Origin of the sequence: Rhodococcus sp. NPDC058505 (genome assembly GCF_042720095.1) — a bacterium.
GTDB lineage: Bacteria > Actinomycetota > Actinomycetes > Mycobacteriales > Mycobacteriaceae > Rhodococcus_G.
Window position 1 is genome coordinate 130,875 of the sequence record NZ_JBHXNB010000004.1, and the last position, 56,724, is coordinate 187,598.

Here is a 56,724-nt window from a genome sequence, read left to right on the forward strand (position 1 = left end):
TCGGGTGCTGCGGGCACTGACCGACGTCGGGTACGAGTCGCCATCGCCGATCCAGGCAGCCACCATCCCGCCCCTGATGGCGGGCAACGACGTGGTGGGCCTCGCGCAGACCGGCACCGGCAAGACCGCCGCGTTCGCGGTGCCGATCCTGTCCCGCATCGACCCCGAGCAGAAGCGTCCGCAGGCGCTGGTGCTCGCGCCGACGCGGGAGCTGGCGTTGCAGGTCGCCGAGGCGTTCGGCAAATACTCCGCACACATCCCGGGGCTGCACGTGCTCCCGATCTACGGCGGCCAGTCCTACGGGGTGCAGCTGTCCGGGCTGCGGCGCGGCGCGCAGATCATCGTCGGCACCCCCGGCCGGGTCATCGACCACCTGGAGAAGGGCACCCTCGACCTCTCGCACCTGGACCACCTGGTGCTCGACGAGGCCGACGAGATGCTCAAGATGGGGTTCCAGGAGGACGTCGAGAAGATCCTCTCGGAGACCCCCGAGTACAAGCAGGTCGCGTTGTTCTCGGCGACGATGCCTGCCGCGATCCGCAAGATCTCCAAGCAGTACCTGCACGATCCGGTCGAGATCACCGTCAAGGGCAAGACCTCGACCGCAACGAACATCACCCAGCGCTGGGTGCAGGTCGCCCATCAGCGCAAGCTCGATGCGCTCACCCGGATCCTCGAGGTCGAGCCCTTCGAGGCGATGATCATGTTCGTCCGCACCAAGCAGGCCACCGAGGATCTCGCGGAACGCCTTCGCGCGCGGGGCTTCTCGGCGGCCGCGATCAACGGCGACATCGTGCAGGCCCAGCGCGAGCGGACCATCGGTCAGCTCAAGTCCGGCGCCCTCGACATTCTCGTCGCCACCGACGTCGCCGCCCGCGGGCTGGACGTCGAGCGCATCTCGCACGTCGTCAACTACGACATCCCGCACGACACCGAGTCGTACGTGCACCGGATCGGCCGTACCGGCCGCGCGGGCCGGTCGGGCGACGCGCTGCTGTTCGTTGCGCCGCGCGAGCGGCATCTGCTCAAGGCAATCGAGCGGGCCACCCGGCAGCCGCTGACCGAGATCCAGCTGCCGACCGTCGAGGACGTCAATGCGCAGCGGGTCGCGAAGTTCGGCGATTCGATCACCGAGTCGCTGAGTTCCGAGAACCTGGCGCTGTTCCGCCGACTGATCGAGGACTACGAACGCGAGCACGACGTGCCGCTCGCCGACATCGCGGCCGCGCTGGCCGTGCAGTCCCGGGACGGCGAGGCCTTCCTGATGGCCCCCGAGCCGCCCGCGCCGCCGCGCAAGGAGCGGGAGCCGCGGGAACGTCCGCCGCGCCGATTCGACGACGAGGGACCGAAGATCGGCCGCAACGGCCAGGAGATGGCCACCTACCGGATCGCGGTCGGCAAGCGGCACCGGGTGGTGCCGGGCGCCATCGTCGGTGCCATCGCCAACGAGGGTGGCCTGCGGCGCAGCGACTTCGGGCACATCAGCATCCGCCCCGACCACAGCCTCGTCGAGCTGCCTGCCGATCTGGCCGCCGAGACCCTCGAGGCGCTGCGCGCCACCCGGATCTCGGGCGTGCTGATCCAGCTCACCCCCGATCAGGGTCCGCCCGGGCAGCGCCCGCCGCGCGAGGGCAAGGGCCGCTTCGGCAAGGGCAAGTTCGACAAGAAGCCCAAGCGCGACCGGTACTGAACCGGGCGGCCCACCCGATCGGTCGGCGGCGGCTCAGCGCGCGCTGGGTCGCCGCTCGCCGTGCGCGTCCCGGACGGCAGCGACGAAGGTCGACTTGCGGGCGTTGTAGCTGGCGCGGAAGTCGTCACAGTCGTGGACGCCGTCCATCGTGGATTCGGTGAGGAACCGGAAGTGGTCGGTGGCGGCGTCGACGACGGCGGTGGGTGCGAGCAGGCGCAGCTCGTTGACCATGCCATCGAGGTCGACGATGGCCCTGGCGAGGGCGCGCAGCTTCGGGTCGCTGGACTCGAGGGCGCGCTCGAGGTCCGCCTCGGCGAGCGTGTCCCCGTCGATCTCGACGATGCTGTTGTGCGCGGTGTCGGTCGCGGCGAGGAACCGCACGTAGATCGCGCGAACCTGTGGGTCGTGCGGTGCGGTGCGCGCGGCCGGTGTCGGGGCGGGACGCCCCCGCCGAACCGCGAACACCCCGAGCAGCATGCCGATGATCATCGACACCGGAACCGCCCACCACGGGGCGGCCTGTGAGCTGAACGTGTCGATCACGGAATCCACTTGCCGACCCTAGCAATTCGCTGGCATCACAGCACGGAGCGGAGGTACTCCAGGTCGTCGGCGAGTCCGTCCGCGGGGGTCTCGAGGATCACCGGCGCCTGCGCGGTGCGCACCACCTCGGCGAGCACCTCGGCGTCGATGGTGCCCGAGGCGAGGTTGGCGTGCCGGTCCCGCGCCGAGTCGAACTCGTCGCGGGAGTTGTTCAGGTGCACCAGGTCGATCCGGCCGGTGATGGCCCTGACTCGCTCGACGACCCCGACGAGATCCTCGCCGCCCGCCCAGGCATGGCAGGTGTCGAGGCAGAACCCGGCGCCGAACTCGCCGACCGCGTCCCACAGCCGGGCGATGTCGTCGAAGCGCCGGGCCATCGCGGCGTCCCCGCCCGCGGTGTTCTCGATCAGGATCGGGACCGCGAAGCCGCCCGCGTCCGCCTCGCGTTCGAATAGCTTGCGCCAGTTGGCGAATCCCGCGGCGGGATCCTCACCGTCGCGGACATGACCGCCGTGCACGACGAGGCCGATCGCGCCGAGGTCGGCGGCGGCGGTGGCCTGCTCGGTCACCGACTTGCGGGACGGGATCCGGATCCGGTTGTTCAGCGATGCCACGTTGATGACGTACGACGAGTGCACGACGACGTCGATCGGGCTTTGCCGGATTTGTTCCGCCTTCGGGTGCGGGGTCAGCTTGTTCCACTTCTGCGGGTCGGTCAGGAACAGCTGGACGATCTCCGCGCCGAGGGCCTCGCCCGCCCCGATCGGGTCGTCGTCCTGGCGTACATGGGCTCCGATGCGCATGGGATCAGCGTAGGCGTTCAGGGGCCGACGATCCGGCGGACGACACCGAGCAGGTCCTCCATCTCCTGCGGTGACGCCGCGAACTCGGTGCCGGAGTGGGCGGCCCGGTAGTAGAGGCCGTCGCCGAGCAGCATCACCGCCCGCGCCGCCGACGGGTCGGAGATCTCGTCGGTGAGCGCGTCCATCCAGCCCTGCTGGATGCGCAGCAGGGCCTGCTGCGCCGCGGTGTTCTCGCCCTGACTGAGGCGGGTGGCGGCGATGATGGCCCGGTCCAGCCGGGAATTCTCGAAGTTGGAGGTCCGCACGTAGTAGGCGGCCGCGCCCTCCGGCGCGGCGCGCATCCGCTGCGCGTCCTCGGCGGCCAGTTCGGTGAGGTGGTCGAGCAGGCCGTCGATCAGGGCGTCCTTCGAGCCGAAGTGGTAGAGCAGTCCGCCCTTCGAGACCCCGGCCGCGGTCGCGACGGCCTCGATGGTCGCGGCGCGCTCGCCCTGCTCGATCAGGATCGTGACGAAGGCGTCGAGCAGCTTGGCTCGCGCGGCGGGTGGTCGGGACACGGACGTGATGCTACCCACGCCATTCCTGTACCGTCCAGCTGGTACAGTAATGGCGTTCGTTTCGATCATCCCGCACCAGAAATCCGGAGAGTCATGTCGACCCACGTCCTCGATCGCCACGAGGCCACCGCCGTCCCGACCGCAGGCAGGCGTGGCTGGATTGCCCTGGCGGTGCTGATGCTGCCGGTGCTGCTGGTGTCGGTGGACAACACCGTGCTCTCCTTCGCGCTGCCGTCGATCTCCACCTCGCTCGGACCCACCGGCGCCCAGCAGCTGTGGATCATCGACATCTACCCGATGGTGCTCGCGGGCCTGCTCGTCGCGATGGGCAGCATGGGCGACCGGTTCGGCCGCCGCAGGCTGCTGCTGATCGGCGCCACCGGATTCGCCGCGGTGTCCGTGTTCGCGGCCTACGCGCCGACCCCGGAGATGCTGATCGCGTCCCGGGCGATCCTCGGCTTCTTCGGTGCGATGCTGATGCCGTCGACGCTGTCGTTGATCCGCAACATCTTCCATGACCCCGCGCAGCGCCGACTCGCCATCGCGATCTGGGCGTCCTGCTTCGCGGCCGGTGCGGCGCTCGGCCCGATCGTCGGCGGCTTCCTGCTCGAACACTTCTGGTGGGGGTCGGTGTTCCTGCTCGCCGTGCCGGTGCTGATCCCGCTGCTCGTGCTCGCCCCGATCTTCGTCCCGGAGTCGAAGGACCCGAACCCCGGTCCCGTCGACCCGATCAGCATCGGGCTCTCGCTGCTCGCGCTCGCACCGATCGTGTACGCGATCAAGAACCTCGCGCACGGCGGCGACCTCACCGCGACCCTGGTGCCCGCGGCCGTCGGCCTGGTCGCGACCCTCGGATTCGTCCGCAGGCAGCTGCGGCGGGCCCAGCCGATGCTCGACATGCGGCTGTTCACCAGCGCCACGTTCTCCGGCGCCGTCGCCGTGAACCTGCTCAGCGTGTTCTCCCTGGTCGGGTTCATGTATTTCGTCTCGCAGCACCTGCAGCTGGTGCTCGGTCGCAGCCCGATGCAGGCCGGTGTTGCGCTGCTGCCGGGGCTCGCGGTGATGGTCGTTGCCGGTCTTGCCGTTGTCCCGCTGGTGCGCCGGGTCCGGCCGTGGCTGGTGGTGGTGGTTGCGCTGCTGTTCTCGTCGCTCGGCTACCTGACCGTGCTGCTGTTCGTCTCCCCGACCGCGGTCGCGCCGGTCCTGATCGCGTTCGCGCTGCTCGGTGCGGGCATCGGCGCCGCCGAGACCATCTCCAACGACCTGATCGTCGCTGGCGCGCCCGCGGAGAAGGCCGGTGCCGCGTCGGCGGTCTCGGAGACCGCGTACGAGATCGGCGCGGTGCTGGGCACCGCGGTGCTCGGCTCGATCCTGATGGCGTCGTATCGCTCGCACCTGACCCTGCCCGCTGGGCTCGACGAGCAGGCCGCGGCACGGGCCGCCGAGACGCTCGGCGGTGCGCACGGCGTCGCGGCGGACCTGCCAGCAGGCCAGGGCTCGGCGCTGCTCGAGTCCGCGCACGCCGCCTTCGACGCTGGCGTGGTTGTCACCTCGGCGATCGGTGTCGTGACGATGGTGGTGGCGGCGGGCCTGGCATATCTGACGCTGCGGCCGCGTCCCTGACCTGGCCGGCCACCGAAGATCAGGGTGGTCCCTGATGGCGCGGACGGCGGGCTGCCGGTAAGGATGGACGGGACGGGCCGTCCGGTCCGATCGCATCGGACCAGGAAAGGCCGTCATGAGCGCGCACGCCGCACCCGACCCGACACCCCCGATCGAGGCCGTCGCGGCCCGCGCGGTGAATCTGACCAAGACGTACGGTTCCGGGGAGACGGCGGTGACGGCGCTCGGCGGCGTCGACGTCGACTTCGGTCGCGGCGAGTTCACCGCGATCATGGGGCCGTCCGGGTCCGGCAAGTCCACGCTCATGCACTGCCTCGCCGGACTCGACTCGGCAACGTCGGGATCCGTCCTGATCGGGGACACCGACCTGACCGGGCTGTCCGACAAGGAGATGACGGCGCTGCGCCGCGACCGGATCGGGTTCGTCTTCCAGGCGTTCAACCTGGTACCGACGCTGACGGCGCTGGAGAACATCACCCTGCCGCTGGACATTGCCGGGCGCAAGGTCGACCAGCAGTGGCTGGACTCGGTGCTCACCCGGCTGGGGCTGACCGACCGGCTCGGCCACCGGCCCAGCGAACTGTCCGGCGGCCAGCAGCAGCGCGTCGCGTGCGCGCGGGCCCTCGCCGGGCAGCCGGAGATCATCTTCGGCGATGAGCCGACCGGCAACCTGGACTCGCATTCCTCGGGGGAGGTGCTGTCGATCCTGCGTGCCGCGGTCGACGAATTCGGGCAGACCGTCGTCATCGTCACCCACGACCCCCGGGCCGCCAGCCACGCGGACCGGGTGGTGTTCCTCGCCGACGGGCAGATCGTCGACGAACTGCGGGAGCCGACCGCGGACACCGTCCTCGACCGGATGAAGGGCCTCGACGCCCGCGTGAGCGTGCAGGGCTGACGATGGCACAGAACCCGATGCGCAGGGTGTCCCTGCGCAACCTCGCCGCGCACAAGGTGCGCCTGGTCCTCACGGTCCTCGCCGTGGTGCTCGGCACCGCATTCGTGACCGGATCGTTCGTGTTCACCGACACCCTGCAGCGCACCTTCAACGGGCTGTTCGAGGACGCCGCGAAGGGCGTCGACGTCCGGGTGTCGAGCCCCGAGCGCGGATCGAGCGGGGTCCCGCTCGAGGACATCGCCACGATCGAGTCGCTCCCCGGTGTGCGGACGGTCGTGCCCGCCGTCGAGGGGCAACTGGTGCTGCTCGGCGCCGACAAGACCCCGGTCCAGACCGGCGGTGCGCCCAGCATCGGCTCGACCTACGTTCCGCCCGAGCAGGCGCTCGGCGAACCGGAGACCTTCGTCGTCGGTGCCCCGCCGTCCGCGCCGGGCCAGATCGCGCTCAACGAGGGCGGTGCCGAGCGCGCCGGACTGTCGGTCGGCGACACCACCCAGGTGCTGGTCCCCGCGCACGGCGTCCTCGACGCGACCGTGACCGGCGTCTACGACGTGCCAACGGACACCGGCGGATTCGTCGGCGCCCTGTTCACCGCGGACCAGGCCACCGAGCTGTTCACCGACGGCGCGCACGTGAACTACATCGACGTGGCCGGGGACGGCAGTGCAGGCCCGGAGCAGTTGCGGGACGAGGTCGCGACCGCGCTGCCGGATGCGAAGGTGCAGACCGGCGACGAGGTGCGCGAGGACGTGAAGGCGGAGGTTACCTCCGCGCTCAAGTTCGTCAACTATTTCCTGCTCGCCTTCGGTGCGATCGCGTTGCTGGTCGGCACGTTCATCATCTACAACACGTTCTCGATGATCGTCGCGCAGCGGCTGAAGGAGCTGGCGCTGCTGCGGGCGATCGGTGCGAGCCGCGGCCAGGTCGGTCGGTCGGTGGTGACCGAGGCGCTGGTGGTCGGGGTGCTCGGCAGCGCGATCGGCATCGCCGCTGGCGTCGCCCTCGCGTACGGGCTGCGGTCCATGCTGAACGCCTTCGACGTCGGACTGCCGTCCGGCCCGCTGCAACTTGAGCCGCGGACCGTGGTCGTCGCGCTGGTGATCGGCGTCTTGGTGACCGTCGTCAGCGCCTACGCACCGGCCCGCCGTGCGGCGAACACGCCGCCGGTTGCCGCGATGCGGGAGGAGTTCGCCGCTGCCGGCGACACGCTGCGGGTCCGCACGCTGGTCGGGGCGATCATCGCGGTGATCGGCATCGCGTTGCTGGTGGCCGGGTCCCAGGGCACCGGCGGCGGGGCGGCCGCGACCGTCGGGTTGGGGGCCGCTGCCCTGATCCTCGCGGTGCTGCTCGCCGCGCCTGCGCTGTCCCGGCCGGTGGTCGGGGCGCTCGGTGCTGCGCTGGCACGTCCGTTCGGCGCGGTCGGCAGGCTGGCCCGCACCAACGCGGTCCGCAATCCGCGGCGCACCGCGGCGACCGCGTTCGCGTTGACCCTCGGGTTGATGTTGGTGACGGTGATCGGGGTGTTCGGCTCGTCCGCGAAGGCGAGCATCGATGAGCTTGTGGACTCCGGCATCACCGCCGACTACGTCCTCACCGGTCCGCAGCAGATCGGTGTTCCGGTCGGGGTTGCTCCTGCCGTCGCCAAGGTGCCCGGCGTCGAATCCGCCGTTGCGTTGCACCTGATGCCGGTGCAGATCGACGACGAGGACACGTTCGGTACCGGCATCGGGGGACAGCTCGACGGTGTCATCGACTACGAACTGCGTTCCGGCAGCGCCGATCTCGCTGGCGATACCGTCGTCGCCTCGGAGTCCTTTGCCGCGGAGAAGGGCTGGACCGTCGGATCCCCGGTCACGATGACCAACCGGGACGGCGTCGAGGTCACCGCGCCGGTCGGCGGCATTCTGGCCGACAACCAACTGCTCGGCGACTGGTTCACCTCCGAGTCGGTGTATCAGCAGCTGGTGCCCGCGTCGATGCGCGCCGATCTGGCGGTGCTCGTGCAGGCGGCGCCGGGCACCGACGTCGCCGCGTTGCGCGGCGACCTGGAGAAGGCCAGCGACCCGTTCCTGGTGGTGCAGGTCAAGGACCGTGACGAGTTCAAGGGCGAGCAGGCCAAACAGATCGACACCCTCCTCGCCGTCCTGTACGGGCTGCTCGCGCTGGCGGTGGTGATCGCGATCCTCGGCATCGTCAACACCCTCGCGCTGTCGGTGGTCGAGCGGCGCAGGGAGATCGGCATGCTGCGGGCGGTCGGCATGCAGCGTCCGCAGGTGCGTCGCACCATCTACATCGAGTCGGTGCTGATCGCGGTGTTCGGTGCCGCGGTGGGCGTGCTGCTCGGGCTCGCGTTCGGGTGGGGCTTCGTCCGCACCCTCGCCGACGAGGGGCTCGGCACCGTCGCGGTGCCGTGGGGTCAGGTGGTGGCGATGCTGCTCGGCTCCGGCGTCATCGGCGTCCTCGCCGCGCTGTGGCCCGCCAGCCGCGCCGCCCGGACGAAGCCGCTGGAGGCGATCGCGGGAGTCTGACCGCAACCGTGATACAGGCTGTGCCGGTGGGTGTATTGCCCACCGGCACAGCCGTTTCGGGGTGGGCCCGACTATCTTCGAACGAATGTGCGCATGGTGGCCCGATTGTCGGAGCGGGCCGGTAGGATCGAAACCATGTTCCCCTGAGCTGATCGATGTATGTCCTTGATGTAGTTCATGTAGACCGCTTCTCTGGCGCAGCTTTCGGGCGACACCGTCCTCTAGGGTGTCCACGATGAAGCGCCAGTCGGCTCTTCTTCTCGTTGTGAAGGTGAGGCAAACTCCGCGCCAATGCGGTGCTTCAAACGGCAATTTGCCTGCCAGCTCTCGCGCACGATGTATGCGCCGATGCCGCAGCCTAGAAGAGATCGTACTGACCGCCTGAAAACCGCGAAAAGCCGTGAACGGACAGGTGAGCCCGGAGGAGTTTCGCCCGGTTGCCTGCGACCCGGTCCGGCCCCCGGCGCCGCCCGCGCCCCCACCGAGCGTCGGCGCGATCGCGGACGCCATCTTCGCTGCCGTCCGGGTCGACCCGACCCTCGCGACCGGTAGGCGCGCCGACGGGCATGGTGGCCTGCTGCGTCCGCCGCCGGGCGCACTGACCTATCGGCCCGACGCCGCGACGGCCGCGCTCGTGCGGGCCAGGGACCGGCACTGCCGGTTCCCCGGCTGCGCGCGGCCCGCGGCGCAGTGCCAACTCGACCACATCACCGAGTACCGCACCCGCACCCCGCGCGCCGGCGGCTGGACCATCGTGTCGAACCTGCAGTGCCTCTGCGCCTTCCACCACCAACTCAAGACACTCGGGCTGTGGCGGGTCAGCGCGCTCGGCAGGCCGGGTATCGGAGGCAACGCCCTCCTGTGGCTCTCCGCCCTCGGCGCAACGGCCGTCACCCTCCCGGGCGGAGCGACTGGCACCTGGGACGACTCTGGCCTCCGGCCCCGCATCGCGGGATGCCGCGGCACACCCACGCGTGCACCATCGGAACCCGACCCGGATCCGGCGCCGTACTGACCGCGCCCGATCAGCGGGCGAAGTCGACGACCACCCGCTCCGGGTTGCTCAGCCGGGACACCGTCACCGGGAGCTGGTCGGTGTCGAGGCCGATGAACGTCTGTGTGACACCCTCGAATACCGTCGCGACCCGCACCTCGGACACCGCACCGGCGCCCGGCAGCGGGTTCGGCCCCGCGTACTCGTCGACGCCGGTGTCGAACGGGTAGCCGGTGCCGGTCAGTGACACCTCCAGGATTTGGCGGCCCGCCACGTCCACCTCCCGGCCGCTGCCGTCCTGGACCGCCGCGTCGACGTACCTGACGTTCCACCCGGGTTCGCCCTCGCCGTGCAGTTCGTAGACGACGCGGTCGTACCCGTCGTGCGACCCGACCCGCACATCGGTGACCGACAGGGACGCGTTCCCCGACGCCGCGGCCCGCGGCTCGGTAACTCCGCCCCGCGCCGGGGGATACTCCTGCACCGGGGTGCTCGGTGCCGCGGCGGATGTCGAGGTCACCGCCGATGCGGCGGTCGCGGCGGGTTCGGCGCTCGTGGCGCAGCTCGCGAGGGCCCCCGCGAGCGACACCATCGCCACGATCGAGGTGCCCGCGGTCGTCATGGTCCGGCTGCGTGAGAATCGATCGGTCATCGATTCAGGGTATCCCCCGTCCAGCCGGAGACCGCGTCCCCGACACGGGGGCGCGGTTCGCCGGGAGGGCCGGGTCGACCTCGCGGCCGTTGACGGTCACAACCGCCCAGCGCGCGCCGTCGTGCCGGAGAGCGGTGATGGCTGCGTTCGGGATTCGGGGCACCGGCCATCCGTGCAGCGCGCCGATGACCGAACGGATCAGGCCGCCGTGGCTGACCGCAACGATCGCCGAGCCCGGGTGGCGTTCCGCGAGGTCGTCGAGCGCGGCCAGTCCTCGGCGGGTCACGTCGGCGCGGGGTTCGATCCCCGGATAGTTCCCGTCCGGCCAGCGGTCCCATGCCTCGTAGTCGGTGATCCCCTCGGCCTCACCGAAGTGTCGCTCGGTCAGTCCGGGGTGGGTGCCCGACCGCGTGAGGTTCAGGTGGGTGCCGATGATGTCGGCCGTCTCCCCGGCCCGGGACAGCGGGGAACTGACCAGGACGTCCCACTGCCCTGCCGCCAGCAGGGAGCCTGCGCGGGCGGCCTGCGCGCGACCGGTGGCGTTGAGCGGGATGTCCGACGAGCCCTGCAGGCGCCGCAGCGCGTTCCAGTACGTCTCGCCGTGTCGGACCAGTGCCAGGTGAGTCATGGTCGCCGCAGGCTAGCACCGCTGGACAGCGGGTGCGGGCAGGCGCACACTGCACGCGGGCAGCGGAGGAGGTGGTGCGCGGTGCCCGAATCCGAGTCGACCGCGCCGTCGTCTGGCGGGCGTCCCCGGCGCAGCAACCGGGCGCGGGCGGGGCCGATCGCGGACGGATTCGTCGCGCGGCGGCTGCAGTTGGGGCTCACACAGTCCCGGCTCGCCGCGCTCGCCGGGGTGTCCCGCTCCAGCGTGCAGGCCATCGAATCGGGCCGCAGCACCGTGCAATTGGACATGCTGGAGGCCGTCGCCGACGTCCTCGGCTGCGACATGGTGCTGGCGCCGAGGGCCGGGCGCAGTCTGCCCTCCTGACGTGGGTGTCGAAATTCTGGAACAGTGGAGTCGGCGAGTATCGATACTGGGAGGCCCGATGGACGCGGCGTTGCGGCGGGAACGGATCACCGCGCAGGTCCGGCGGTGGTGCGAGGAGGCGCGGGTCGACGGCTTCCGTCGGGACCTGACCGCGGGCGCCGCGGTCCTGATCGCGGCGGGCCATCTCGACGACGGCACGCGCACGGTGCTCGCGAACCGGCGGCGGCTCGGGCGCACCCTGCCCGACCTCGGCGGCTTCGGTGCGCTGCGCATGCTCGCCGACGATTACGCCCGCCTCGACCGGAAGGCCAGGTCGATGCGCCCGGGCGTCATGCAGGTCCTCGCCGCGGCGCGGGCCAGCGAGGTCGAACGCCGCCTGCTGAGCGCCCGCGCGAAGTTCCTGCACGCGCCTGCGCATTACGCGAACGGGGTCCGAACCATCCGCCGCGACCGGCGGGACGGCGTGCACCTGGAACCGGTGCAGCGGGAGGCCCTGTTCGATGCGCTGGCCCGCACACCGGTCCCGATGCCCGAACACCGGATGGATCAGGCGACGGCCGCCGCGGTGACGGTGGCGGCGGAGCGGCTTGCCGGACTGGTCGAGCGGACGCCGTTGGCGGCGGCGGGACAGCGCGCGGCGGAGGCGCTCGGCGGGCGGGCCGGCCAGCCGGACCGGTTCGTCGACCGGTTCGATGCGCTGCTGTTCCTGGCCGGTGCGCTGTACGACCGGATCGACGGCTCCGAGGCGTGGCGGTCCGACTACTTTGCGGTGCAGCGGGCGCAGCTGGACCTCGCAGACGAGCTGACCCAGATCGCGGTCGACGCGGTCGCGTTGCGCGGCATCGGCGGGGAACTGGACGAGGCGCTGCGGCACGCGAACGGCGATGCCGCCCGCGACCAGATCAGGTCGCGGCAGCGGGCGCTCGACCAGGTGTGGGACCAGCTCGTTGAGCGGGTCGCCGCGTTGGCCCGGATCGGCGATCTGCTCGGTGAGGCGGAGGGGCAGCTGCGGTCGATGGCCGCGGTGCAGCGGACGATGAGCCTCGACACCCGGATCGACGAGCTGATCGCGCGGGCTGGCGACCGGGAGCTGTCCACCGAGAACACTCATCACGTCGGTGACCAGATCGGCGGCGTCGACGAGGTGATGGTCGGATATCAGGCACTGCTGCACGGCGACATCCTGGCGTTACAGACCCGGGCGCGCTGAGCGGTCGTGCTCAGTCGCGGGCGCCGACCAGCCGCAGTGCGAGCTCGGCGTACAGATCCGCGACCGCGTCCGGGTCGGTGAATCCGCCGCCGGGGAACCAGCGGCACACGTCAACGCAGAGCGAGTTGATCGCGAGGTTCACCCCAGCGGCGTCCGGGACCACGAACGAGCCGTCCTGCACTCCCGCACCGATGATCCGGTCGATGATGCCGCTGATGTCGCGGCGCAGTCCGAGGATCTCGCGGTAGTGCTCGGGTGAGAGCGCGGTCAATTCATACTGCACGACCATGCCCCGGGTGTGGTGGAGCGCCTGCCACCCGGCGAACCTGCGCACCACCGACGCCAGCCGGACCGTCGGTGTCGCGTCGGTCGGGTCGGCCTCGGTGAGCAGTTCCACACACTTGAGGTGGCCCTCGTAGCTGATCGCGAAGAGCAACTCCTCCTTCGACCGGTAGTGCGGGTACATCGCGGCGGGGGAGAGCCCGAGCCGGGCCGCGATGTCGCGGGTGGTGGTGCCGCCGTAGCCGTTCGCGGCGAACGCTTCGGCCGCGGCGGCGCGGATTCGGGCCGCCGCCTTCGACGTGCTCACCACGGTGTTGGGGGTCGTGAGGTTCATCGCGTTCGGGTCCCTCGCGTCGGTCTCGCTCACCGGCACCTCCGTTCCGCCTGTCGTCCTTGACAATGACCGGTCACGCGGTGAGTATAAGCATGCGCTTAGATAATGAGCGGCCGCTTAGATTTGCGGGGCGCTGTCCCTCGACCCGACACAGAAAGCACGCCATGAATCTGAAACTCACCGACGAGGAACTGACGTTCCGTGACGAGCTGCGCACCTTCTTCAGCACGCAGATCCCCGCCGAGATCCGTGAGCGCGCCGCCGCGGGCGGGGAGCTGACCCGCGAGGATTTCGTCACCACCCAAAAGATTCTCGACGCCAACGGTCTTGCCGTGCCGCACTGGCCCGCGGAATGGGGCGGCAAGAACTGGACCCCGGTGCAGCTGCACATCTACCGCGACGAGATGCAGCTCGCATCCGTGCCGGACCCGCTCGCGTTCAACGCCGACATGGTCGGCCCGGTCATCGCCGCGTTCGGCTCGCCGGAGCAGAAGGAGAAGTTCCTCCCCGGCACCGCGAATCTCGACATCTGGTGGTGTCAGGGCTTTTCCGAGCCCGAGTCGGGTTCCGACCTGGCCTCCCTGAAGACCCGCGCCGTCCGCGACGGCGACAGCTGGATCGTCAACGGGCAGAAGACCTGGACGACGCTCGGCCAGCACGCCGACTGGATCTTCTGCCTCGTGCGCACCAACCCGGACGCACCGAAGCGGCAGCAGGGCATCTCGTTCCTGCTCATCGACATGACGACGCCGGGCATCACGGTCCGGCCGATCAAGCTGATCGACGGCGGCTACGAGGTCAACGAGGTGTGGTTCGAGGACGTGCGCGTCCCCGCCGAGAACCTCGTCGGCGACGAGAACGCGGGCTGGTCCTACGCCAAGTTCCTGCTCGGCAACGAGCGCACCGGCGTCACCCGCACCGGTGCAACCAAGGCCAAGATCGCGAAGGCCAAGAAGTACGCCGCCGAGACCCGGGTCGGTGACGGCACGCTCCTCGAGGATCCGCTGTTCGCGGCCCGCATCGCCGAACTCGAGAACCAGCTCGTCGCGCTCGAACTGACCCAGCTGCGGGTCGTCGCGAGCTCGGCTGACGGCAAGCCGAACCCGGCGTCGTCGCTGCTGAAGCTGCGGGGCTCGGAGCTGCAGCAGGCCGCGACCGAGATCCTGATGGACGTCGCTGGACCCGACTCACTGGCGTTCGAGGCGGGCGACGACATCGCGTCCCCGGCATGGGCGCAGCGCAGCGCGCCGCTCTTCTTGAACTACCGCAAGGTCTCGATCTACAGCGGATCGAGTGAGGTTCAGCGCAACATCATCTCGTCCTCGATTCTCGGATTGTGAGTGGCAGCCATGGATTTCGAACTCAATGACGAACAGATCATGCTGCGGGACACCACCCGTGAGCTGCTGAGCCGCAGCTACGACGCCGAGAAGCGCAACGCCGTGACCGCCGACGGCAAGGGCTGGAGCGACGAGGTGTGGGGCAAGCTCGCCGAGATCGGCCTGCTCGGTCTGCCGTTCTCGGAGGAGGACGGCGGCATGGGCGCCGGACCGGTCGAGACGATGACCGTGATGAACGAGATCGGCAGGGCGCTCGCCCCGGAACCCTTCCTCGACGGCGTCCTCATCCCCGGCGGCCTGGTCGCCGAGGTCGGCACCGCCGCTCAGCGCGCGACGCTGCTTCCCGCGTTGGTCGAGGGCGCAACGCTGCTCGCGTTCGCGCACGACGAGCCGGGCAGCCGCTGGCCGACCCAGGTCGTTGCCACCGCCGCAACCGCGTCCGGTGAAGGATGGACCCTGACCGGCACGAAAAATCCTGTGCTGCACGGCGACTGCGCCGACACCCTCGTTGTGAGCGCCCTGCTGCCCGACGGCGGCACCGGACTGTTCCTCGTCGCCGCCGACGCGGCAGGCGTCACCCGGAAGCCCTACGCCACCCACGACGAGCTGCGGGCAGCGCAGATCGAACTCGCGGACGCCCCCGCGGAGCAGCTCGGTGAGGGTGGCGACGCGTCCGCCGCGATCATCGCCGCACAGGTCCGCGCGCAGGCCGCGCTGTGCGCCGAGGCGGTCGGCGCGATGGCGGAGACGCTGCGGCTGACCACCGACTACCTCAAGCAGCGCAAGCAGTTCGGTGTCACGCTGTCGAAGTTCCAGGCGCTGACCCAGCGGGCCGCCGACATGTACGTCGAGCTCGAACTCGCGTCCAGCATGAGCCTGTACGCGACGATGAACCTCGCCGACGGCATCGTCGATCCGATCGTCGCGTCCCGTGCCAAGCTGCAGATCGGCCGCGCCGCACGGCACATCGGCCTCGAGGCGATCCAGATGCACGGCGGCATCGGCATGACAGCCGAATACCCGGTCGGGCACTACGTGTCCCGGCTGACCGCGATCGGCCACACCCTCGGCAGTGCCGACGATCACCTCCGGGTGCTCGCCGGTGTCGTCGCAGACCACGAGATGGTCGAGATCACCAAGTAGAGCCACGCATTTCCCCCTCGCACCGCGGCCCCGCAGACCCCTCCGGTCGGCGGGGCCGCGGTGTGTTCCCGGGTGCGCCTGCGGGAGTCGGGTGATAATGGCGCGATGCGGTCGCGAACGAAGATCCTGGACGCCACGCTGACGCTGATCGGCAGTGACGGTTTTGGTGGCGTCTCCATCGCGTCCGTCGCGGCGGCCGCGGGGGTCACCCGGCAGACCGTCTACACCATCTTCGGCTCCCGCGAGAGCCTGGTGTCGCAGGCGATGGCGGGGCACCTGACCGAGGTGGCCCGGGGCATCCAGCGTGACCTGGCGTCGTCACGGACCCCGTGCGAGTACGTGGTCGGGTTGATCGTCGACAGCAGGCGCGCGGTCCGCGCCGACCCCGTTCTGATCACGCTGCTGCGGTCCGAGGCAGGCAACCCGCTGTTCGACACGGGCGCGATCAGCCGCGCGAGGGACGTTGCCCGCGGACTCCTTGAGCCGCTCGTCGACCTGTTCCCCGAGGTCTCGGCCCGCTTCGAGGACATCGTGGAGATCGCCGTCCACCTCGGCCTGACGTCGGTGTGCTTCGATGACGGGTCGCTGCGCACCGACGCCGAACTGCGGGCCTTCCTCACCCGATGGATCGAACCGGCGCTCACCTCCCCCAGCGCTTCTTGACACTTCAGCGGAGAACTGTCTAGTTTGAGCCGTCCCGGTGGGTGGCTGCGGAACGCGGACCGACGACATCGGGCGGTCACTCGTCGTTCGCAGCTGGGGGTAGCTCTGTGTCCGGGTTCACTCGTCGTTCCTTCCTTTCCGCAACGGCCGCAACGGGATTGGCGTTCGCAGCCGCAACGACAGCGCGCGCAGAGACCGGAATCGGTGCGCAGGTACGCCGGGTGCCGCTCGCCAAGGAGGAGCACCGGGTCGTGGTGATCGGCTCCGGATTCGGCGGCGGGGTTGCCGCGCTTCGCCTTGCCGAGGCCGGCGTGCCGGTGCTGGTGCTCGAGCGCGGAATCCGGTGGCCCACCGGCCCGAACGCCACGACGTTCCCGAATCCCACGGCCCCCGACAAGCGGGTGCTCTGGTACCGGTCGGCCCCGCAGCTGTTCGGCAGGCCCGCGGTCTTCGACCCCTACACCGGCCTCGTCGAGGCGGTCGCCGGGGCGAACATGACCGCGCTGTGCGCGGCAGGTGTCGGCGGCGGATCGCTGGTCTACCAGGGGATGTCGCTGCAGCCGTCCGAGGCCGTGTTCAACCGGTTCTTCCCGAACGAGCTCGACTGGCGGCTGATGAACCGGGTGCACTATCCGCGGGTTGCGGCGATGCTCCGCCTCGCGACCGCCCCCGACGAGCTCGTCGCCAGCGACGCCTACCTCGCACCCCGCGTGTTCGCCGAGCACGTCACCCGGGCCGGATTGCCGCTGTCGAAGATCCCGATGCCGATCGACTGGGGCTTCGCGCTCGCCGAGCTGCGCGGCGAGATGGCGCCCTCGTACACCGACGGGTCGGGGGCCCTCGGCGTCAACAACGGCGGCAAGAACTCCGTCGACGTCACCTACCTCGCCGCAGCGGAGGCGACCGGTCGTGTCGCCGTCGAGGTGCTCCACGAGGTCACCGCCATCGAGCGCGCCGGGGACGGTCGATGGCGGGTCCGCGTCAACCGGATCGATACCGCAGGAACGGTTCTCGAGAACAAGATCCTGACCGCCGACGCCGTGATCATGGCGGCGGGCAGCCTGAACACCACCAAGCTGCTGGTGCGGGCCGCGGCCACCGGAGGCATCCCCGACCTGCCGGACGACCTCGGAGCAGGCTGGGGCACCAACGCCGACCGGATCTACGTGTGGACCAACCCGGAACGGGAGTTCGGCACCGCGCAGGGCGGTCCGGTCGTCTACGGCAGCCTCAACTGGGGCGACCCCGCCCGCGCGCATACCGTCGTTCAGGCGTCGATCCCGTCGGTCGCGATGGACGTGCGCAGCACGATGATGGTCGGGTTCGGGGTCAGCGAGGGGCGCGGCCGGTTCACCTACGACTCGGTGCGGGACGAGGCGACGCTGCACTGGCCGAAGGAGGGCGACGCCGTCATCCAGAACGGCGCGATCGGCCCGACCGCGCACCGGATCGCCGGACCGGGCAGCCTGCTCACCGACACCAACGCGCTGTTCCCGTCCACCTGGCATCCGCTCGGCGGCGCGAACATGGGTCCGGTCTGCGACCTCGACGGCCGGGTCCACGGGCAGCGGGGCCTGTATGTACTCGACGGCGCCCTGATCCCCGGCACCGCAGGCGCGTGCAATCCGTCGATGACGATCGCGGCGGTCGCGGAACGGGCCATGGACAACCTGGTGGCCGCCGACGTCGGCGTGGTCATCTGACCGTTGCCCGCCGACACGCCGGGAATGAACGGGAAACGGCGCGCCTCCCGCGCCGGAGCCGTGACCGACGCTAACGTGATGGCGACCTTCGCGCGCGTGCGTGCGTCACATTCGGCTCGGGTAGGTGTTCTCGATGACGGCAGTCCCTCCGCCCACGAACAAGGTCCTGGCCAGAAAGATCGTCGGCACCTGCGTGTTTCTGGCCGGGCTGGTCGGCGCCGCCATCGGCATCTGGACCCTCGACGTCGTGGTCGCGGTGCTGTGGCTCGTTGTCGTCTCGCTGGCGGGGTTCTACCTGTTGAAACTGCGGGCCGAGGCGCGTGGTCGCCTCGACCGCACCTCGCCGTGAGGCCCACCCCACTTTGACCCGCTCCTGACCTGGGCGGTAAGGTCATCTGCTGGCGTACGGTACGACGCGCATACTCGGGACACTCCGGTGGTCGATGTGCGTTCGTAGCGCGGGTTCCTGGGTCTCCACTGGCCGCCGGGAACGAATCCGGACCGTGCCCGCTGGCCAGCAGTTATACGACATGACGAGGAAGTAGCTGTGTCTACCTACGCCCCGAAGGCGGGTGACGTGACCCGACAGTGGTACGTCATCGACGCCACCGACGTGGTGCTCGGCCGCCTTGCCGTCCAGGCAGCGACCCTGCTGCGCGGCAAGCACAAGCCCACCTTTGCCCCCAACGTTGACGGCGGCGATTTCGTCGTCATCATCAACGCCGACAAGGTCGCCATCTCCGGCAATAAGCGCACGGACAAGTTCCTGCACCACCACTCCGGCCACCCGGGTGGACTCAAGTCCCGCTCGGTCGGTGAGGTGCTTGAGAAGAACCCCGATCGTCTGGTGGAGAAGGCCATCGTCGGCATGATCCCGAAGAACAAGCTGGGCCGCGCCATCGCTGGCAAGCTGAAGGTCTACGCAGGCCCGAATCACCCCCACGCCGCGCAGCAGCCGGTTCCGTTCGAGATCAAGCAGGTGGCACAGTGACCGAGCAGAACGAGACCCCCGAGGTCGAGACCGCCGAGGTCGTCGTCGAGGAGTTCGCCGCCGAGCCCGAGGTCGTCGAGGAGTACGTGGTCGAGGAGTCCGTCGCCCCGGCGGCCCCGATCTACATCGACCGCCCGATCCAGACCGTCGGCCGCCGCAAGGAGGCCGTCGTCCGCGTCCGGCTGACCCCCGGCACCGGTGAGTTCAAGCTCAACGGCCGCACCATCGAGGACTACTTCCCGAACAAGGTGCACCAGCAGCTGATCAAGGCTCCGCTGGTCACCGTCGAGCGGACCGAGTCCTTCGACATCACCGCGCTGCTGCACGGTGGCGGCCCGTCCGGTCAGGCAGGCGCCCTGCGTCTCGCGATCGCCCGCGCCCTGATCGAGGTCACCCCCGAGGATCGCCCCGCGCTCAAGAGCGCAGGCTTCCTCACCCGTGACGCCCGCGCCGTCGAGCGCAAGAAGTACGGCCTGAAGAAGGCCCGCAAGGCTTCGCAGTACTCGAAGCGCTGATGCGGCACCGATGCCCGCTTCGCGGCGGGCATCGGGACCTGTTCACCCGAGAGCAGGCGTCCAGCACCACCGGACGCCTGCTCTTGGCGTAGAAGTGCACCAACCTGCGGGAATCCGCACGAACGGCAAGGGGTCTGAATTCATGGGTCGGATGTTCGGTACGGACGGGGTGCGGGGGCTGGCGAACGCAGACCTCGACGCGGAACTGGCGTTGCGGATCGCCGGGGCGGCGGCCTCGGTGCTGGCATTGTCCGAGCGGGGCGCCGCCCGGCCGACCGCGGTCGTCGGCCGCGACCCCCGCGCCAGCGGTGAGATGCTCGCCGCCGCCGTCACCGCAGGACTCTGCGCCGCCGGTGTTGACGTGATCGACGTCGGGGTGCTGCCCACCCCGGCCGTCGCCTACCTCACCGGTGTCCACGGCGCCGCGCTCGGGGTGATGATCTCCGCCTCGCACAACCCCATGCCCGACAACGGCATCAAGATCTTCGCGGCGGGCGGTCACAAGCTTGATGACGAGTCCGAGGACCGTATCGAGTCGGCGCTCACCGACCATGACCTGATCCCGCGGCCCACTGGCGCCGCGATCGGTCGGGTCGTCACCGCGGGCGACGCCGCGTCGCGGTACCTGGACCATCTCGCAGGGGCCGTCGGACACGCCCTCGACGGCCTCACCGTCGTCGTGGACTGCGCGAACGGCGCCGCATCCGCGGTCGGCCCGGCCGCGTACCGCGCCGCGGGCGCCACCGTCATCGAGATCCACAGCGCCCCAGACGGATACAACATCAACGACGGCTGCGGCTCGACCCACCTCGCCGACCTGCAGGCCGCCGTGCTCGAGCACGGCGCCGACCTCGGCCTCGCCCACGACGGCGACGCGGATCGTTGCCTCGCGGTCGACGCGACCGGCACCGTCATCGACGGCGACGTGATCATGTCGATTCTCGCCGTCGCGATGCGCGAGGCGGGGGAGCTCGTCGACAACACGCTCGTCGCGACCGTGATGAGCAACCTCGGACTGCACATCGCGATGCGGGAGGCGGGCATCGAGGTCCGCACCACCGCCGTCGGTGACCGCTACGTCCTCGAGGAGCTGCGGGCGGGCCGGTTCAGCCTCGGCGGCGAGCAGTCCGGGCACGTCGTGCTGCCCGGGTTCGGGACCACCGGTGACGGCGTCCTGACCGGTCTGCGGCTGATGAGCCGGATGGCGCAAACCCGGTCGTCGCTGGCCGACCTCGCGACCGTGATGCAGATCCTGCCGCAAGTCCTGGTCAACGTGAAGGTCACCGACAAGGCCGCCGTCGCGGTCGCGCCGACCGTGCTCGAGGCGGTCGCCGACGCCGAACGCCGACTCGGCGACACCGGCCGGGTGCTGCTGCGCCCGTCCGGCACCGAGCAGCTGGTTCGGGTGATGGTCGAGGCCACCGAGATCGAGGTGGCGCGTGCCCTCGCGGACGGTCTCGCGGACCGGGTCGCCGCCGTCTGAGCCCCGTCAATGGACTCGGGGAACCGGTTCCGGTTGCCGTGCGTCTGACACCGTGACGGTGTAGTCGGGCGCGCAGGCGCGCGGCCTCGATACGGCAGCGGGGTGGGGCAGGTGGACGGGGAGCTGACGCTCGACGAGGCAACGGTGCGCGCGGCGGCGGCCGTGTTCGCGGATTCGGCAGCGGAGCTCGCCCGGCTCGCCGAGCGGGTGGAGACCGCGCTGGCCTGCGGCGACGGTCGGCAGGCCAGCGTGACGCGGGCCTGGGCGCAACGGACCGCCGCCGCGGCGGCGCTGCTGACATCGACCGCCGACCGGTATGCCGCGCAGGAGGTGGCTGCCGCGGCCGCGTTCCGGCGGCTCGACTGGTGAACCCGCGATACCGGGACCTCGAACCGGATGCCCTGCACGCCGACGCGGAGATCCTCCGGTCCACCGCCGCGGTTCTGCGTGCGCATCTGCTCGCCCAGGAGCAGGCCGTCGCCAGGGTGACCGCCACCTGGACCGGGCCCGCCGCCGAGGCGGCGCTCACGGTCCTCCGGCGTCACCTCGACACGGCACGGGCGGACTGCGCGCGCATCGCGGCGGCAGCGGACACCCTCGACGCCGGTGCCGAGCTGATCCGGGAGGCGCACGCGGCACGGGCGGACCTCGCGCGACGGGCCGCCGACCTCGATCCGGAGGACGGAGCGCACCCCTGCGTGGCCATCGCCGCCCTGACCGAGCTGTTCACCGTCGTCGACCGCGTCGTCGAGGGGGTGCGCGAGATGGTGGAGCTGGCGCTCGCCAGCGTCGGTGCTGCCGAGTCCCCGCACGTCGCTGCGCCGCCGCCCGTTGCTCCGCCGCCCGTTGCTGCTCCGCCCGTTGCTGCGCCGCCGCCCGTTGCTCCGCCGGCCGCTGCCGCGCCGCCCGTTGCTCCGCCGGCCGCTGCCGCGCCGCCCGTTGCTCCGCCGGCCGCTGCCGCGCCGCAGCCGGTGCCGGTCGCGGCGGGTGACGTCGATGCGCTCGCGTTCGGGCCGCGGCGGGATCGGTCGGGTGCGGCGGCGCCGACCCACGCCGCGGTCGCGGCCGACCGCAGCGGGGCGGAACTGGCCGACGCGGGGCCGCTGTGAGCCTTGACGACCTGCGCGTGCTGCTGACCGCCGCGGTGGACCGGGCGGAACGCGCGCTCACCGACCGGGCGGACCGGGATCCGGCGCCGTCGCCACGGTCAGCGCCGGCGGATGAACCTCCAGATCAGCCGCGCAGCAGTTGGCTGGTGTGATCGGGTTCCTCCAGGTCGGGAACCAGGGTGGTGTGCGGAATCTCGACACCCGGCGTCGCGAACGGCGCGTAGTCGGTGTCGCCGGACAGGTGGTACAGCAGATAGCCGGTGAGCAGGGCCCGCGTGGTCCGCTGGGTGCCGCGCTGCGACCGGCCGAGACCGAGCGCGCCGAACAGCGCCCGACCCTCGGCGAGGCCACCACCGGACGCCTTGTCCACTCCCCGCAGGATCGCCTGCCCGCCCCAGGCCGCGGCGAGGGACCGGGCGTTGCAGTTCATCGAGTCGAGGTCCTCGGCCGCGGCGAGGACCAGCGCGGGCCCCGACTGCTCGGCCGCGAACGCCTCCGCCGCCGGTGCGGTCGGTGCGGGGAAGAGTGCCGCAACCGCGGGCGAGCCGTGCTCGGCTGCCGCGATCACCGCCGCGCCGGCACCCATCGCATGCCCGGCGAAGGCGACCCGGTCCGCGGCGACCGAGATCTTCCCTTGGCCGAGCCGGACGCCGGTGCAGATGTCGGCTGCGCCGCGCAGGTCCGCGGCCAGCGCGAGGTGGGAGGCCACCGGGGACCGCTGGGTGTCCGGGGCGGCGGCGACGATGCCCCACGACGCCAGGTGGGTGAGGGTCTCCCGATAGCGGTCCACCCCGGTCATCCATCCGTGGCCGAACACCACGGCAGGCAACGCGAAGCCCTCGGCCGGGGTGTACACCACGCCGGGCAGACCCGCCAATGCGAGGTCGCCGCGCAGCACCCGGTGCGGTCCGCGCTTAGATAGACGAGAGGCCAGGGTCTTCGGAGTCGGCGCCACGTGCACGACCGTATCCGATCGACGGGCGGTGGATGTTCGAAGGCCGCCCGGCGCCCCGGCCGGGCATGGCAGGACGGCGAGGGAGTTTTCACGGTGTTTGGCATTCCGGTTCCGGTACCGCGGGATCTGGCGCGGGCGGCGGCGAACGTCCGCGCCCGGATCGGATCCGGGGGCCTCGCGGATCTCCGACCGACCGACTCCGAGGTGGTGGACGAGAACGCGGACCGGACAATCCGGCGGTTCCGGTCCGCCGACGGCTCCGGGGTCGGTGCCCCGGTGCTGCTCGTCACACCGCTGGCGGCCACCTCGATCGCGTTCGATCTGCGGCGCGGCTGCAGTTTCGTCGAGTACCTCCGGGACACCGGAAGGGACGTGTACGTCGTCGACTACGGTCCGGTGAACTTCGCGGACCGCAGCCGCGGGTTCGAGCACTGGGTCGACGACGTCGTTCCCGACGCGGTCCGGGTGGTCAGCGCCGACGCGGGCGGGTCGGATGTCCACCTCGCGGGCTGGTCGCTCGGCGGGATCTTCGCCGTGTACGCCGCCGCAGCGCACCGGGAACTGCCGCTGCGGTCGCTGACCCCGATCGCCAGCCCGTTCGACCTGCGTCAGGTGCCGCTGTTCGCGACGCTGCGCCCGCTGGACCGGCTGTTCGGGCCGCTCACCGTCACCCCGTTCTACCGGCTCGTCGGCACGGTGCCCGCCCCGCTGACCAGTCTCGGGTTCAAGGTCGCCAGCGTGGACAAGTACCTGACCAGGCCGTGGACGGTGCTCACCAACCTCGACGATCGGGACCACCTCGAGCAGATCGAGGCCGTCGACCGGTTCATGAACAGCATGTACGCCTACCCAGGACGCACCTTCGGTCAGCTGTACCACGTCGTGATGCGGTCCAACGAGTTCGCGACCGGGCACATGCGGATCGGCGGCAGGCAGGTGGACCTGGACGCGATCGACGTCCCGGTGATGGTCGTCGCGGGCAGCGGCGACGGACTCGCCCCGAAACAGGCTGTTCGGCACCTGACCGACCTGCTCGGTGGTGCCCCGACCGTGCGGTACGGCGTGTACCCCGGCGGGCATCTCGGTGTGCTCACCGGACGCAGCGCCAGGGACACCATGTGGCCCGCGTTCGCCGCGTTCCTCGCGGACTGCGACGACGCCGGGTCGGATCCCACGGGTCCGCGCTGACCTGGGGGTGGCGCGCCCAGTAGGCTTGGGCACCATGTGCGGAATCGTGGGATACGTCGGCCACCGCCCTGCCCTTGGCGTCGTGGTGGAGGCGCTGCGCCGAATGGAATACCGCGGCTACGACTCCGCCGGGATCGCGGTCCTGGACGGAGCGGGTGGGCTTGCGGTCGAACGCAAGGCGGGCAAGCTTGCCAATCTGACGGCCGAGCTGGCGGAGGTCGGCGCCGACCGCTTCGCGGGCAGCACCGGAATCGGGCATACGCGGTGGGCAACGCACGGCCGCCCCACCGACCGCAACGCCCACCCGCACCGGGACGCGGACGGCAAGCTGGCCGTCGTGCACAACGGCATCATCGAGAACTTCACCCCGCTCCGTCAGGAGCTGGAGGCCGCCGGGATCGAGCTGCAGAGCGACACCGACTCCGAGGTGGCCGTGCACCTCGTCGCGCGGGCCTACGCCGAGGGCGAGACCGCAGGCGACTTCGTGGCAAGCGCACACCAGGTGCTGCGCAGGCTCGAGGGCGCGTTCACGCTGGTCTTCACGCACGCCGATCACGCCGACACCATCATCGCGGCCCGCCGGTCGACGCCGCTGGTCGTCGGTGTCGGTGACGGCGAAATGTTCGTCGGCTCCGACGTCGCCGCGTTCATCGAGCACACCCGCGACGCGATCGAACTCGGCCAGGACCAGGTCGTGGTGATCACCGCCGACGGCTACCGGATCACCGACTTCGCCGGCAACGAGGCCACCGGGCGTCCGTTCCGGATCGACTGGGACCTCGAGGCCGCCGAGAAGGGTGGCCACGACTACTTCATGCTCAAGGAGATCGCCGAGCAGCCCGCCGCCGTCGCGGACACGCTGCTCGGGCACTTCGAGGACGGCAAGATCGTCCTCGACGAGCAGCGGCTGTCCGATCAGGAACTGCGGGACGTGGACAAGGTCTTCGTCGTCGCCTGCGGCAGCGCCTACCACTCCGGCCTGCTCGCCAAGTACGCGATCGAGCACTGGACCCGGCTGCCCGTCGAGGTCGAGCTCGCCAGCGAGTTCCGGTACCGGGACCCGGTGCTGGACCGGTCGACGCTCGTCGTCGCGGTGTCGCAGTCGGGGGAGACCGCCGACACCCTCGAGGCCGTGAAGCACGCCAAGGATCAGAAGGCCCGGGTGCTGGCGATCTGCAACACCAACGGTGCCCAGATTCCCCGTGAGGCCGACGCCGTCCTCTACACCCGGGCCGGTCCGGAGATCGCCGTCGCGTCGACGAAGGCGTTCCTCGCCCAGGTGACGGCCAACTATCTGGTCGGTCTCGCGCTCGCGCAGGCGCGCGGCACCAAGTACCCGGATGAGGTGGCGCGCGAGTACGCCGAGCTCGAGTCGATGCCCGCGCTGGTGACGCGGGTGCTCGAGACGATCGAGCCGGTGCGCGCGCTGGCGAGGGAGCTTGCGGACGCATCGACGGTGCTGTTCCTCGGCAGACACGTGGGCTACCCGGTCGCGCTCGAGGGTGCACTCAAGCTCAAGGAGCTCGCATACATGCACGCCGAGGGCTTCGCCGCCGGTGAGCTCAAGCACGGTCCGATCGCGCTGATCGAGGAGGGCCTGCCGGTCATCGTGGTGATGCCGTCCCCGAAGGGACGTGCCGTGCTGCACTCGAAGCTGGTCTCCAACATTCAGGAGATCAAGGCCCGCGGTGCGCGCACGATCGTCATCGCCGAGGAGGGCGACGAGATGGTGCGGCCGCACGCCGATCACCTGATCGAGATTCCCGCCTCGCCGACCCTGCTGCAGCCGCTGCTGTCGACGATCCCGCTGCAGGTGTTCGCGGCGGAGGTCGCCCGCGCCCGCGGCTACGACGTCGACAAGCCCCGCAACCTCGCAAAGTCCGTCACCGTCGAGTAGGCGGCTCCGCCGCCTGTGAGTCTTTTTGGCCCCGACCGGGGCCAAAAAGACTCACAGGCACGGAGTGCCGGAGGGGGGTTCGGTGCGCGAATTTCACACCGCCGAGCAGGTCAGGGCCGCCGAGGCGCCGCTGCTGTCGGCGCTGCCCGAGGGCACGCTGATGCGCCGCGCCGCGCACGGGCTCGCCGGTGTCGCGGCCGCCGAACTGCGGGCACGCGCCGGGGGTGTCGCGGGGCGATCGGTGACGCTGCTCGTCGGGTCCGGGGACAACGGCGGGGACGCGCTGTTCGCGGGTGCGCTGCTGCGGCGGCGGGGAGTCGCGGTGCGAGCGGTGCTGCTCGACCCCGCGCGGGTGCACGGTCCGGGGCTCGCGGCACTGCGCGCGGCGGGCGGCCGGATCGGCGCGGACCTCGGCGATCCGGACCTGGTGCTCGACGGGATCGTCGGGATCTCCGGACGCGGGCCGCTGCGCCCCGCCGCGGCGTCGGTGGTCGCGTCGATCACCGCGCCGATTATTGCGGTGGACCTGCCCAGCGGCGTGGACCCGGACACCGGGGCGGTGGCCGGGCCCGCGGTGACGGCGTCGGTGACCGTCGCGTTCGGAGCGTTGAAGCCGGTGCACGTGCTTGCCGCCGCCCGGTGCGGGCGGGTGGAGCTGGTCGACATCGGATTGGCTCCGATGGCGGCCGGAATCCGCGCGCTGACGCCAGCCGAGGTGGGGGCTCGGTGGCCGCTGCCCGGCGCGGCGGACGACAAATACAGCCAGGGCGTCGTCGGGGTCGTCGCGGGCGGCGAGCGCTACCCGGGTGCCGCCGTGCTGTCCTGTGGGGGCGCGGTCGCGGCAACCTCCGGCATGGTGCGCTACGTGGGATCCGCGGCACCACAGGTGATTTCGGCGTGGCCAGAGGTGGTCGCCGCGGATCGGCTGGACACGGCGGGCAGGGTGCAGGCCTGGGTGGTCGGGCCGGGGATCGGGACCGGTCCCTCCGCAACGGCCGTGGTGCGGGGCGCGGTCGAGTCGGACCTGCCGGTACTGATCGACGCGGACGGGCTGACCGTTCTCGCCGCGGATCCCGGACTGCTCGCTGGCCGGTCGGCCCCCACCCTGCTGACACCGCACGCCGGGGAGTTCGCGCGGCTCACCGGCGTGGATCCCGGCGCCGACCGGGTCGGGTGTGCCCGCGACCTCGCCGACCGGTGGGGGGTGACGGTGCTGCTCAAGGGGCGCGCGACGGTGATCGCGGAACCCGGGGGCGCGGTGCTGGTCAACGACGCGGGCGGGTCCGCAGCGGCGACCGCCGGATCCGGGGACGTGCTGGCCGGGCTGATCGGCGCCCTGCTGTCCACCGGCCTCGACCCGTCCGGCGCCGCGGCGATGGGTGCGCGGGCACACTCGCTTGCGGCGGCACTCGCGGCGGGTGCGGGGTCGGCGACGGCGGCACCGATCTCAGCGGGTGCGCTGTTGACGCAGGTCAGATCCGCGATCCGGATTCTGCGGGCCGCATCGGACGCCGGGTCCTGACCGCACCGAGTGAGCGGGGTCATTGGGCATAAGGGCAGGTGGTGGCAGGATTGGGGGATCATGACCATCACCGCGAACAGTGACCGTACGGCGCCCGTCCCCCCGGCGGGCGCCGATTTGTCCGGACCCGCGCCGCAGGCACCGGCACCCCAGGCGGAGGCGCTGATCGACCTCGACGCGATCGCGCACAACACGAGGGTGCTCAAGGAACACGCGGGGGACGGCGCCGTGATGGCGGTGGTCAAGGCCGACGCCTACAACCACGGGGCCGTTGCCGTCGCCCGAGCAGCGCTCGACGCGGGCGCCTCCGACCTGGGCGTCACCACCGTCGGGGAGGCGCTCGCCCTGCGCGCCGCCGGGATCACCGCTCCGGTGCTGTCGTGGCTGCACACCGCGGACACCGACTTCCGCGCCGCGATCGCCGCCGACGTCGAACTCGCCGTGTCCTCGCCCCGCCACCTCGCCGCGGTGGTCGCCGCGGCACGCCAGGTCGGGGCCACCGCGGCGGTGTCGGTGAAGGTGGACACCGGGTTGAACCGCAACGGCGTCTCGCCGACCGAACTCGACGACCTGCTCGACGGACTCGCGCGGGCCACGGCGGAGGGCGCGGTGCGGCTCGGGGGAGTGTTCTCCCACCTCGCACACGCCGACCAGCCCCATCACCCGGTCATCGACGAGCAGTCGCTGGTGCTGCGCGACGCGGTCGAGCGGGCGACGCGGCTCGGGCTGGCTCCGGACCGGGTGCACCTGGCGAACTCCGCGGCGACGCTGACCCGGCCCGACCTGCGGTTCGACATGGTTCGGCCCGGTATCGCGCTGTACGGGTTGTCGCCGGTCCCGGAACTCGGCGGCTTCGGGCTGCGCCCGGCGATGACGCTGCGCGCCAGGGTCGCCCTGGTCAAGAAGGTTGCGGCGGGCGGCGGGGTGTCCTACGGGCACACCTGGATCGCGCCGCACGACACCACCGTCGCACTGCTGCCGGTCGGCTACGCGGACGGTGTTCCGCGGGCGCTCGGCGGACGGTTCGAGGTCCAGATCGGGGACCGACGGTTCCCTCAGATCGGGCGGGTGTGCATGGATCAGGTCGTCGTCGACCTCGGGCCCGACCCCGGTTCCGTCGCGGAGGGGGACACCGCGATCCTCTTCGGCAGCGGGGCCGATGGCGAGCCGGTCGCGCAGGACTGGGCCGACCGCCTCGACACCATCCACTACGAGGTGGTGACCGGTGTCCGCGGCCGGGTGGTGCGCACCTACATCGGCGGCGACCGGACTCGCGGGTGATGCCGTTCGGTCGCCGCGGTGCGATCGGCGGTGCCGGGGTCGCTGCCGCGGTCGGGGCGCTGGCCGGGGTGCGGGCGGCGCAGCAGCGGACCGAGCCGAGCAGGCGCCGTCGGGACCGGCACGCCGACGAGGACTTCGGGCTGCTCGACAGCGACCGCGGCAGCCTGGTTGTCGCCGATGACGGCGTCGCCCTCGCGATCCGGGAGGTCGGCCCGGTGGACGCGCCGCTGACCGTGGTGTTCGTGCACGGATACTGCCTGCGGATGGACTCCTGGCATTTCCAACGGCGGCAGTTGCGGAAGCGCTGGGGTGACTCGGTGCGGATGGTGTTCTACGACCAGCGCGGTCACGGCCGCTCCGGCACCCCGACCGCGGAGTCGTGCACAATCGGTCAGCTCGGTCGCGACCTGCACGCGGTGCTGCGGGCCGTCGCACCGACCGGGCCGGTAGTGCTGGTCGGCCATTCGATGGGCGGCATGACGATCCTGTCGCTGGCGCGTCAGATGCCGGAATTGTTCGGGGAGCACGTGATCGGGGTTGGGCTGCTCGCGACCGCGGCGGCGGGCCTGAACCGGACCGGCCTGAGCCGGAACCTGCAGAACCCGGTGATCGACGCGTTCCGGTTCGCGGTGCGGACCGCGCCGGGTGTCGTCCAGGTGGGGCGCGGCGCCGCCCGCGCGATTATCTCCCCGATCCTGCGGGCGTCGTCGTACGGCACCGAGGTGAGCCCGTCGCTGACCCGGTTCTCGGAGCGCATGCTGAACGAGACGTCGGTGACGACGATCGTCAACTTCCTCAAATCGCTGGAACTGCACGACGAATCGGAGGCGCTGCCGGTGATCGCCGGTCTGCCAGCACTGGTGCTGTGCGGTGACACGGACATGGTGATCCCGTTCGCCCAGTCGCAGGCGATGGCCGACGAACTGCCGAACTGTGAGCTGGTGCGGGTGGTCTCGGCCGGCCACCTGGTCCAACTGGAGTTCCCGATCCGGGTGACCGACGCGATCGACCGGTTGGTGACCCGGGCGGTCGCCGAACACGACCTGGAAACGAAGGAGAGCATTGGTGGCTGACCACGAGCAGGCGGTGATCCACCTCCCGACGGTGGCGGACACCGAGGCGTTCGGGCGGAGGCTGGCCGTCGAACTCGGCGCCGGTGACCTGGTGGTGCTGGACGGGCCGCTCGGGGCGGGGAAGACGGCGCTGGCGCGGGGCATCGCGGCGGGTCTCGGCGTGCAGGGCCGGGTCAGTTCCCCGACCTTCATCATCGCCCGCGAGCACCGCGCGGGCAGCAGGCCCGACGGCGGCGTGGCCGTCGCGATGGTGCACGTCGATGCGTACCGGCTCGGCCTCGGCGCCGAACGGTCCGCCACGTTCGACGAACTCGACGCCCTCGACCTGGACACCGACCTCGCGGGCGCGGTGGTGGTGGTCGAGTGGGGCGAGGGAATCGTCGAGCATCTGACCGACCGGCATCTGCTGGTGCGGCTGCGGCGTGAGCCGGAGTCCGACGTCCGCACCGCGCGGTGGGGATGGGTTTCGTGACCGGCGGGTATCCTCGATAGCCGTGCTCGTTCTCGCTGTCGATACCGCCACCCCGGCCGTGACCGCGGGGGTGGTTCGCCTCGACGGCGACGCTCCCCGCGCCCTGGCCCACCGGATCACCGTCAATCCGCGTGCCCACGCGGAGGTGCTCACGCCGCACATCCTGGCGTGCCTTGCCGAGTCGGGGCACGGGCCCGCCGACCTGGACGCCGTCGTGGTCGGGGTCGGCCCGGGACCCTTCACCGGTCTGCGGGTCGGGATGGCGACCGGTGCGGCGTTCGGTGACGCGCTCGGGATCCCCGTGCACGGGGTGTGCAGCCTCGACGCGATCGCCGCCGACGCGGCCGCCGAGGATCAGCGGGATCTGTTGGTGGTCACCGATGCCCGCCGCCGGGAGGTGTACTGGGCGCGGTACCAGGGCGGGCGCCGCGTCGAGGGCCCCGCAGTGAACCGGCCGGTGGACCTCGAACCGCAGCCGTCGGTGGTGGTCGCGGGGTCGGCGGTGCACGCGGAGCTGTTCGATCTGCCGGTCGTTGCGGTGGCGACCCCGTCGCCCGCCGGGCTGGTTGCGGTGGCCGCGGCCGCGCTGATGGCCGCGGTGGATCCGGAACCTCTTGTGCCGCTGTATCTTCGACGTCCGGATGCCGTCGAGATGGCGGACCGGAAGAAATGAGCGACGCGCTCACCGCGATGCGGCCTGCCGACGCGCAGCGCTGCGCGGAACTGGAGACGCTGCTGTTCGCCGGGGACGGGCCCTGGAGTGCGGACGCGTTCCGCGCCGAGCTCGCGCACCCGCACAACCACTACGTCGTCGTCCGCAGCGACAGCGGCCGGGTGCTCGGGTACGCCGGAGTCGCGTTGCTGGGCAACGCGCCCGACATCGAGGCCGAGGTGCACACCATCGGTGTCGACCCCGAGCACCGTCGGCGGGGTCTGGGAGCGTTGCTCCTCGACGAACTGCTCGGGCTCGCCGACCGGCACGGAGCCCCGGTCTTCCTTGAGGTCCGCACCGACAACGAGGCGGCCATCGCCCTCTACCGGCGCGAGGGATTCGAGATCGTGGGAACCCGCCGAAACTACTACCAGCCCAGCGGCGCCGATGCGTACACGATGCGTCGCCCCGGGGTGTTGATCGAGCAGGAGGAGTCGCAGTCGTGATCGTGATGGGAATCGAAAGCTCCTGCGACGAAACGGGAGTCGGCATCGTTCGGTGGCGGGCGGACGGCACCTGCGAACTGCTCGCGGACGAGGTCGCGTCCAGCGTCGATCAGCACGCCCGCTACGGCGGGGTCGTCCCGGAGGTCGCCTCCCGCGCCCACCTCGAGGCGATCGTCCCGACGATGCGGCGCGCCCTCGCGCAGGCCGGGATCGCGAAGCCGGACGCGCTGGCCGTCACGATCGGTCCCGGACTGGCCGGGGCGCTGCTCGTCGGTGCTGCCGCCGCGAAGGCCTACGCCGCCGCCTGGGATGTGCCGTTCTACGCGCTCAACCATCTCGGCGGTCACGTCGCCGTCGACACCCTCGAACACGGACCGATGCCGCCGTGCGTGGCGCTGCTCGTCTCCGGCGGGCACACCCACCTGCTGCACGTGCGGGACCTCGCCCGGCCGATCGAGGAGCTCGGCACGACGGTCGACGACGCGGCCGGCGAGGCGTTCGACAAGGTGGCGCGACTGCTCGGCCTCGGCTTCCCCGGCGGGCCCGCGCTCGACGCCGCGGCCCGCGACGGTGACCCGAACGCAATCGCCTTCCCGCGCGGCATGACCGGGGCGCGAGACGCGCGGCACGACTTCTCGTTCTCCGGGCTCAAAACGGCGGTCGCCCGCTACGTGGAGTCGAAGGAGCGGGCCGGTGAGCCGGTGTCCATCCCAGACGTCGCCGCCTCGTTTCAGGAGGCCGTCGCCGACGTGCTGACGATGAAGGCGGTGCGCGCCGCGACCGATGTTGGGGTGGACACCCTGGTTCTCGGCGGCGGTGCCACCGCCAACTCGCGGATCCGGTCGCTCGCCGAGGAACGCTGCGCGGCGGCCGGATTGACGCTTCGGATCCCGAAGCCTCGGCTGTGCACCGACAATGGCGTGATGATCGCCGCACTCGGTGCCCACGTCATCGCCGGTGGCGCTGCGCCGTCGCCGCTGACCGTCGCGACCGACCCCGGCCTGTCCGTCACCGTCAGCCAGTCCTCGGTCGCGGGCGATGTCCGCTGACGGGAACGGTGACGTTCCCGGCGGCGGAGCGGGTTTCGCCGCGCTCTCGAGGTCGGCGCAGCGCACGCTGATCCGCCGGGCGGTGCTCCGTCCGGTGCTCACCGCGACACTGCTGGTCGTCGTGTACTTCCTGGTGCCGATGCACGATCTCGCATCGCTGTCCGCGGTGGCCGGGCTGGTGATCGGCCTGCTGGTGGTGACCGTGGTCTTCGGCTGGCAGATCCGCAGGATCGTCACCGCCCGCTATCCGGGGGTGCAGTCGATCGAGGCGCTCGCGGTCTCGGTGCCCACCTACCTACTGGCGTACGCCACCGTCTACCACCTGCTGTCGCAGGCGGCGGTCGACAGCTTCAGCGAGCCGCTGTCCAAGCTGGATGCGCTGTACTTCACCCTCGTCTGCTTCTCGACGGTGGGCTTCGGGGACATCGTCGCCGAGACCGAGACGGCGAGGGCCGTGGTGTCGGTGCAGATCGTCGGGAATCTGGTGCTGCTCGCGATCGGGCTCCGGGTGATCACCGCTGCCGTCCGTGCGGGGCGCCGCCGCAGGGACGCGGCCTGACCTGCCCTACTCCGATCGCGGGACGGAGAGGGTGAGCAGGACCCGGGTGTCGGGTTCGCGGACGAGGTCGTCGATCGTGATGTCGTCGAGGGCGGTGTAGAAGGCGTCCTGCGCTCGGCGCAGTGCGCCCCGCAACCGGCAGCCGTGCCGCAGGGGGCAGGGGGTGGCGCCGTCGCAGGCGACCACCTCGTCGTCGCCCTCGAGGCGGCGGGTGAGCCAGCCGACGGAGGTGCCGCGGGCCCGTTCGGTGATCGAGAGCCCGCCGCCCCGACCGCGGCGGGCTTCGACCATGCCGAGTTCCTTCAGCCGCAGCACCACCTTCGTGGTGTGCGTGTAGGGAATCGCCATCTCTTCCGCGACCTGGCCGGTCGTGAGTCCACCGCCTCCGGGGGCGACGGCCAGGCGCATCATCACGCGCAGCCCGAGGTCCGTGAACTTGGTTAGCTGCACGTGAGCGACGGTATATTACTTGCATTTCGTATTCAACAAATACGAGGTGTGATCTGTGCTGGTCAGCGTGTCGATCCGGGGGCGGTGCTCAGCCGCGCGGGGACGGCAGCAGCAGTTCGGTGTTGTGGTCGCCCGGGCCGCCGAACAGCGCGGCGTCCGCATGGATGTCGTTGAACGACAGCTCCCGGTACAGCGACGCCAGGCCGGCGGGGGAGTGGTCGCCGTGCCGCACCTCGTAGCGGCTGTCGGCTTCGATCAGGGTGGTCAGCAGGGAGATCGTGCCATCCCCGTTGTCGGTGACCTCGATCACCCGCGCGTGCTGCGGGAAGTCGACGTGGGAGGCGGTGTTGATCTCCCAGAAACCCTGCGCGGGCGTCGCACCAGGGTGCGGGGTGATCCGGTTCTGGTGAGTGTGGCCGTTGACCCACCCGAGCACGTTCGGGAACCGGTGCAGCAGATCCACCAGTTCGCCGCCGCCGTACCGGCGTTCGCCCGGATTCTCGGGGTCGGGCAGCAGGTTGTCCATCGTGTCGCTGGTGTGGTGGCTGAACAGCAGGAACCAGGTGTCGTCGACGGCTCGGGAGACGACCCGCCCGTCCCGGTCATGGTGGCGGCTGCTGCCCGCCTCGAGGGTGCGCTCGATCCACCGGAACTGCGCCTCGCCGAGCGAGCCCTCGACGAAGCCTGCGCGGTTGGTTGAGTCCATGCTGATGCCGACCACGCTCGGGAGTTCGGGGACGGCACCGCCGCCGCGCGCGATCTCGAAGGTGTAGTACCCGATGCCGGTCTCGCCGGCGTCGGGGGCGAACCCGTGTCCCACCGGGCCCGGCCCGGTGTTCTCCGGATCGAGGTGCGCGGCGATGAACTGGCGCGGGGTGAACGGTGCCCGGGCCGGGTCCGGGGTGACGATCCGCGGCGGTGTGGTGACCGCGGCAAGCGCGGCGACCAGCGCGCCGGGGTCGGCGCTGGCCGCGCTGCCGATCGCCCTGGCCTGCTCCGAGTTCGGTGATTCGATCTTGAGCCCGCCGGTGTACATCGCCTCCAGCGGGCCGATGCCGCTCGGCACGGTGCCCTGGACCGCGTCGTCGTGGTTGCCGAACACGCAGTACCAGGGGGTGCGCAGGCCGGGGCTGGTGACCGGGCGCAGGGCGGCGCCCAGCAGGCCGGGCATCGGCGGGAACCCGGCACGCTGGTAGCGGTCGGGGAGGTCGGACTCCGGGTTCCAGTACAGCTCCGAGCCCGAATTCTGCACCCCCTCGTAGCGGCCGGCCGCACCCGTGTTCGGAACGAAGGTGCCGCCGTTGAGCGCGGCTAGGAACCAGTTCAGCTCCGCGTGTTCCTTGTTGTCGGTGTTGTCGCCGGTGGTGACCACCGCGTCGAAGTCGCGGCGCGTGTGCGGTCCCCGGCCCAGCGCGTTGACCCGCGCGACCAGCGCGACCAGGCCCTGCGTGGTCAGCGTCTCCTGGGGGCGGAACGCGGACCCGGTGAACTGGTGGACGTACTCGAACCGCATCGGCGACTGTGCGTCCAGGATGTGCAGGTCGGTCAGCTGAACGAGGGCGGCCAGCGCGGTGCGGCGGTCCTCGCGCCCCGGCCTCGGTTCGGCGAGTTCGCCCCGCACGATCATCGGCAGGCCGGGCCCGGCGGTGAGGGTGCGGTAGCCGGCCGCGCCGACCGGGGCGGCGACCGTCTCGAGGGTGGTTCCGGCGATGGCCGCGGTGTCCGCCGCCGCGTACCAGGTGCCCCACGGCGCCCGGCCCAGTGCGCCGACCCCGAGGAGGCCCGCCGCGCCGAGCCCGGCCAGGCCGAGGAAGTCACGCCTGTTCAGGTTCGCCACGGTGCGACTGTAGGGCACCGGAGGGGCGACTCCGCGGATTTCGCCCGCGGCGAAGCCCGCGAGGTGAGCAGTCCGATGTCTTGAGCGCTGGCACTCGCATGTATAGAGTGCTAGTTGGCACCGACCCGGTCCCGGCACCCGCGACGACGGGACCGCGCGAGGCGCCGTATGCGTGCACTACAACCTACTTGCCCGGGGAGCAGCCCTGGGCGCTGGAAACCCCGAAAGTGGAGGGCTCATCGTGGCGAGCGTGAACATCAAGCCGCTCGAGGACAAGATCCTCGTCCAGGCCAACGAGGCCGAAACGACGACCGCCTCTGGCCTGGTCATCCCCGACACGGCGAAGGAAAAGCCCCAGGAGGGCACCGTTGTCGCCGTCGGCCCCGGCCGCTGGGACGAAGACGGCGAGAAGCGGATTCCGCTCGACGTCCAGGAGGGCGACACCGTCATCTACAGCAAGTACGGCGGAACCGAGATCAAGTACGCCGGCGAGGAGTACCTGATCCTGTCGGCGCGCGACGTGCTGGCTGTCATCTCCAAGTAAGCCACGTGCATCCGCCCCGGCGTCCCGACAAGGACCCGGGGCGGATCTCGTCCAGGACCTCCCAGGAGCAACAGCACCCATGTCCAAGCAGATCGAATTCAACGAGACCGCGCGTCGCGCACTCGAGCGTGGCGTCGACCAGCTCGCCGACGCGGTCAAGGTCACCCTCGGACCCCGCGGCAGGCACGTCGTGCTCGCCAAGGCGTTCGGCGGCCCGACCGTCACCAACGACGGCGTGTCCATCGCCCGCGAGATCGAGCTCGAGGATCCCTTCGAGAACCTCGGCGCGCAGCTGGTCAAGTCCGTCGCGACCAAGACCAACGACGTCGCGGGCGACGGCACCACCACCGCGACGGTTCTCGCGCAGGCGCTCGTCAAGGCGGGCCTGAAGAACGTCGCGGCTGGCGCCAACCCGATCGCGCTCGGCGTCGGCATCGCCAAGGCCGCCGATGCGGTGTCCGAGGCCCTGCTCGCCGCGGCGACCCCGGTCGAGGGCAAGGAGGCCATCGCCCAGGTCGCGACCGTCTCCTCGCGCGACGAGGAGATCGGCGGACTGGTCGGCGAGGCCATGACGCGGGTCGGCACCGACGGCGTCGTCACGGTCGAGGAGTCCTCGACCCTGCAGACCGAACTGGTCGTCACCGAGGGCGTCCAGTTCGACAAGGGCTTCCTTTCGCCGTACTTCATCACCGACATCGACGCACAGCAGGCCGTGCTCGAGGACGCGTCGGTGCTGCTCTACCGCGACAAGATCAGCTCGCTGCCGGACTTCCTGCCGCTGCTCGAGAAGATCGCCGAGTCGGGCAAGCCGGTCCTGATCATCGCCGAGGACATCGAGGGCGAGCCCCTGTCCACCCTCGTCGTGAACTCGATCCGCAAGACGATCAAGGCCGTCGCCGTCAAGGCGCCGTACTTCGGTGACCGCCGCAAGGCGTTCCTCGACGACCTCGCGGTCGTGACCGCCGGCACCGTCGTCAACACCGACGTCGGGCTGTCCCTCAAGGACGCGGGCCTCGACCTGCTCGGTTCGGCGCGGCGTGTCGTCGTCACCAAGGACGAGACAACCATCGTCGAGGGTGCGGGCACCCAGGCCGACATCGACGTCCGCGTCGGCCAGCTGCGTCGCGAGATCGAGAACACCGACTCGGACTGGGATCGCGAGAAGCTCGAGGAGCGCCTCGCGAAGCTCGCGGGCGGCGTCGCGGTCATCAAGGTCGGCGCGGCCACCGAAACCGACCTCAAGGAACGCAAGTTCCGCGTCGAGGACGCCGTCAACGCGGCCAAGGCCGCGGTCGAGGAGGGCATCGTCCCCGGCGGCGGTTCCGCCATCGTGCAGGCGGCGCAGGCCCTGACCGAGCTCGCCGCATCGCTGTCCGGTGACGAGGCGACCGGTGTCGAGGTGGTCCGGACCGCGGTCCAGGCGCCCCTGTACTGGATCGCCACCAACGCCGGGCTCGACGGGTCCGTCGTCGTCAGCAAGGTCGCTGAGGCGCCGAAGGGGCACGGATTCAACGCGGCGACCCTCACCTACGGGGACCTGCTCGCCGACGGTGTCGTCGACCCCGTGAAGGTGACCCGTTCCGCGGTCGTCAACGCGGCGTCCGTGGCGCGGATGGTGCTCACCACCGAGTCCGCGGTCGTCGAGAAGCCGGCCGAGGACGAGGACGCAGGCCACGGGCACGGGCACAGCCACTAGGCTCCCCGCGCCGCGGTAGACGCGGCGAACGGCCCCGGACGATCACATCGTCCGGGGCCGTTCGTGTGTCGTGGGTCAGGAGGCGATGCGCTGACGATAGCGGCGGGTGTGCGCCTCCCGCTCCGCCTCGGACATCCCGCCCCAGATGCCGTACGGCTCGCACACCGTCAGGGCGTGGGTGCGGCACTGCGCGAGCACCGGGCACTGCCTGCACATCTCCTTCGCGCGGTTCTCCCGCTGGGCGCGGGCGCGGCCGCGCTCGCCGTCGGGGTGGAAGAACATCGCGGAATCGACGCCGCGGCAGAGTCCGTGCATCTGCCAGTCCCAGATGTCGGCGTTCGGGCCGGGGAGGTGATTCGGTTGCGGCATTCCAGCTCCTGACGTCGGCTCGGGCATTGGCTTCACGGGGCGCCGCGCCGTGCGATCCCGGTGCACGAACTGCCCCGGTGGTCGAAGCGCCGCTGTGAAGGTCGTTCACGTGCGTACTCAATTTCAACGGCAACGTTATAGTCGGCGCGGAAATCGCGTCAACAGTTTCGGTTCGTGGTGATTTACATACCCCGCGACGCGAGAATTAACGATCCGTTCATGGACATTGACACAATTTCGTGATTATCGAGGGCCCCTCGGAGAATCGGGTTCTCGCCCGGCGGATGCCGATATTATTGCAGGTCGCAGCCGATTTCGGGTGGCTCGGACCGGGCATCTCGGCGGGGGCGGGGGAGGTGGGGTCCGCTCGGCGGGGTCGGATCGCGCGGCTGTTGGTTATCGGCAGACGGTTCCGGGAAATGAGTTCAATAATTTTGCAAGTCGAAATCTTAATGTGACCTGAACGGTCGTCGAACCGGCCGGAAACGTTTCGTGACGGACGCGAATCGGGGCCGTCGTGGGGTGCGCTCTACGCTTCACCCCGTGCCAGTGCCGACAGCCGCCGATCTCACCGACATCGCATTCGGGCCAACCCCGGGAGCCGTGCCCGGGCAGGCGCGATCCGCACGCGACCGCTGGCTGCGCGCGGTCGCCCTCGGCGGGCAGGGGCGCTACGCGGCCGCCCGCACCGAATTGGCCGCGGTGCGACGGGAGCGCCCCGGCGCGGTGCTCGCCTCCCTCGCCGCGAGCACCGAGGCGTCCCTGTTGCGTCAACTCGGATGGCATCGGCTCGCGTCCGCGCACGATGGGCGAGCGTTGGCGGTGATCGGCGACGACCGGACACCGTTGGCCGTCGCGGCCCGGTGCGACGCACTGACCGGACTCGCCGCCGACGCCCTCGGTTGCGGTCGAACGGCCCTCGGGTTCCGGCTGCTCGAGCGGTGCGCCGATCTGCTCGACGGGGAAACGGACGAGTCGTTGCTGCGGCAGCGGATCCGGTTGCACTGGGTGAGTGCCGAGATGTTGCTGGTGTCGGGCGACCCGGATCGTGGCCGCCGACACGCCGCGGCCGCGGTCGACCTGGCTGCGGGGTCGCCGTCGGCGCGACACCAGGTCAAGTCCGACCTGCTGCTCGCCGCCGCGGTCAGCGCCGGGCCGGACCCGGCCGCCGCCGTCGACCCGGCGCGGCGGGTGCTGGCCCGGTGCCGCGAGCACGACCTCGTTCCGCTGGAGTGGGCGGCGGCGATGTTGCTCGGCGGCGTTGCGCCCGGACCCGAGGCGGACCTGGCCAGGCAGCGCAGCGCGTCGCGGATCATCCGCGCGGGCGGGCGATTCAGGGAAACGTGAGAACCGGTCGCTATCCTTCACACGTCCCGTCAATCGGCGGGAGCGTCCGGTCGCGCGGGCGCCACTGTAACGCCAGGACACAGTCTGTCGATGAGTAGTACGAGCGAGGAGTTGGACTCAGCCGTCGCTGCGGCAGCGCAGGGCGATCGAGTCGCCTTGTCTCGGGTTCTGGAGTTTGTCCGACCCATGGTCGTGCGGTACTGCCGATCACGGGTCGGAGCCGCGGAGCGGGGACACCTGTCCGCGGACGATGTGGCGCAGGAGGTGTGCCTGGCTGTGATGACCGCTCTGCCGCGGTATCGGGATCAGGGCCGCCCCTTCATGGCGTTCGTCTACGGGATCGCCGCGCACAAGGTGGCCGACGCGCACCGCAGTGCGGGACGCAACCGGGCCGAGTCGATGGCCGAGGTCCCGGACGTCGTGTCGGCCGACGAGGGACCGGAGAAGCTGGCCCTGGACTCCGAGACGAACAGGCAGGTCAAGGCGCTGCTCGGCACGTTGTCCGAGAAGCATCGAGAGATCGTCATCCTCCGACTGGTAGTGGGTCTGTCGGCGGAGGAGACGGCCGCCGCCGTGGGGAGCACGGCGGGAGCAGTACGGGTCGCCCAGCACCGGGCGCTCACGAAGTTGAAGACCGAAGTAGCGAAAGCAGGTGAGATGTATGGCTAGGGGGAGCAAGCGCGGCCACGACAAGTGGACGCGGCGTCACGATGCGTCCGATGCCGATCTCACCGTGCCGCAGGGTGATCCGCTGGCGGACGAGATGCGCGGGCAACCGTTCGATCTCGGCGCAGTGCAACGCGATGACGCCCTGCTCGACGCGCTCGCCGGTGGTGGCGACGTCCCGACCTCGACCGAGGAGGAGTACCGGCTGGCGGCCCTGCTGGCGGGGTGGCGAGCCGAGATCGTCGGTCCCGATCTGCCGGCAGGACCGACGCTCGACGAGGCCGCGGCCGCGGTCGATCGGGAACGCGGCGACCAGCAGGCGCCGCGGCGCGGACTTCGGCTGCTGCGCCCGATTGCGGGCGCGGCCGCGGCCATCGCGGTCGTGATGGCCGGGGTGACCGTGTTCTCCTACAACGCTCAGCCGGGGGATCCGCTGTGGCGGGTCAAGGAGGTCGTCTTCACTCAGCGCGCCAACTCGACGGTGGCGAGCATCGACACGACGAACAACCTCGAAGAGGCGGAACGGATGATCAAGTCCGGCAACCCGCAGGGTGCGATCGCCGTGCTGGAATCCGCGAGCAAGCGGGTCGGGGATGTGAGCGACACGGACAAGCGCGACGAGCTCAACGCCTGGCATGACCGGCTGATGGCCGACATGGGGAAGACCACCACCACGACCGCGCCGCCCGGCACCACCACCTCGGTGCCCGGGGCGACGACCACCCTGCCCGCCGTGCCGCCGACGTCGCTGCCGGGCAGCGCAGTCACCACCAAGCCCTCGGTCCCGCCCGAGATCCTGATCGCACCGGAGGTGCCGAGCCAGCCGCCGGTGACGACGGCTCCGCCGATCACGACCGTCCCGCCGGTCACGACGGTCCCGGAGCCGACGGTCGTCGAGCCCGCGCCGACCACGGCATCGTCGACGTCGAGCCGCGTCGTCACGCCGATGACGGCGACCATCGAGACCCGGCCGCTCACGCCGGACACCTCGCCCTCTGGCTAGCCCGCACCAGCACACGAGAACGGCCCGACACGTCACGCGTGTCGGGCCGTTCTCGTGCCGTGCGTCAGGCGTCGAAGGCGTCGCCGTGCAGTGCCTCGTTCATCGAGGCGTCCGCGTACCCACGGCAGTAGTCCCAGGTCACGTACGCATCGGGGACCGGGTCGTATGCCGGTTCGTGGGGGCGGACGGTGCCGTCGACGAGCAGCTGCAGCAGGTTCGCGCGCAGCATGTCCCAGTCGTGGTAGTGGTCCTGCTGGCAGTCGTCGCAGCAGACGACCAGGCCGCGGATCCCGCGGTGCGCGAGCAGTGCCTCGTAGACGGCGAGATCGGCGAGGTCCTCTTCCACGGCGAGGCGCTCGTGGGGGTCGAGGGGCTGTCCCGGCTCGATCGCATCCAGTGCGGCGGAGGGGTCGGAGGGGTCGCCGGCGAACGGGTCCGGCGGCAGACCGGGGGGCAGTTGATCACGCACAGGTCCCACGGTACGCAGCGCGGGGCCCTCCGCGCCACCCGTTACGGCCCCGGTGACGCCCGTAGGGTCACCGGGTTCGCCCGCGTCCTCGCGCAGCCGATACCATGGTGAACGGTCTGAGGGAATACATCGCCGGGGATCGAGCATTGTTTCAGTCCCAAGAAACCGCGACGCATCGGCAGGCACCAGCGGCGCGCAGTGGGTACCCCACTCGGGCGCGGCTGGGTCACTTCACGCAAGGGCCGACGATCCAGCGCAACCGACGTTCGAAGGAAAGGTTCGAAAGCCGCATGACAAATTCCGGAGGGCACGTGCGCACCGGCGGAGACCGCCCCGACAAGGTGGCGATGCTCGGACTCACCTTCGACGACGTGCTGCTGCTTCCCGCGGCATCGGACGTCATCCCGAGCAAGGTCGACACCTCCAGCCAGTTGACCCGCACGATCCGCCTGAACGTGCCGCTGGTCAGTTCCGCGATGGACACCGTCACCGAGTCCCGGATGGCGATCGCGATGGCCCGCGCGGGCGGGATGGGCGTGCTGCACCGCAACCTGTCGACCGAGGCGCAGGCCGCTCAGGTGGAGACGGTCAAGCGCTCCGAGGCGGGCATGGTCACCGACCCGGTCACCTGCGCGCCGTCCGACACCCTCGCCGACGTCGACGCGATGTGCGCGCGATTCCGGATCTCGGGTCTGCCGGTCACCGACGAGCAGGGACAGTTGGTCGGCATCATCACCAACCGCGACATGCGGTTCGAGGTGGACGAGAACCGGCCGGTGTCGGAGGTGATGACCAAGGCGCCCCTGATCACCGCGCAGGAGGGCGTGACCGCGGAGGCCGCGCTCGGCCTGCTGCGCCGCCACAAGATCGAGAAGCTCCCGATCGTCGACGGTCGGGGCAAGCTCACCGGGCTGATCACGGTCAAGGACTTCGTGAAGACCGAGCAGCACCCCAACGCGACCAAGGACCGGGACGGCCGCCTGCTTGTCGGCGCCGCGGTCGGTGTCGGCGACGACGCGTGGGCCCGCGCGATGGCCCTCACGGACGCGGGGGTCGACGTGCTCGTCGTGGACAGCGCGCACGGCCACTCGAACGGGGTGCTCGGCATGATCGCCAAGATCAAGGCCGAGGTCGGGGACCGGGTCCAGATCATCGGCGGCAACGTCGCGACCCGCGACGGGGCGCTGGCGCTGGTCGAGGCGGGCGTCGACGCGGTCAAGGTCGGTGTCGGACCCGGCTCGATCTGCACCACCCGCGTCATCGCCGGTGTCGGTGCACCGCAGATCACCGCGATCCTTGAGGCCGTCGCGGCGTGCAAGCCGCTCGGTGTTCCGGTCATCGCCGACGGCGGTCTTCAGTTCTCCGGCGACATCGCCAAGGCCCTCGCGGCCGGTGCCTCCACCGCGATGCTCGGTTCCCTGCTCGCGGGCACGGCGGAGTCACCCGGCGAGATGGTCCTCGTCGGGGGTAAGCAGTTCAAGAGCTACCGCGGCATGGGTTCGCTCGGCGCGATGCAGAGCCGCGGCCAGGGCAAGTCCTACTCGAAGGACCGCTACTTCCAGGACGACGTCCTCTCCGAGGACAAGCTGGTCCCGGAGGGCATCGAGGGTCGGGTCCCGTTCCGCGGCCCGCTCGGCTCGGTGATTCATCAGCTGACCGGCGGCCTGCGCGCGGCGATGGGGTACACCGGGTCGACCACGATCGAGCACCTGCAGGAGGCGCAGTTCGTGCAGATCACCGCGGCCGGGCTGAAGGAGAGCCACCCGCACGACATCACGATGACGGTCGAAGCGCCGAACTACGCGGCCCGCTAGCCACACACCCAACTACACATCGAAGAAAGGGGCGCGCGTGCGCGACCTCGTTGAGATCGGTATGGGCCGAACCGCCCGTCGCACCTATGAGCTGGACGACATCGACATCGTCCCCTCCCGCCGGACCCGGTCGTCGAAGGAGGTGTCGACGGCGTGGCAGCTCGACGCCTACCGGTTCGACATTCCGGTGCTCGCGCATCCGACCGACGCCCTCGTCTCGCCGTCCTTCGCGATCGAGCTCGGCAAGCGCGGCGGCCTCGGCGTGATCAACGGCGAGGGGCTGTGGGGTCGGCACGCCGACGTCGACGCCACGCTCGCCGAGCTCGTGCACCTTGCCGAGTCGGATGCCGACCCGGACGCGCCGATCCGGAAGCTGCAGGAGCTGCACGCGGCGCCGATCCAGCCCCACCTGCTGGCCGCCGCGGTCGCGCAGGTGCGGGACGCGGGCGTCACCACCGCGGTGCGGGTCAGCCCGCAGAACGCCCGCGCGTTGACCCCGGACCTGCTCAAGGCGGGCATCGACCTCCTCGTCATCCACGGGACGATCATCTCGGCGGAGCATGTGGCGAACGGGGCCGGTGAGCCGCTGAACCTCAAGACGTTCATCTCGGAATTGGATGTACCGGTCGTCGCGGGCGGCGTGAGCGATCACCGCACCGCCCTGCACCTGATGCGCACCGGTGCCGCGGGTGTCATCGTCGGCTACGGCTCGACCGAGGGCGCGACGACCACCGGTGAGGTGCTGGGGATCGGGGTCCCGATGGCGACCGCGATCGCCGACGCCGCCGCCGCGCGCCGCGACTACCTGGACGAGACCGGCGGGCGCTACGTGCACGTCATCGCCGACGGCGACATCACCACCTCCGGTGACCTGGCCAAGGCGATCGCCTGCGGCGCCGACGCCGCGGTGCTCGGTGCGCCGCTCGCCGCATCGGCCGAGGCGCCGGGCGGGGGATGGTACTGGCCGTCCGCCGCCGCGCACCCGTCCGTGCCGCGCGGTGCGATGCTGCCGGTCGGGTTCGGTGACCGCCCGAGCCTGGACCGCGTGCTGACCGGCCCGTCGGACGACCCGTACGGGTCGCTGAACCTGGTCGGCGGCCTGCGCCGGTCGATGGCGAAGGCGGGCTACTCCGATCTCAAGGAGTTCCAGAAGGTCGGGCTCAGCGTCCGCGCCTGACCCCCGCGCTCCGCACCACCGACCACGACAGACCCCACCCCCACCGAGTGAACGGAAGCGTTCAGTCGATCAGATCGAGCGAATGTTCCGTTCGCTCAATCGCCAAAGGGGTGGGGTCTTTCTGGTACTTATGGTTACGCTAAGCCGCACCCTGTGGGGTCGGTCACAGATCCCGGGTGCATACTGGCGAGTAACCAAGAGGTTCACGGTGGAGGTCTCCTGATGGGTAAGCGTGCGACGGATTTCGACGTCCTGATCGTTGGCTCCGGATTTGGCGGCAGCGTCACGGCGCTGCGGCTGGTCGAGAAGGGGTACCGGGTCGGGATCCTCGAGGCCGGACGCCGGTTCGCGGACGCGGACTTCGCGAAGACCAGCTGGGACCTCAAGCGCTTCCTCTGGGCACCCGCCCTCGGCTGCTACGGGATCCAGCGGGTGCACCTGCTGCACGACGTCCTGATCCTTGCTGGTGCCGGCGTCGGCGGCGGCTCCCTCAACTACGCGAACACCCTCTACAAGCCGCCGACCTCGTTCTTCCAGGACCCGCAGTGGCGGGAGATCACCGACTGGGACGCGGAGCTCACGCCGCATTACGAGCAGGCGAGGAAGATGCTCGGCGTCGTGCAGAACCCGCACATGACGCCCGCCGACGAGATCATCAGGTCCGTCGCCGATGACATGGGCGTCGGCGATACCTTCATCCAGACCCCGGTCGGGGTGTTCTTCGGGGAGCCGGGCGCGACGGTCGACGACCCCTACTTCGGCGGTGTCGGACCGGCCCGCACCGGCTGCATCGAGTGCGGTGAATGCATGACCGGCTGCAGGCACGGGGCCAAGAACACCCTCGTCAAGAACTACCTCGGCCTCGCGGAGCTGGCCGGGGCGACGATCGTGCCGATGACGACGGTGGACTCGCTGCGCGAGGCGGCGGACGGCACCTGGGAGGTGCGGACGCATCGCACCGGCGCGAAGGTCCGCCGCCAGCAGCGGACCTACACCGCCCAGCATGTCGTCCTCGCCGCGGGCACCTGGGGCACCCAGCACCTGCTGCACCGGATGAAGGACACCGGCGCGCTGCCGAGGCTGTCCGACCGGCTCGGCGAGCTGACCCGCACCAACTCCGAATCCATCGTCGGTGCGGGGAAGATGAAGGTTGATCCGGCGATGGACCTCACCAGGGGCGTCGCGATCACGTCGTCGTTCCATCCCACCTCGGACACCCACATCGAACCGGTCCGCTACGGCAAGGGCTCCAATGCGATGGGCCTGCTGCAGACCCTGATGACCGACGGCGGGGGTAGCACGCCGCGCTGGGTGAAGCTGCTGAAGATCATCGCCGCGAACCCCGCGCAGATGCTGCGGATGCTGTCGGTGAAGGACTGGAGCGAGCGGACGATCATCGCGCTCGTCATGCAGAACCTCGACAATTCGATCACCACCTACACCAAGCGCGGCCTGTTCGGTCGCCGCAAGGTCACCAGTAGGCAGGGGCACGGGGAGCCGAACCCGACCTGGATCCCGGCGGGCAACGAGGCGACCCGGCGGATCGCCGACAAGATTGACGGCGTCGCGGGCGGCACCTGGGGCGAGGTGTTCAACATCCCGCTCACCGCGCACTTCCTCGGTGGGGCCGTCATCGGATCGGATCCGGGTCACGGGGTCATCGATCCCTACCACCGGGTGTACGGGTATCCGACGCTCAGCGTGGTCGACGGATCCGCGGTGTCGGCCAATCTCGGGGTGAACCCGTCCCTGACGATCAGTGCACAGGCGGAGCGGGCGGCGTCGCTGTGGCCGAACAAGGGGGAGAAGGACTCTCGACCCGAGCAGGGGCAGGCGTACCGGCGGATCGAGCCGGTGGCCCCGAACGCCCCGGTGGTTCCGGCCGGGGCCCCGGGCGCGCTGATGCTGCCGATCACCCCGGTCCGTCCCGGTGTCGAGCCGACGCAGGAACCGTCGGGCACCGGGGCGGCCTGACCGCCGATCCGGGTGGGCGCGGCCACACATTAGACTGGGCGGGTGGCAGACACCCAGCATTCCGGCCCCAGCCAGCAGAATCCGGTCCTCGTCGTCGACTTCGGTGCGCAGTACGCGCAGCTGATCGCACGCCGGGTCCGTGAGGCCAGCGTCTACTCCGAGGTGGTGCCGCACACGGCGACCGTCGAGGAGATCGTGGCCCGCAAGCCGGCGGCGGTGATCCTGTCCGGCGGACCGTCCAGCGTGTACGCCGACGGCGCGCCGAAGCTTGATCCGCGGCTGTTCGACCACGGCATCCCGGTCTTCGGCATCTGCTACGGCTTTCAGGCGATGGCCGGCGCGCTCGGCGGCACCGTCACGCACACCGGTACCCGGGAGTACGGCCGCACTCAGCTCAGCGTCGACGGCGGCATCCTGCACGAGGGCCTGCCGACCACGCAGCCGGTGTGGATGAGCCACGGTGACGCGGTCACCGACGCCCCGGACGGCTTCGAGGTGACCGCCACCAGCGCGGGCGCCCCCGTCGCCGCGTTCGAGGACCGCGCGCGCCGACTGGCCGGTGTTCAGTACCACCCGGAGGTCCTGCACTCCCCGCACGGCCAGCAGGTGCTGACCCGCTTCCTGCGGGAGATCGCGGGCATCGCCCCGACCTGGACCGCCGCGAATATCGCCGAGGGTCTGATCGAGCAGGTCCGGGCGCAGGTCGGCGACGGCAAGGCCATCTGCGGCCTGTCCGGCGGCGTCGACTCGGCGGTCGCGGCCGCGTTGGTGCAGCGCGCGATCGGCGACCGGCTCACCTGCGTCTTCGTCGACCACGGGCTGCTCCGGGCAGGCGAGCGCGAGCAGGTGCAGCAGGACTTCGTCGCGTCCACCGGCGCCAAGCTGATCACCGTCGACGCCGTCGACACCTTCCTCGGCGAGCTCGACGGCGTGTCCGACCCGGAGGCCAAGCGCAAGATCATCGGCCGCGAGTTCATCCGCAGCTTCGAGGGCGCCGTCAGCGAGGTGCTCGGCGAGTCCGCCGCGCACGGCGAGGCCGTCGAGTTCCTGGTGCAGGGCACCCTCTACCCGGACGTCGTCGAGTCCGGCGGCGGCACCGGCACCGCCAACATCAAGAGCCACCACAACGTCGGCGGGCTGCCCGAGGACCTGCAGTTCGCCCTCGTCGAGCCGCTGCGGCTGCTGTTCAAGGACGAGGTCCGCGCCGTCGGCCGCGCCCTCGGTCTGCCCGAGGAAATCGTTGCGCGCCAGCCATTCCCGGGCCCGGGCCTGGCGATCCGCATCGTCGGCGAGGTGACCCGCGAGCGTCTCACCCTGCTGCGTCAGGCGGACGCCATCGCCCGCGAGGAGCTCACCGCCGCTGGCCTGGACGGCCAGATCTGGCAGTGCCCGGTGGTGCTGCTCGCGGACGTGCGTAGCGTCGGCGTCCAGGGCGACGGCCGCACCTACGGTCACCCGATCGTGCTGCGCCCGGTCTCCAGCGAGGACGCGATGACCGCGGACTGGACCCGGCTGCCCTATGACGTCCTCGAACGCATCTCCACCCGGATCACCAACGAGGTGCCGGACGTCAACCGTGTCGTGCTCGACGTGACCAGCAAGCCGCCGGGAACCATCGAGTGGGAGTGAGCCCGACGCACTGACCTCGCGGGCCCCGATCGGCGTCGACGGCACTGGCCGTCGGCGCCGATCGGGCGTTGACTGGGGGGAGACGGTATGGGAGGCGTGTGATGAAGACGAATCCACGCAATGGATGCAGGCGGCTGCTCGGCCTCGCCGCCGCGAGTGTGTTGGTCGCCGTCCCGATGGTGGTGGCCGGAACCGCGGTGGCCTCGGCCGCTCCGACGGCCGCTCCGGCGATCGTTCAGGTGCGTGCCGACACCCACAATGACAATCCCCAGTGGAACAACAGCCACAACAAGGGGTGGAACCACAACAAGGGTCGCGGTGACGGCTGGAACAACAACTGGACCGAGAACGAGAACCTCGGCGGGGCGGGCACCGGCAACGGTCTGCTCGGCGGCGGCGGTCCCCTGGGTGAGCAGGGACCGCTGAATCAGGGACTGATCTGGGGAAACGAGGGCGGGGTACTCAACGGCGGGGGAATGCTGCCCGGATTCCCCGGTGGTGGCGGGATGGGCCTGTTCGGTGGTGGCGGCATGTTCGGCGCCTTCCCGGGCGGCGGCATGCTGTTCGCGCTTCCCGGCATCTGAGCCCCGCCTACTTCCGGCGGCCCGGGGCGATCACCAGCACGACCCCGACGACGACGGCGGCAAGCACCAGCACCCAGGTGAACTGCCAGTCGCCGAGCGCGCCGAGACGGTCCGGCCCGACCAACGCCCACAGGGCGACCAGCAACGCGGCCAGCCCCGACAGCAGCAGGGCCGCGGACGGGCGTCGGCTGGTGCCGGTCGTCGCTCCCGATTCGATGTTCTCAGCCACGACGAACCTCCAGGTCTCCAATGCGGCCATCCATGTTCAGGGTCAGGACCGGGCCGTCGGTCCCGTCGGAGCCGCCGCTCAGTCCCTCCGGGAGGCACCGGACGTCGCCGATCGCGATCGAGCAGTGGTTGACGACGTTCATGTTTTCGGGAACCAGCACCGTGAAGGTGCCGACCCCCGCCTCGACGGCGACGGTCTTGTCCTCGGTGAGCGTGACGCCCCGCAGGTCGAGCACGAAGTCGCCGAGCTCGCTGGTGTACTCGGGTTCAAGGTCCGCCGCGGTCAGCGGTGTCCAGGTGCGACTGCCGACATTGTGGCTGCTCCAGTCGATCGGACCGATCAGGGAGGCGAGGACGACGAACCCGGCCAGCGGGCCCGTGACAACGAGGAGCCCGTAGCCGCGGCGCAGGAACGCGCCGACGACCATGCCCGCTCCGATCACCGCCAGCCCCACCGCGCCGATCCGGCCCGGCGTCATCCACGTCCCATCGGTGGCGGCGCCGATCGCCCACGCGGCAACCGAGGCCAGGATCGCGAGGCCGATCACCACCGACGTCAGCCGGGACTTCGGCCGGGACCGCGGTGCAGACACGGGCGCGGGGGCGGGTGCGGGCTCGGGCAGGTCCCACGCGAACGGGGCGACGCCGAGCGGGTCCCACGCCGGGGGGTCGGTGGGGCCATGCTCCCGAGGATCGGCCGCCGCGGCCGGGGCAATCGGGTCCGGCGTCGATGACCCCTGCGGTTCGCCGGGAGGCGGTGTGGGAGTGCTTGCGGCCGTTGTCGATTCACTGTCCGGCTGATAGCTCTGCGGGAGGGTCGTGAACACGCCCGGTGCGGTGTACTGGCCGGTCGCGGGCCCGACCGTGCCGGGGAAGCCGGACGCGGGTTGCGTGATACCGAACCACGGGTCGGTGCCCGCGGGCAGCGCAGGCGGTTCCGGGCGGCGCTGAAACAGCAGCCACAGCCCGCCGAGCATCAACGCCATGCTGATCAGACCGGACCCGCCGAAGTTGACCCCGATCGGGCCGAGGGTGCTCACCGCGATCAGCAGCGCGACCACCAGCACGATGGTCTTCGTTCCCGACTCGGAGCTGTGCCCGCGTCCGACCAGGGACTCGGCGGCCGAGGTGGGGTCACCGGCCCGCGGCAGCAGCAGCCAGCCGGCGAGATACAGGACGATGCCCGCGCCGCCGAACAGGGTCGAGACCACGAACGCCACCCGGACCAGGACCGGGTCGACGTCGTACCGGTGACCGATGCCCGCCGCGACCCCGGCGACGGGCCCCTGCCGGGGCAGCCGCGCGGGCCGGGTTCGCCACAACTGGTTCAGCTGCTCGGAGAAACTCGGTGTGCTCATGCCCACCATCGTCGTGGCCGGCGCACCGCCAGCACATCAGGGATGAACCCTGATCTTTCGGTGCTTGCCCGGTGCGGTATCAGGGTCCACCCTGATGCGCCCCCGGGCGCGATCGTGCCACGATCGAAGATGTGCAGCCGATTCCGCGTGTCCAGGTCCCGGGTGAGGTGACCCATCCTCGCCTCGAGCGCCGTGTCGGTGGTCGGGTGATCGGCGGTGTCGCCGGTGGCGTTGCCGACCATCTCGGGGTCGACGTCTTCAAGGTCCGGGTCGCGTTCGTCCTGCTCGGTGGGCTCGCGGGTGCGGGCATCGTCGCCTACGGACTGCTGTGGATCTTCACCCCACCCGGCAGCGACACCGAACGGCCGAGTCCCGCCGAACGGCGCAGGGCCCTCGGCCTCGCTGTGCTCGGCCTTGCCCTGTCCGGGGGACTGGCCCTGCTGGTCAGCGGCACCGCAGCGGAGGTGCTCGTCCCGGTCGCGGTGGTGGCCGTCGGCGCGGCCCTTGTCTGGCGCGAGTACGACTCGAATGGGCCCCGCTCGGTGTTCGGGCTGCCGCAGGGGTCGACGGTGCTCACCTGGGCGCGGGTGCTCGGCGGGATCTCCCTGATCGTGCTGGGCCTCGGCGTCGTGGTGCTCGCCCAGGTGGACCTGGCGTCGCTGCAGTCGTCGCTGCTCGCCGCCGTCGTCACCCTCGTCGGCATCGGGTTGCTCACCGTCCCGCTGTGGCTGCGACTGTGGCGGGACCTCGGCAAGGAGCGGGCGGCCCGCATCCGCAACGAGGAACGCGAGGAGATCGCCTCGCACCTACACGATTCCGTCCTCCAGACCCTCGCGCTGATTCAGAAGCAGTCGGACCGCCCGCAGGAGGTGCTGCGGCTTGCCCGTGGGCAGGAACGCGAACTGCGTCGATGGTTGTTCGGTGAGGGGGAGGCCGCGCACGCCAGCCTCGCCGAGGCACTGCGCACCATCGCCGGTGAGGTCGAGGACCAGCACGGCATCGCGGTGCAGACCGTGACCGTCGGCGATGTGCGACTCGACGTCCCCGAGGAGGAATCGGGTCTGCCGAAGGAGGCCGTTGCCGCCGTCCTCGGTGCCACCAGGGAGGCGCTGGTCAACGCCGCCAAGCATTCCGGCGAGTCCACCGTCGACCTGTTCGCGGAGGCGGAGGCCACTCAGGTCAACGTGTACGTGCGCGACCGTGGCGTCGGCTTCGACCCGGCCGCGATCCCCACCGATCGGCAGGGGCTGGCGAAGTCGATCCGGGCGCGGGTCGAGCGTCGCGGCGGCGACGTCTCCGTGGAGTCCGCGATCGGACGCGGAACCGAGATCCGGATCGGGATGCCGTTGGGTGGTCCGGAAACCGGCGACGACGCTGACCTAGAGTGGTCGAAGCAGGCCGAACCCCCGAGCAGCAGCGCAACCCCGAAGGAGCAGTACAGGTGACGTCGTCCGCAGGGCCCGGGGTGGGCACCCCGGGCACCGCCTTTCGGGTGTTCCTGGTCGACGATCACGCGGTCTTCCGTTCCGGGGTGCGTGCCGAACTCGCGTCGGAGCCCGACATCGAGGTGGTCGGTGAGGCGGGCGGGGTCGCGGAGGCCGTCGCGGGCATCAACGCGTCAACGCCGGACGTGGTGCTGCTCGACGTGCACATGCCGGATGGCGGTGGGGTTGCCGTGCTGCGGGCGATCGAGCCCGGCCCGGTGTGCCTGGCGCTGAGCGTCTCCGACGCAGCGGAGGACGTGATCGCGGTGATCCGTTCGGGTGCCAGGGGCTACGTGACGAAGACGATCTCCGGGCACGAACTCGCCGACGGGGTGCGCAGGGTCGCGGGCGGGGACGCGGTGTTCAGTCCGCGGCTTGCCGGTTTCGTTCTGGACTCCTTCACCGGACGGTCGACGGCACCGGAGCCGCCGCTCGATCCCGAACTGGATTCACTGACCCCTCGGGAACTCGAGGTGCTTCGTTTGCTTGCCCGCGGCTACACGTACCGCGAGATTGCCGAGACGCTGGTGATCTCGGTGAAGACGGTGGAGACCCATGCATCGAACGTGCTTCGAAAGACGCAGCAGTCCAACCGGAATGCCCTGACGCGCTGGGCGCATCGCCGCCGGATCGAGTGACGCCGGACCGGCTGCCGCCGGAGCCGCGTTGCCATCGCGGTCAGGCGACGAGCGCGACGACCAGGATCACGATCAGCAGGGCCGCGACGACCAGCGCCGCGATCAGCGGGACCGGGATGCCGGGGCCGGGGCGCTTCGGCTCGAACGCCGGTGGTTGCGGACGTTGCTGACTCGGCCGGTGCACGGACTGCAGGGGCACCGGTTGCGGGACGGCAGTCAGCCCGCCGGAGGTGCTCGACGGGAGGCGGCGGCCGGGCCGGGGCGATCCGCCCGATGCGCCCCGACGAGCCCAGAACGGAACCGTCCCGTCCGGCTCCCGCAGCGGCGCGTCGAGGACGTAGGCGATCCCGTTGTCGGTTCCTGCGGCACTGCGCGCCAACAGATCCCGGGCCTCGATCATCGTGGGGCGCCGCGCCGGATCGGGTTCGAGCATGCGCAGCAGCACGTCAGTGAGGGCGCCGCTGCGGACCGGACGCATGATCTCGGCCTTGGCGACCCGGTGCAGCAGCGCACGGGTGTCCTCGTCGATGCCGAACGGCGGCTGCCCCTCGGTCGCGGTGAACAGTGTTGCGCCGAGCGAGAATACGTCCGACGCCTCGGTTGGATCGGCGCCGCGGGCCACCTCGGGCGCGAAGAAGGCGGGGGTGCCCGCGATCACCGAGCTGCGGGCGGTCTGGTCCTCGCCGCGCGCGCGGGAGATGCCGAAGTCGCTGATCTTGACGGTGCCCGCGTCGGGGCCGCGGTCGGCGATCAGGATGTTGCCCGGTTTGACGTCGCGGTGGATGATGCCCGCGGCGTGCGCCTCGGCGAGGGCGGCGGCCACCTGCGCGCCGATCTGGGCGACCTGCGGCGGGGGCAGCGTCTCGGTGACGCCGAGTGCCTGCGCGAGGCTGCGGGAGGGCATGTACTCCATCACCAGCCACGGATCGTCGCCCTCAAGGGTGACGTCGTACATGGCGATGGCGTGCGGGTGGGACAGGCGCGCGGCAAGCCTGCCCTCACGCATGGCGCGGGCCCGGACCTCGGCGGCGACCTCGGGGGTGAGGTCGTCGGGAAAGCTGATCTGCTTGAGGGCGATCTCGCGGTCGAGGAGGGTGTCGGTGGCCAGCCAGACCGACCCCATGCCGCCGCCGCCGAGTTTCGAGCGCAGGCGGTGCCGGCCGGCCACCAAATGGTCCGGTCCGACGATGCGCTGCCCCTGATCCGCCACACCGTGAGGGTAGTCGACCCGCCGACGGCGCCCGCGTTCGGAGCCGTGAGCAGCGGTTATCTCACGCCTTGACGGGGTCGACGGAGTCGGCTTTACTGAGCATGTTCGAATAAATGTTCGATAATGTTCTGGTATCTGCTGGCCCCGCGTCTTCCCCACGGTGGTGCCACGGCCTCGTGAGTCGTGTGTCGAGTTGCGTGCGTGGACGGAGTTGGAGTGGTGGGTGGGACGGGTCTCGCCGCCGACCTGGCCGGGTTGTCCCGGCAGGAGCGGCTCGAGCAGTTGCGGCGGCGGATGGCAGCGGTGCCTGCACGGGGCGAATCGGTGGCGGCTCGACCGGATCCCGTTTCCGGGTCTGATGGGCGCGGCCGTCCGGTGCTCCCGGTGCCGTCGGTGCTGGCGGGCCTGCTGCCGCACGGGGGGCTCCCGCGCGGGTCGGTGGTCACCGTTGCGGGTGCTGGCTCCCTACTCGTTGGGTTGCTGGCCGAGGTGACGGCCTCCGGTGGGAACGCGGCGGTGATCGGTCAGCCCCGTCTCGGGCTGCTTGCCGCGGCCGAGATGGGTGCCGAACTCGGCAGGCTGGCGGTGATCCCCGACCCGGGACCGGATCCCGTCGAGGTGGCGGCGGTGCTGCTCGACGGGCTGGATCTGGTGGTGCTGGGACTCGGCGGGATGGTGGTGCCGCCGTCGCGGGCCCGGGCCGTGGTGGCCCGGGCCAGGAGCAAGGGCGCAACGCTGGTGGTCGCCGGTGGGCGGTGGAGCGGGGCGGAGATACGGCTCGACGCCACCATCCGAGGCTACGACGGGCTGGGAGGCGGAACCGGACGGCTGCGCGGGCTGCGACTCGCTGTCGGCGCCGAGGGGCGGGCCTTCGGGCGGCGGACCGCGTGCGTCGACCTCTGCCCCGGCCGGGGCAGGGTGGAGTGGACCGCCGGGGCCGATGTCGCGCGGCGCAGGCCGGAGTTCGAAGGCGGCGTGGCGTGAGCGCCGGGGGATCGCGGGTCCTTGCGCTGTGGTGCGCGGACTGGCCCGCCGTCGCCGCCGCCGCGACCGCGGACCTGTCGCCCGCCGAACCGGTGGCGGTGATGTCCGGGAACCGGGTCGTCGCGTGCTCGGCGACCGCGCGAGCCGAGGGCGTCACGCCCGGCCTGCGGAGACGGGACGCGCAGGCGCGGTGCCCGCGGCTGCACGTGCTGGCCGCGGACGACGGCCGCGACGCCCGGGTATTCGAGCCGGTGGCGGCCGCGGTGGACGCGGCGGCGCCCGGGGTGGAGGTGCTGCGCCCCGGACTGCTGGTTCTCGCCGCAGGCGGGCTCGCCAGGTACTTCGGGTCGGAGGAGGCCGCTGCCGAACGGTTGGTCGACGAGGTGGCGGCGGTCGGGGTGGAGTGTCAGGTCGGTGTCGCGGACGAGTTGTCCACCGCGGTCGTCGCGGCCCGGCGGTCGGCGCTGGTGCCGCCGGGGTCGGGGGCGCGCTTCCTCGCGCCGCTTCCGATCGGGGAACTCGCCGCCGAGCCCGCCTTGGCGGCCGGGAGCCGTGCCGACCTGGTCGACCTGCTGCACCGGCTCGGGGTGCGAACGGTGGGGGCGTTTGCCGCGCTGACCCCGGTCGCGGTGGCCTCCCGGTTCGGCGCGGACGCGGTCGCCGCGCACCGCGGCGCCCGCGCCGAACCGGAGCGTCCGCCGTCGGCGCGGCCGTTGCCGCCGGATCTGGAGGTGGAGATGCGGTGCGATCCGCCGGTCGACCGGGTGGACGCGGCGGCCTTCGCGGGTCGCGCATTGGCGCAGCGCCTGCACGGGCGGTTGGCGGCGGCGTCGGTGTCCTGCACGCGCCTGGCGGTTCATGCGAGCACCGTTCGGGGAGAACATTTTTCGCGAACATGGCGGTGCGCGGAACCGCTGACGCCGGACGGAACGGCGGACCGGGTGCGCTGGCAACTGGACGGCTGGCTGACCGGACGCAGCGGATCCCGGCCCACCGCGGGCATCGACCTGTTGCGGCTGGAGCCGGTGGAGGTGGTGCCCACCGGGGCGCTGCAACTCGGATTGTGGGGCGGGGTCGGTGCGGAGGACGACCGCGCTCGCCGCGCGTTGACACGGGTGCAGGGGCTGCTCGGCGGGGACGCGGTACGCATCGGGGTGCTCAGCGGCGGACGCGGCCCCGCGGAACGGGTCACGGTGGTGTCCCTCGGGGACGAGATGGTGCCGGACGCCGATCCGGCCGCGCCCTGGCCGGGGCGGCTGCCCGAACCGGCACCCACCGCGGTGCTGCCGATCCCCCCGCGGGTGGTGCTCGAGAGCGTCGACGGGGTCCCGGTGACGGTGACCGAGCGCGGTGAGTTCGGTGCCAACCCCGCCAGGCTGCGCTGGGGGGACCACAGTTGGGCCCTGCTCGGCCACGCGGGTCCCTGGTCGGTGGACGAGCGGTGGTGGGACCGGTCGACGGCGCGTCGGGTGGCGCGGGCGCAGGTACTGCTCGGGCAGGGGGCCGGGAGCGGGGCGGGCGCGCCGCGAGCGCTGCTGGTGCTGTACGACGGGACCGGGTGGTGCGTGGAGGGGGTGTACGAGTGAGCGGAACCGGGCTCGGTGCTGTTGCGGCATACCCGCAGGGGGTTCATCCTCGTGGCATGGACTCCGAGCACGCCGGACATGCGGGGCACGGCGACCACGCCGATCACGCAGCCCGGTTCGGTCGGCTGTTCTGGATCATGCTCGTGCTCGCGGTCCCGGTCGTCCTTGCCAACGCGATGTTCGCGGACCTCGTCGGGTACACGCTGCCGCACGACGGGCCGGTCACCTGGATCTCCCCGCTGCTCGGCACGGTGATGTACCTGTGGGGCGGCCGCCCCTTCCTCGCCGGTGCCGTCGACGAGATCAGGGCCCACCAACCCGGCATGATGCTGCTGATCGCGCTGGCCATCACCGTCGCCTTCGTCGCGTCCTGGGGTGCGACCCTCGGACTGCTCGCCCACGATCTCGACTTCTGGTGGGAGCTGGCGCTTCTCATCGTGATCATGCTGCTCGGCCATTGGATCGAGATGCGTT

Annotated in this window: 56 protein-coding genes (2 of these 56 running past the window's edge); 42 read left to right on the forward strand and 14 right to left on the reverse strand. The window is 71.0% G+C overall.

Annotated features, from left to right (window positions below; genetic code table 11):
• Positions 1–1,690 carry the 3' portion of a DEAD/DEAH box helicase gene (locus tag ACFWPA_RS04845; protein WP_378505900.1) on the forward strand. The gene continues 71 nt to the left of window position 1, outside the view, so the window shows 1,690 of its 1,761 coding nt (coding positions 72–1,761); the start codon falls outside the window, past its left edge; the stop codon is at positions 1,688–1,690.
• A gap of 33 nt (positions 1,691–1,723) precedes the next feature.
• On the opposite strand, the gene ACFWPA_RS04850 is transcribed toward ACFWPA_RS04845, so the two are convergent.
• From ACFWPA_RS04850 to ACFWPA_RS04860, 3 genes are read right to left on the reverse strand one after another with little or no spacing between them, the layout of a single operon-like run.
• On the reverse strand, positions 1,724–2,242 hold the full coding sequence (locus tag ACFWPA_RS04850) for a hypothetical protein (RefSeq protein ID WP_378505901.1): 519 nt from the start codon (positions 2,240–2,242) through the stop codon (positions 1,724–1,726).
• Between the two features lie 26 nt (positions 2,243–2,268).
• Positions 2,269–3,036, reverse strand: coding sequence for a deoxyribonuclease IV (locus ACFWPA_RS04855; RefSeq protein ID WP_378569725.1), 768 nt, complete (start codon positions 3,034–3,036; stop codon positions 2,269–2,271).
• Between the two features lie 17 nt (positions 3,037–3,053).
• Positions 3,054–3,590 carry a TetR/AcrR family transcriptional regulator gene (locus tag ACFWPA_RS04860; RefSeq protein ID WP_378505903.1) on the reverse strand — a complete coding sequence of 179 codons (537 nt, stop codon included), beginning with the start codon at positions 3,588–3,590 and terminating at the stop codon, positions 3,054–3,056.
• A 93-nt stretch (positions 3,591–3,683) separates the two neighbouring features.
• Between ACFWPA_RS04860 and ACFWPA_RS04865 the strand changes: the two genes are divergently transcribed.
• From ACFWPA_RS04865 to ACFWPA_RS04880, 4 genes are all read left to right on the forward strand, one after another.
• On the forward strand, positions 3,684–5,213 hold the full coding sequence (locus tag ACFWPA_RS04865; protein WP_378505904.1) for an MFS transporter: 1,530 nt from the start codon (positions 3,684–3,686) through the stop codon (positions 5,211–5,213).
• A gap of 115 nt (positions 5,214–5,328) precedes the next feature.
• The gene (locus tag ACFWPA_RS04870) at positions 5,329–6,111 is read left to right on the forward strand and encodes an ABC transporter ATP-binding protein (RefSeq protein ID WP_378505905.1); all 783 of its coding nucleotides are present in this window, start codon (positions 5,329–5,331) and stop codon (positions 6,109–6,111) included.
• Between the two features lie 2 nt (positions 6,112–6,113).
• A complete protein-coding gene (locus ACFWPA_RS04875) occupies positions 6,114–8,639 on the forward strand; it encodes an ABC transporter permease (RefSeq protein WP_378569726.1) in 2,526 nt (841 codons plus the stop codon).
• Between the two features lie 400 nt (positions 8,640–9,039).
• Positions 9,040–9,654 (forward strand): HNH endonuclease signature motif containing protein, encoded by a 615-nt coding sequence (locus tag ACFWPA_RS04880; RefSeq protein WP_378569727.1) that lies wholly within the window; start codon positions 9,040–9,042, stop codon positions 9,652–9,654.
• Positions 9,655–9,664: 10 nt separating this feature from the next.
• Here ACFWPA_RS04880 and ACFWPA_RS04885 read toward each other — a convergent pair whose 3' ends face one another.
• Positions 9,665–10,285 carry a hypothetical protein gene (locus tag ACFWPA_RS04885; RefSeq protein ID WP_378569728.1) on the reverse strand — a complete coding sequence of 207 codons (621 nt, stop codon included), beginning with the start codon at positions 10,283–10,285 and terminating at the stop codon, positions 9,665–9,667.
• A 4-nt stretch (positions 10,286–10,289) separates the two neighbouring features.
• The gene (locus ACFWPA_RS04890; RefSeq protein WP_378569729.1) at positions 10,290–10,913 is read right to left on the reverse strand and encodes a histidine phosphatase family protein; all 624 of its coding nucleotides are present in this window, start codon (positions 10,911–10,913) and stop codon (positions 10,290–10,292) included.
• 81 nt (positions 10,914–10,994) lie between these two features.
• Between ACFWPA_RS04890 and ACFWPA_RS04895 the strand changes: the two genes are divergently transcribed.
• Both ACFWPA_RS04895 and ACFWPA_RS04900 read left to right on the forward strand, forming a co-directional pair.
• Positions 10,995–11,276: a helix-turn-helix transcriptional regulator gene (locus tag ACFWPA_RS04895; RefSeq protein ID WP_378505910.1), complete on the forward strand. Its 282-nt coding sequence runs from the start codon at positions 10,995–10,997 to the stop codon at positions 11,274–11,276.
• A 58-nt stretch (positions 11,277–11,334) separates the two neighbouring features.
• On the forward strand, positions 11,335–12,486 hold the full coding sequence (locus tag ACFWPA_RS04900) for a hypothetical protein (RefSeq protein WP_378569730.1): 1,152 nt from the start codon (positions 11,335–11,337) through the stop codon (positions 12,484–12,486).
• 10 nt (positions 12,487–12,496) lie between these two features.
• Here the strand turns inward: ACFWPA_RS04900 and ACFWPA_RS04905 are convergent, their stop codons facing one another.
• Positions 12,497–13,102, reverse strand: coding sequence for a TetR/AcrR family transcriptional regulator (locus ACFWPA_RS04905; protein ID WP_378506054.1), 606 nt, complete (start codon positions 13,100–13,102; stop codon positions 12,497–12,499).
• Between the two features lie 164 nt (positions 13,103–13,266).
• Between ACFWPA_RS04905 and ACFWPA_RS04910 the strand changes: the two genes are divergently transcribed.
• The 10 genes from ACFWPA_RS04910 (at position 13,267) to ACFWPA_RS04955 (ending at position 22,049) form a co-directional block, all read left to right on the forward strand.
• On the forward strand, positions 13,267–14,442 hold the full coding sequence (locus ACFWPA_RS04910; protein WP_378505912.1) for an acyl-CoA dehydrogenase family protein: 1,176 nt from the start codon (positions 13,267–13,269) through the stop codon (positions 14,440–14,442).
• A 9-nt stretch (positions 14,443–14,451) separates the two neighbouring features.
• Positions 14,452–15,585 carry an acyl-CoA dehydrogenase family protein gene (locus ACFWPA_RS04915; RefSeq protein WP_378569780.1) on the forward strand — a complete coding sequence of 378 codons (1,134 nt, stop codon included), beginning with the start codon at positions 14,452–14,454 and terminating at the stop codon, positions 15,583–15,585.
• Between the two features lie 105 nt (positions 15,586–15,690).
• Positions 15,691–16,248, forward strand: coding sequence for a TetR/AcrR family transcriptional regulator (locus ACFWPA_RS04920; RefSeq protein WP_378569731.1), 558 nt, complete (start codon positions 15,691–15,693; stop codon positions 16,246–16,248).
• Between the two features lie 107 nt (positions 16,249–16,355).
• A complete protein-coding gene (locus ACFWPA_RS04925; RefSeq protein ID WP_378569732.1) occupies positions 16,356–17,951 on the forward strand; it encodes a GMC oxidoreductase in 1,596 nt (531 codons plus the stop codon).
• Between the two features lie 133 nt (positions 17,952–18,084).
• A complete protein-coding gene (locus tag ACFWPA_RS04930; RefSeq protein ID WP_378569733.1) occupies positions 18,085–18,300 on the forward strand; it encodes a hypothetical protein in 216 nt (71 codons plus the stop codon).
• 198 nt (positions 18,301–18,498) lie between these two features.
• The gene (rplM, locus tag ACFWPA_RS04935) at positions 18,499–18,942 is read left to right on the forward strand and encodes a 50S ribosomal protein L13 (RefSeq protein ID WP_378505916.1); all 444 of its coding nucleotides are present in this window, start codon (positions 18,499–18,501) and stop codon (positions 18,940–18,942) included.
• On the forward strand, positions 18,939–19,457 hold the full coding sequence (gene rpsI, locus ACFWPA_RS04940; protein WP_378505917.1) for a 30S ribosomal protein S9: 519 nt from the start codon (positions 18,939–18,941) through the stop codon (positions 19,455–19,457). The genes rplM and rpsI overlap by 4 nt, the downstream gene beginning before the upstream one ends.
• 142 nt (positions 19,458–19,599) lie before the next feature.
• A complete protein-coding gene (glmM, locus tag ACFWPA_RS04945) occupies positions 19,600–20,940 on the forward strand; it encodes a phosphoglucosamine mutase (protein WP_378505918.1) in 1,341 nt (446 codons plus the stop codon).
• A 111-nt stretch (positions 20,941–21,051) separates the two neighbouring features.
• Positions 21,052–21,309 carry a hypothetical protein gene (locus ACFWPA_RS04950; RefSeq protein WP_378505919.1) on the forward strand — a complete coding sequence of 86 codons (258 nt, stop codon included), beginning with the start codon at positions 21,052–21,054 and terminating at the stop codon, positions 21,307–21,309.
• Positions 21,306–22,049 (forward strand): hypothetical protein, encoded by a 744-nt coding sequence (locus ACFWPA_RS04955; protein ID WP_378569734.1) that lies wholly within the window; start codon positions 21,306–21,308, stop codon positions 22,047–22,049. The genes ACFWPA_RS04950 and ACFWPA_RS04955 overlap by 4 nt, the downstream gene beginning before the upstream one ends.
• Before the next feature lie 124 nt (positions 22,050–22,173).
• On the opposite strand, the gene ACFWPA_RS04960 is transcribed toward ACFWPA_RS04955, so the two are convergent.
• Complete coding sequence (locus ACFWPA_RS04960) at positions 22,174–23,004, reverse strand: hypothetical protein (RefSeq protein ID WP_378505921.1); 831 nt, start codon at positions 23,002–23,004, stop codon at positions 22,174–22,176.
• 93 nt (positions 23,005–23,097) lie between these two features.
• Here ACFWPA_RS04960 and ACFWPA_RS04965 point away from each other — a divergent pair, with 93 nt between their 5' ends.
• The 10 genes from ACFWPA_RS04965 (at position 23,098) to ACFWPA_RS05010 (ending at position 33,203) form a co-directional block, all read left to right on the forward strand.
• On the forward strand, positions 23,098–24,192 hold the full coding sequence (locus tag ACFWPA_RS04965) for an alpha/beta fold hydrolase (RefSeq protein WP_378569735.1): 1,095 nt from the start codon (positions 23,098–23,100) through the stop codon (positions 24,190–24,192).
• Positions 24,193–24,226: 34 nt separating this feature from the next.
• A complete protein-coding gene (glmS, locus tag ACFWPA_RS04970) occupies positions 24,227–26,089 on the forward strand; it encodes a glutamine--fructose-6-phosphate transaminase (isomerizing) (protein WP_378505923.1) in 1,863 nt (620 codons plus the stop codon).
• Positions 26,090–26,171: 82 nt separating this feature from the next.
• Positions 26,172–27,611, forward strand: coding sequence for an NAD(P)H-hydrate dehydratase (locus ACFWPA_RS04975; protein WP_378569736.1), 1,440 nt, complete (start codon positions 26,172–26,174; stop codon positions 27,609–27,611).
• 60 nt (positions 27,612–27,671) lie between these two features.
• Positions 27,672–28,892, forward strand: a complete 1,221-nt coding sequence (gene alr, locus ACFWPA_RS04980; RefSeq protein WP_378505925.1) for an alanine racemase — start codon at positions 27,672–27,674, stop codon at positions 28,890–28,892.
• Positions 28,892–29,965 (forward strand): alpha/beta fold hydrolase, encoded by a 1,074-nt coding sequence (locus tag ACFWPA_RS04985; protein ID WP_378506056.1) that lies wholly within the window; start codon positions 28,892–28,894, stop codon positions 29,963–29,965. Before alr ends, ACFWPA_RS04985 begins: the two co-directional genes overlap by 1 nt.
• A complete protein-coding gene (tsaE, locus tag ACFWPA_RS04990) occupies positions 29,958–30,437 on the forward strand; it encodes a tRNA (adenosine(37)-N6)-threonylcarbamoyltransferase complex ATPase subunit type 1 TsaE (RefSeq protein ID WP_378505926.1) in 480 nt (159 codons plus the stop codon). The genes ACFWPA_RS04985 and tsaE overlap by 8 nt, the downstream gene beginning before the upstream one ends.
• A gap of 22 nt (positions 30,438–30,459) precedes the next feature.
• Positions 30,460–31,110, forward strand: coding sequence for a tRNA (adenosine(37)-N6)-threonylcarbamoyltransferase complex dimerization subunit type 1 TsaB (gene tsaB / locus ACFWPA_RS04995; protein WP_378569737.1), 651 nt, complete (start codon positions 30,460–30,462; stop codon positions 31,108–31,110).
• A complete protein-coding gene (gene rimI / locus ACFWPA_RS05000) occupies positions 31,107–31,595 on the forward strand; it encodes a ribosomal protein S18-alanine N-acetyltransferase (protein WP_378505928.1) in 489 nt (162 codons plus the stop codon). Before tsaB ends, rimI begins: the two co-directional genes overlap by 4 nt.
• Positions 31,592–32,644, forward strand: a complete 1,053-nt coding sequence (gene tsaD / locus ACFWPA_RS05005) for a tRNA (adenosine(37)-N6)-threonylcarbamoyltransferase complex transferase subunit TsaD (RefSeq protein WP_378505929.1) — start codon at positions 31,592–31,594, stop codon at positions 32,642–32,644. The genes rimI and tsaD overlap by 4 nt, the downstream gene beginning before the upstream one ends.
• The gene (locus tag ACFWPA_RS05010; protein ID WP_378505930.1) at positions 32,634–33,203 is read left to right on the forward strand and encodes a potassium channel family protein; all 570 of its coding nucleotides are present in this window, start codon (positions 32,634–32,636) and stop codon (positions 33,201–33,203) included. The genes tsaD and ACFWPA_RS05010 overlap by 11 nt, the downstream gene beginning before the upstream one ends.
• A gap of 6 nt (positions 33,204–33,209) precedes the next feature.
• Here ACFWPA_RS05010 and ACFWPA_RS05015 read toward each other — a convergent pair whose 3' ends face one another.
• Positions 33,210–33,653 (reverse strand): RrF2 family transcriptional regulator, encoded by a 444-nt coding sequence (locus ACFWPA_RS05015; protein ID WP_378505931.1) that lies wholly within the window; start codon positions 33,651–33,653, stop codon positions 33,210–33,212.
• An 88-nt stretch (positions 33,654–33,741) separates the two neighbouring features.
• Positions 33,742–35,490 (reverse strand): TIGR03767 family metallophosphoesterase, encoded by a 1,749-nt coding sequence (locus tag ACFWPA_RS05020; RefSeq protein ID WP_378569738.1) that lies wholly within the window; start codon positions 35,488–35,490, stop codon positions 33,742–33,744.
• Positions 35,491–35,731: 241 nt separating this feature from the next.
• Here ACFWPA_RS05020 and groES point away from each other — a divergent pair, with 241 nt between their 5' ends.
• Together groES and groL are read left to right on the forward strand one after the other, a co-directional pair.
• Positions 35,732–36,034 carry a co-chaperone GroES gene (gene groES / locus ACFWPA_RS05025; protein WP_378505933.1) on the forward strand — a complete coding sequence of 101 codons (303 nt, stop codon included), beginning with the start codon at positions 35,732–35,734 and terminating at the stop codon, positions 36,032–36,034.
• 79 nt (positions 36,035–36,113) lie between these two features.
• On the forward strand, positions 36,114–37,730 hold the full coding sequence (groL, locus tag ACFWPA_RS05030) for a chaperonin GroEL (RefSeq protein WP_378505934.1): 1,617 nt from the start codon (positions 36,114–36,116) through the stop codon (positions 37,728–37,730).
• A 75-nt stretch (positions 37,731–37,805) separates the two neighbouring features.
• On the opposite strand, the gene ACFWPA_RS05035 is transcribed toward groL, so the two are convergent.
• Complete coding sequence (locus ACFWPA_RS05035) at positions 37,806–38,099, reverse strand: WhiB family transcriptional regulator (protein ID WP_378505935.1); 294 nt, start codon at positions 38,097–38,099, stop codon at positions 37,806–37,808.
• Positions 38,100–38,642: 543 nt separating this feature from the next.
• Between ACFWPA_RS05035 and ACFWPA_RS05040 the strand changes: the two genes are divergently transcribed.
• The 3 genes from ACFWPA_RS05040 to ACFWPA_RS05050 all read left to right on the forward strand — a co-directional run bounded on the left by ACFWPA_RS05040 (position 38,643) and on the right by ACFWPA_RS05050 (position 41,115).
• Complete coding sequence (locus ACFWPA_RS05040; protein WP_378505936.1) at positions 38,643–39,446, forward strand: hypothetical protein; 804 nt, start codon at positions 38,643–38,645, stop codon at positions 39,444–39,446.
• A gap of 90 nt (positions 39,447–39,536) precedes the next feature.
• Positions 39,537–40,115: a sigma-70 family RNA polymerase sigma factor gene (locus ACFWPA_RS05045; RefSeq protein ID WP_378505937.1), complete on the forward strand. Its 579-nt coding sequence runs from the start codon at positions 39,537–39,539 to the stop codon at positions 40,113–40,115.
• Complete coding sequence (locus ACFWPA_RS05050) at positions 40,108–41,115, forward strand: anti-sigma-D factor RsdA (RefSeq protein ID WP_378505938.1); 1,008 nt, start codon at positions 40,108–40,110, stop codon at positions 41,113–41,115. Before ACFWPA_RS05045 ends, ACFWPA_RS05050 begins: the two co-directional genes overlap by 8 nt.
• Positions 41,116–41,179: 64 nt before the next feature.
• On the opposite strand, the gene ACFWPA_RS05055 is transcribed toward ACFWPA_RS05050, so the two are convergent.
• On the reverse strand, positions 41,180–41,584 hold the full coding sequence (locus tag ACFWPA_RS05055) for a DUF5319 domain-containing protein (protein ID WP_378505939.1): 405 nt from the start codon (positions 41,582–41,584) through the stop codon (positions 41,180–41,182).
• Between the two features lie 290 nt (positions 41,585–41,874).
• On the opposite strand from ACFWPA_RS05055, the gene guaB reads away from it, so the two are divergent.
• From guaB to ACFWPA_RS05080, 5 genes are all read left to right on the forward strand, one after another.
• On the forward strand, positions 41,875–43,398 hold the full coding sequence (gene guaB / locus ACFWPA_RS05060) for an IMP dehydrogenase (protein ID WP_378505940.1): 1,524 nt from the start codon (positions 41,875–41,877) through the stop codon (positions 43,396–43,398).
• A 37-nt stretch (positions 43,399–43,435) separates the two neighbouring features.
• Entirely contained in the window at positions 43,436–44,575 is a 1,140-nt protein-coding gene (locus tag ACFWPA_RS05065; RefSeq protein WP_378505941.1) for a GuaB3 family IMP dehydrogenase-related protein, read from the forward strand.
• 222 nt (positions 44,576–44,797) lie between these two features.
• A complete protein-coding gene (locus ACFWPA_RS05070; protein WP_378505942.1) occupies positions 44,798–46,549 on the forward strand; it encodes an FAD-dependent oxidoreductase in 1,752 nt (583 codons plus the stop codon).
• Positions 46,550–46,591: 42 nt separating this feature from the next.
• Positions 46,592–48,178 carry a glutamine-hydrolyzing GMP synthase gene (guaA, locus tag ACFWPA_RS05075; RefSeq protein WP_378505943.1) on the forward strand — a complete coding sequence of 529 codons (1,587 nt, stop codon included), beginning with the start codon at positions 46,592–46,594 and terminating at the stop codon, positions 48,176–48,178.
• Between the two features lie 101 nt (positions 48,179–48,279).
• Complete coding sequence (locus ACFWPA_RS05080) at positions 48,280–48,762, forward strand: hypothetical protein (RefSeq protein WP_378505944.1); 483 nt, start codon at positions 48,280–48,282, stop codon at positions 48,760–48,762.
• 7 nt (positions 48,763–48,769) lie between these two features.
• On the opposite strand, the gene ACFWPA_RS05085 is transcribed toward ACFWPA_RS05080, so the two are convergent.
• Complete coding sequence (locus ACFWPA_RS05085; protein WP_378505945.1) at positions 48,770–48,991, reverse strand: hypothetical protein; 222 nt, start codon at positions 48,989–48,991, stop codon at positions 48,770–48,772.
• Positions 48,984–50,348: a PspC domain-containing protein gene (locus ACFWPA_RS05090; RefSeq protein ID WP_378505946.1), complete on the reverse strand. Its 1,365-nt coding sequence runs from the start codon at positions 50,346–50,348 to the stop codon at positions 48,984–48,986. The genes ACFWPA_RS05085 and ACFWPA_RS05090 overlap by 8 nt, the downstream gene beginning before the upstream one ends.
• A 131-nt stretch (positions 50,349–50,479) precedes the next feature.
• On the opposite strand from ACFWPA_RS05090, the gene ACFWPA_RS05095 reads away from it, so the two are divergent.
• Together ACFWPA_RS05095 and ACFWPA_RS05100 are read left to right on the forward strand one after the other, a co-directional pair.
• A complete protein-coding gene (locus tag ACFWPA_RS05095; RefSeq protein WP_378505947.1) occupies positions 50,480–51,793 on the forward strand; it encodes a PspC domain-containing protein in 1,314 nt (437 codons plus the stop codon).
• Positions 51,790–52,470 (forward strand): response regulator, encoded by a 681-nt coding sequence (locus ACFWPA_RS05100; protein ID WP_378505948.1) that lies wholly within the window; start codon positions 51,790–51,792, stop codon positions 52,468–52,470. Before ACFWPA_RS05095 ends, ACFWPA_RS05100 begins: the two co-directional genes overlap by 4 nt.
• A 40-nt stretch (positions 52,471–52,510) precedes the next feature.
• Here the strand turns inward: ACFWPA_RS05100 and ACFWPA_RS05105 are convergent, their stop codons facing one another.
• Positions 52,511–53,680, reverse strand: coding sequence for a serine/threonine-protein kinase (locus tag ACFWPA_RS05105; protein WP_378569739.1), 1,170 nt, complete (start codon positions 53,678–53,680; stop codon positions 52,511–52,513).
• Between the two features lie 219 nt (positions 53,681–53,899).
• On the opposite strand from ACFWPA_RS05105, the gene ACFWPA_RS05110 reads away from it, so the two are divergent.
• The 3 genes in view from ACFWPA_RS05110 to ACFWPA_RS05120 are tightly spaced (at most 56 nt apart) and all read left to right on the forward strand, a layout consistent with a single transcriptional unit that may run on beyond the window.
• On the forward strand, positions 53,900–54,664 hold the full coding sequence (locus ACFWPA_RS05110) for a hypothetical protein (RefSeq protein WP_378505950.1): 765 nt from the start codon (positions 53,900–53,902) through the stop codon (positions 54,662–54,664).
• On the forward strand, positions 54,661–56,250 hold the full coding sequence (locus ACFWPA_RS05115) for a DNA polymerase Y family protein (RefSeq protein ID WP_378569740.1): 1,590 nt from the start codon (positions 54,661–54,663) through the stop codon (positions 56,248–56,250). The genes ACFWPA_RS05110 and ACFWPA_RS05115 overlap by 4 nt, the downstream gene beginning before the upstream one ends.
• Positions 56,251–56,306: 56 nt before the next feature.
• A protein-coding gene (locus ACFWPA_RS05120) for a heavy metal translocating P-type ATPase (protein ID WP_378569741.1) crosses the window boundary here: on the forward strand, positions 56,307–56,724 show its 5' portion. It continues 1,610 nt past the right edge of the window; only the first 418 of its 2,028 coding nucleotides appear in the window; its start codon is at positions 56,307–56,309; its stop codon lies beyond the right edge, outside the window.

Excerpts from the sequence above, each read along its gene's own strand:
- ACFWPA_RS04855 (WP_378569725.1), bottom strand. The coding sequence starts at position 3,036 with ATGCGCATCGGAGCCCATGTACGCCAGGACGACGACCCGATCGGGGCG.
- ACFWPA_RS04865 (WP_378505904.1), top strand. The coding sequence starts at position 3,684 with ATGTCGACCCACGTCCTCGATCGCCACGAGGCCACCGCCGTCCCGACC.
- ACFWPA_RS04870 (WP_378505905.1), top strand. The coding sequence starts at position 5,329 with ATGAGCGCGCACGCCGCACCCGACCCGACACCCCCGATCGAGGCCGTC.
- ACFWPA_RS04875 (WP_378569726.1), top strand. The coding sequence starts at position 6,114 with ATGGCACAGAACCCGATGCGCAGGGTGTCCCTGCGCAACCTCGCCGCG.
- ACFWPA_RS04885 (WP_378569728.1), bottom strand. The coding sequence starts at position 10,285 with ATGACCGATCGATTCTCACGCAGCCGGACCATGACGACCGCGGGCACC.
- ACFWPA_RS04890 (WP_378569729.1), bottom strand. The coding sequence starts at position 10,913 with ATGACTCACCTGGCACTGGTCCGACACGGCGAGACGTACTGGAACGCG.
- ACFWPA_RS04900 (WP_378569730.1), top strand. The coding sequence starts at position 11,335 with ATGGACGCGGCGTTGCGGCGGGAACGGATCACCGCGCAGGTCCGGCGG.
- ACFWPA_RS04905 (WP_378506054.1), bottom strand. The coding sequence starts at position 13,102 with ATGAACCTCACGACCCCCAACACCGTGGTGAGCACGTCGAAGGCGGCG.
- ACFWPA_RS04910 (WP_378505912.1), top strand. The coding sequence starts at position 13,267 with ATGAATCTGAAACTCACCGACGAGGAACTGACGTTCCGTGACGAGCTG.
- ACFWPA_RS04915 (WP_378569780.1), top strand. The coding sequence starts at position 14,452 with ATGGATTTCGAACTCAATGACGAACAGATCATGCTGCGGGACACCACC.
- ACFWPA_RS04920 (WP_378569731.1), top strand. The coding sequence starts at position 15,691 with ATGCGGTCGCGAACGAAGATCCTGGACGCCACGCTGACGCTGATCGGC.
- ACFWPA_RS04930 (WP_378569733.1), top strand. The coding sequence starts at position 18,085 with ATGACGGCAGTCCCTCCGCCCACGAACAAGGTCCTGGCCAGAAAGATC.
- glmM (WP_378505918.1), top strand. The coding sequence starts at position 19,600 with ATGGGTCGGATGTTCGGTACGGACGGGGTGCGGGGGCTGGCGAACGCA.
- glmS (WP_378505923.1), top strand. The coding sequence starts at position 24,227 with ATGTGCGGAATCGTGGGATACGTCGGCCACCGCCCTGCCCTTGGCGTC.
- alr (WP_378505925.1), top strand. The coding sequence starts at position 27,672 with ATGACCATCACCGCGAACAGTGACCGTACGGCGCCCGTCCCCCCGGCG.
- ACFWPA_RS04985 (WP_378506056.1), top strand. The coding sequence starts at position 28,892 with ATGCCGTTCGGTCGCCGCGGTGCGATCGGCGGTGCCGGGGTCGCTGCC.
- rimI (WP_378505928.1), top strand. The coding sequence starts at position 31,107 with ATGAGCGACGCGCTCACCGCGATGCGGCCTGCCGACGCGCAGCGCTGC.
- ACFWPA_RS05010 (WP_378505930.1), top strand. The coding sequence starts at position 32,634 with ATGTCCGCTGACGGGAACGGTGACGTTCCCGGCGGCGGAGCGGGTTTC.
- groL (WP_378505934.1), top strand. The coding sequence starts at position 36,114 with ATGTCCAAGCAGATCGAATTCAACGAGACCGCGCGTCGCGCACTCGAG.
- ACFWPA_RS05035 (WP_378505935.1), bottom strand. The coding sequence starts at position 38,099 with ATGCCGCAACCGAATCACCTCCCCGGCCCGAACGCCGACATCTGGGAC.
- ACFWPA_RS05045 (WP_378505937.1), top strand. The coding sequence starts at position 39,537 with ATGAGTAGTACGAGCGAGGAGTTGGACTCAGCCGTCGCTGCGGCAGCG.
- ACFWPA_RS05050 (WP_378505938.1), top strand. The coding sequence starts at position 40,108 with ATGGCTAGGGGGAGCAAGCGCGGCCACGACAAGTGGACGCGGCGTCAC.
- guaB (WP_378505940.1), top strand. The coding sequence starts at position 41,875 with ATGACAAATTCCGGAGGGCACGTGCGCACCGGCGGAGACCGCCCCGAC.
- ACFWPA_RS05070 (WP_378505942.1), top strand. The coding sequence starts at position 44,798 with ATGGGTAAGCGTGCGACGGATTTCGACGTCCTGATCGTTGGCTCCGGA.
- ACFWPA_RS05080 (WP_378505944.1), top strand. The coding sequence starts at position 48,280 with ATGAAGACGAATCCACGCAATGGATGCAGGCGGCTGCTCGGCCTCGCC.
- ACFWPA_RS05090 (WP_378505946.1), bottom strand. The coding sequence starts at position 50,348 with ATGAGCACACCGAGTTTCTCCGAGCAGCTGAACCAGTTGTGGCGAACC.